Raw genomic sequence first — 55,845 nt, 5'->3', positions numbered from 1 at the left:
GCAGGACCGACACTGGGGTCCACGCATCTCACCAGGTAGCACACTTGGACATTCCCGTTGCTGTACTCGAGTCCTGCAGGGGGCATATGGGTGTCGATGGTGTATCTGCCCTTGAACGCCGTCTTCGACACCTGCTGCCCGCTGACATCGTGTTGCTCGGTCTCAGATCCGCTCCGTCGGGTTTCGATGCCCGTTTCTCTGCCTTGGAACGCACCTACCTGTATCGGGTCAGCCAGGGGGATAAGCCAGGGGATCCGCGTATGCGGGGCTATGTGTTGGACCTGGAGGGAAGCCTGGATTTGGAAGCTATGAACGAGGCTGCAGCGGAATGCGTCGGTCTGCATGACTTCGGATCCTTTGCCAGGCCAAATCCTGGTGGCACGACCATCCGCAAGGTCCTGGCAGCACATTGGGACCTGGTTCCCAACGTGAATCTGTACGAGACTGCCCAGGGGCAGGTTGCCGTCGGATGCCTTCCGACCTTCATGGAGTCCGGGTTGACTGTCTTTCGGATTGTAGCCGATGCATTTGCCCATAACATGGTCCGCTCGTTGGTCGCGGCCTGCATTCAGGTGGGCCAGGGACGCCGGTCCGTCCAATGGTTTGCCGACAAGGTTGCCCACCCCCTGCGCGAAGGCTCCACCGGTCCCATAGATGCTCGGGGCCTGACCCTGGAGCATGTGGCCTACCCGCCTGATGACCAGCTTGCTGAACGGGCGCAGGCCATCCGAGCCCGCCGTACACTGTGACCGCCTGGTTGTTCACGGCGACCGCTGACTGCGCCACGCCGTTTGCTAGGTAGGGACTCTGTGGCATAATAGAAAAGTTGTTGTTCGGCAATGTCGGGCAACGACCATGGTTGAGTGTCCGAGCGGTCTAAGGAGCACGCCTCGAAAGCGTGTGAGGGCAACTCCCTCCGCGAGTTCGAATCTCGCCTCAACCGCCACTTATTGGCCCCGGCCCGACGGTTGGGGCCTTCTGTATTTAAGTACTATTGCCGGATTGCCAAGTTGCAGTGGCTCACTCGTGGAGTCGGGTTTCCTGATTGCTGCTGATATACAGTCCATAGGGAATCAGTTTTGCTGGATAACTGCGAGAATGGCACTCGATCAATTTGATGATTGTCAGGCAGGACCGGTCTTCCGTGTGCCTTCATTGGCTGTTCGTCTCAGTTCTCGATGCTGAGTAGATAAATACCGTCCAATGCAGAAGGCGATGCGATGACCAGCACCGGGTCGCCTCCTACATTGCACGGGTTCATACCCCCCTGCGTTCCTGTGGAATACACCTGTGGAACACGTTCTATATTAGCACCGCCTGAACCCCTGACGCCACCTGCCAGGTTTCGTGAAATCTGAAGTAAGTAATAACTAATTCGTTTGCTTGATAATCAGTTTTGACCCTTGGCCAGGTTTTCAGGCGTGCACGGGCAGGGATAGCCCACATATACGAATGGGAAAACTGACGAGTGCGATCAGTGTAACCTGCTGGCGGCTGGTCCGTATTGGAAATCAGCGTTTTGGTGCCTGCAGCAGGGCTGACGATGTGGCCGGGTAGCCGAGGTTCATGGCCATGGACAAGTGGGCCACAATCATGTCGACCAGGGCAGATGTCGCCTCCTGGCGACTTTTTCCGTTCTGACTGGTATCAGTTCGTATCGTGCCTGAGAACCCGTTCAGTTTTCTTCCGACGGACAAAAGGGTCCGCGCCGTATCGATCTCGATCAGGGCAGGGGTAGAGGTCTGTATTCCATTGGCGGGGTCCGTGCACTCATCCGGGTGCGCCAGCAGATCAGTGGTGGGATAGACCCCCTGCCGGGGATCATGTTTGGCGTGACCGACCAGAATCTGCGCGGCTGCAGTGTGCGCATCGGCTAGGGTCAGCATCCACGCGGCATCCGTTGTACGGGCTGCGAGGACCGAGAGTTCGAATCCGGAACGGTCTTCACCTATGATGGCTTGATCGGCCAATTCAACCGGCAGTGCCTTCGCCAGCGGATCCAACCGCTGTGCTGTCTGGACCAGCCTTAGCGTGGCTGTTTGACGATTGGTCTGCCCGCCTTGGGAAGCCGTCAAAGCCTGGGCCGCGTGTACCGTGGCTTCATCCAGTCTGGCAGGGCATTCGCGGGCCGCTTGGATCCAGTCCTGAGCCCGGCTGTCTGCCTGATCCTTTCGAAGCCGTTCCGACTGCCGGGCTCGCGTCCATGCCTGTTCGCAGGCTGTAGGTCGAAGATCGTCAGGGTCGTGCTGACTGACGTGCACGGCCGAGGGTGCGCATCCTGAAATGGTTGCGGCCAGCAGAAGTACCGCGATACCGGCTCTCATCAGTCGGGCCGGGATTGTCGGCCGACGACTCGCCCACCCGTGGTATTCAGGAACCGGCTGTGTCTGCATGAAAGGCTAGAATAGTAGGCATTGCAGACTAAAAGAAGCGCAGTCTGAATAACTTCATAGGAGGTCTTGACATGGAACTGGACCTGGCTGAGATTCATCAGCTGGCACACGAACAAGGGATTGATGCCGAGACCTTGGATCAAGCACTGAGCGAGGCCCTTCTCCTGGCTTACCAGAAGTCGCCTCACGCAGCCAAGCACGCACGGGTGGAGCTGGACGAACGTGCGGGGACTTTTACCATCTGGGCACAGGACGAGATCGCTCGCGAGCCCACGCCTGAAGAGCCTGAACCAGGATATGATCTGGGCGAGGAATACGACGACACGCCAAAGGACTTCGATCGGCTGGCGGCTTCCACGGCACGCCAGGTGATTCGTCAGCTCTTCCGTCAGGCCGATGACGAGCGTGTCTTTGGGGCTTTCTCAGGTCAGAAGGGCCATCTGATCACTGGGGTCGTGCAGCAGGATGCCAGCGATCCTGGCAATGTGCATGTGGCAGTAGATAATGTCGAGGCCATTCTGCCCCGCCGCGAGCAGGTGCCTGGAGAGCATTACCGGCACGGCCAGCGGATCCGGGTCTACGTGGTCAATGTCTCCCGTGGACTCAAGGGGCCGGAAATTATTGTGTCGCGTTCCCATCCCGAGCTGGTTCGCCGCCTTTTTGAGCGTGAGGTACCGGAGCTGGTCTCCGGCGCGGTCTCCATCATGGCCATTGCTCGTGAGGCAGGTGCCAGAACCAAGATTGCGGTCCGTGCCAACACCAAGGGGGTCAATCCCAAGGGTGCGCTGATTGGGCCGGCAGGCGCTCGCGTGCGTGCTGTCATGGAGAATCTGGGGCCTGAGAAGATCGACATTGTGGATTGGTCCAAGGATCCTGCCGAATTCGTAGCTGCGGCCCTGTCCCCGGCTGTGGTTCGTCAGGTGCAAATCGTCAGCGAGCCCAACCGTACGGCCATTGCCTTCATCAAGGACGCACAGCTCTCCCTGGCCATTGGCAAAGAGGGTCAGAACGCCCGTCTGGCCGCCAAGCTGACTGGCTGGAAGATTGGCATTGAGTCAGAGGAGGCCCACCAGCAAAAATTGCGCGAGCTGCAGGCACAATCTGCTTCGGCTGCTGGTGAAGACGCCTGAGAGCAAACATCCGACGACGCGAGTATGCTAGACGCGGTATCCCGAGTCCGGTGGTTCACGCCGTCGGCCCCGGCACAGAGACGAGGTAACACGATCATGGTCGCACGATGAGACAGGATATGTTCGCCGTCATAAAAGAGTGATCGCGCCGGTCATACGCGCGGTCCGGTAAGGAGAAAGTAAGTGCCCAAAGCACGCGTGTATGAGCTGGCCAAGGAATTTGGCGTAGACAGCAAGACTGTTCTGGCGAAGTTGAAGGACATGGGCGAATTCGTCAAGTCCGCATCCTCCACTGTGGAGGCCCCTGTGGTTCGTCGACTCAAGAACGCTTTCCCTCAGAAGGGACAGGGCGACGCAGGCCAGGCCGCTGCGCGAAATGCCCGCCCCGGCAGCCCTAATCATGGAAGCGGCCAGGGTCAGCATGGCCGCTCGCAGTCCAGTGGCACCCAGCAGCAATCCACACCTGGGCCAAAGCCCGGACAGAACCGTCGGCCCTCGGCTGGTGGTGACGCCTCACGGAGCCAGCAGCGTCCCGGCGGACACTTCCCCAAGCCCGGTGCCCCCCAGGGCAACCGCAACGAGCATGAGCAGCGCAACCAGTCCCGTGGGCCCAAGCCTTCAGCCATGGGCAGGCCCGGCCCCCAGGGCTCGCGCAACAGCGGTCGTCCCGGTGGCTCCAACGCTGCAGCAGCACGTCATGGAGCGCGGCCGGGAGCATCCACGCCTCGTCCGGGTAACAATCCTTTCAGCCGCAAGCAGGGGATGAAGGCCCCTATGCCTTCAGACATTCCCAGGCCGCATCCCATGGCCAGACCTACCGTCAACGACTCACGCAGGGGCCGGGGCGGATTCCGCAATGGCCGTGGCGGACGCACCGGACAGGGCGCACGTCCAGGGCAGTGGGGCCATAGTCGTCCAGGTCAGCAGACACATCAGGGCGGTAGCGGTCGTTTCGGAGCCGCTTCGTCGGCACCTTCAGGCGGCTTCCGCGGCGGTTCAGGTCGCGGTGGTCGCGGTCGCGGCGGTGCAGCTGGGGCTTTCGGTCGCCAGGGAGGCAAGTCCTCCAAGGCCCGCAAGAATCGGATGGCCAAGAGGCATGAATTCCAGGAGATGAAGGCACCTGTCATCGGCGGTGTGCGCATCCCCGCAGGCAATGGACGTACCGTCAAGCTCCGTCAGGGCGCCACCCTGGCCGACCTGGCCGACAAGATCAACGTCAACCCCGCTGCCTTGGTCACGGTGCTCTTCCACCTGGGCGAGATGGCCACGGCCACTCAGTCCCTGGATGAGGCAACCTTCCAAATCCTGGGCGACGAGATTGGGTGGAAGATCCGCATCGTCTCCGCTGAGGAGGAGGACAAGGAGCTCCTTCAGCAGTTCGACATCAACCTGGACGAAGAACGTGAGGACCAGGATGATGAGAACCTGCAGCCCAGGCCTCCGGTGGTCACCGTCATGGGCCACGTCGATCACGGCAAGACCCGTCTGTTGGACACCATCCGCAAGACCAACACGACCACCCAGGAGGCCGGCGGCATCACCCAGCGCATCGGGGCCTACCAGGCCACGGTCACCCTGGACGGGGAGGATCGCAAGATCACCTTCCTGGACACCCCTGGCCATGAGGCCTTTACGGCCATGCGTGCGCGTGGTGCCGAGCTGACTGATGTGGCCATCCTGGTGGTGGCCGCGGACGACGGCGTCATGCCGCAGACCGTGGAGGCCATCAACCACGCCCAGGCTGCCCATGTGCCCATCGTGGTGGCTGTCAACAAGATCGATGTCGAGGGAGCCAATCCCCAGAAGGTACGCGGTCAGTTGACCGAGTTCGGTCTGGTATCCGAAGAGTACGGCGGCGACACCATGTTCGTCGACATCTCCGCCAAGCTGGGCACCAACGTGGACAAGCTCCTGGAGGCCGTCCTGCTGACTGCCGATGCCGACCTTGACCTTCGGGCCAACCCCGACATGGACGCTCGTGGCGCGACGGTCGAGGCCCGTCTCGACAAGGGTCGCGGAGCCGTGGCCACTGTGCTGGTCCAGCAGGGGACACTGCATGTAGGCGATGCCATCGTGGCCGGATCGGCCTATGGCCGTGTGCGCGCCATGCTGGACGAGAACGGTCGGCAGATGGATGCTGCGGGTCCTTCCACACCCGTCCAGGTGCTTGGTCTTACCTCAGTGCCTACCGCCGGCGACCTCTTCCTGGTTGCGCCCGACGACCGCACCGCTCGTCAGATCGCCGAGAAGCGTGAGGCCTCGGCCCGCGCCGCACAGCTGGCCAAGCGCCGCAAGGTTGTCTCTCTGGAGAGCCTGAAGGAGCAGTTCGCCAAGTCCGAGGTGGACATGCTCAACATCGTCATCAAGGGCGACTCCTCCGGTTCGGTGGAGGCTCTGGAAGACTCCCTGATGAAGATCGAGGTCTCCGACGAGGTCGGGATCCAGGTCATCCACCGGGGCGTGGGCGCCATCACCCAGAACGACGTCAACCTGGCCACGGTCGACAAGGCCGTCATCATCGGCTTCAACGTCCGGCCCAACCGGCAGGTCCAGGATTTGGCGGACCGCGAGGGGGTGGAGATCAAGTACTACTCGGTCATCTACAACGCCATCGAGGACATCGAGGCGGCGCTCAAGGGCATGCTCAAGCCGGAGTACGAAGAGGTCACCACCTCCCACTCCGAGATTCGTGAGATCTTCCGCTCCTCCAAGTTCGGCAACATCGCGGGCGTCATGGTCCAGGACGGCACCGTCAAGCGGGGCACCAAGGCTCGCATCGCCCGCAACGGGGTGGTCACCATCAACGATCTGGAGATCTCCTCCCTGCGCCGGTTCAAGGACGACGTCAACGAGGTGACCGAAGGCTACGAGGCTGGCATCAACCTGGGCTCCTTCAACGACATCGAGGTGGGCGACATCATCGAGACCTACGAGATGCAGGAAGTGGAACGCAAGTAGAGCCTGTCGACCTGCCGACCGTATGTCGGAAGGCCCGTGGCGATCCGCCCCGGTCTGGGTACTCCCTGGCCGGGGCGGATCGCCATGAATGCGACGATTGGTCATAGACGGTTCGAGAAAGGAATCATGATGGGTGAAAATCCCCGCGCTGTACGCATAGCAGCCCTGATACAGCGGGTTGTGGCCTCTGCGCTGGAGTCCCAGATGCACGACAAGCGCTTGGCAGGGGTCACCGTCACTGAGGTTCGGGTCACCAACGACCTGCAGATAGCCAAGATCTACTGGACCCAGTTGGGGCGGTCCGGTCACGAGGCCGGGGAGCGCAAACGTGCCCAGCAAGCCCTGCGGCAGGCCTCTGGCAGGCTGCGCACCCTGGTCGGTGCTCGGGCTGGTCTGCGACTGACGCCTACCTTGCGCTTCATCTACGATGAGGTGCCTGCCGAGGCGACCGAGATTGAGGATGTGCTGACCGCGGCCCGTCATCGGGACGAGGCCATGGCCAAAGCCCGGGTCAATGCCAGCTACGCCGGCGACCCCGACCCGTACAGGCATGACGACGAAAAAGAGACCGATGGGTCGGACTCCGTCCCTGGCGAACCTGCGGCAGAGGATGCGGATGAAGCCGACCGCTGAAGGCATTGGTAGGGCAAGGGCTTCCGAGTCGCTGGATGGTATGGAGTTTGGCACCGGTGAACCAATCTCGGGCATCATCCTTGTCGACAAGCCGAGCGGTGTGACCAGCCATGACGTGGTGGCTGCCGTCCGCTCTGTCCTCGGCATGCGTCGCGTGGGCCATGCCGGGACCCTGGATCCCATGGCCACTGGCCTGCTGGTCGTAGGGTTCGGCCAAGCCACGCGGTTGTTGACGGTCATCGTCGGCCATGACAAGGCCTACCGGGCCACCATACGTCTGGGACTGGGTACCACCACGGACGATGCTGACGGGGATTTGCTGCCGGTGCGTCCTGGAGCCGCGCAGAATGTGGACAATCTGACAGCCCAGGGTCTGCAGGATTTGATTGATCGCTGCTTCACCGGCTGGATAGACCAGGTGCCTGATGCCTTCTCCGCCATCAAGGTCCAGGGCAGACGGGCCTATGACCTGGCTCGCGCAGGTCAGGAGGTCAAGCTGGAACCCAGACGTATTCGAATTGCATCCTTCCGTCTGCTCGATTTTCGTCGTGTGGAATTGCCCGACCAAGGCACCAGGGTGGTCGATGTGGATGTGGAAGTGATCTGCTCCAGCGGCACCTACATCCGGGCCCTGGCTCGCGACCTGGGCGAGCGGCTGGACCTTGGCGGCCACCTGACCGCCCTGAGAAGAATCCGGGTAGGTCCATTCGACCTGGAGGATTCCGCCCTCAAGTCCAAGGTTGTGGGCGGTCAGGTGGTCCCCCACACCTACCGGGACCGACAAGGTCGGACGGTTATTCGCAGCCGTATGGTCCCGGACCATGACCGGCAGGGGATGTTGGATGGCTCTCTGAGTCTTGAGCAGGCGGCACGCATGAGCATGCCTGTCCTCAACCTGGATACCGACCAGGCCGCCAGAGTGGCCAATGGCGGATTCTTGCATCAGCCTGTCGCCGGGCCCACGGCAGCACTGGCCGGACCTGTGGGCAAGCAGCGTCTGGCTGCTATCCTGGTGCCCGGTTCACGAGGTGGGGCCAAGCCGGATGTGGTCTTCCACACCGAGACATGAAGGGCGCAGGTTCGTGTTTAGCCCCAGGGTCTTGCCAGGGTGCGACGGTGGGAATACAGTGCTTAAGGAATTTTCGGCGCCCGGGTCCGGGGGCCGCAATGACTAAATGATGGGAAGCGGATGAAGGTCAGCCAGGTCAGCCCGGATGAGTCGGGCATTGTCAGGTGGCCGGGAACCTTGGGGGCCCGGTCCAGCGTGGTCACCATCGGTGTCTTCGATGGCATGCATCGGGGTCATCAGGCCCTCCTGCGCCGGGTGGTCGATCTCGCGGCCAAGGCACAGGACCGGCCCATGGCTCTGGTCTTCGATCCCAGCCCCAAACTGGTCCATAGCTATGCCGACAGCCATGACATGACTGAACCGTCCCCGGACCTGATTCGCCACGACCCTGATCAGATCATGCCGCTGAAGGAGCGCCTGCGGATCATGGCCCAGCTGGGGCTGGATCAGGTTGTGGTGGTGCGATATACGCTGGCTTTTGCGGCCAAGTCCTATCGGTTCTTCCTCAAGCAGCTTACCGAACAGCTGGCCATGCGAACGCTGGTCCTGGGCCGTGATGCGCGGATGGGCGCAGGGCGAATCGGCGATATTAAAGCCATTGCTGCTTTGGCGGACACAGGACTATTCAACTTGGAAGTCGTGGACGACCAGGGACCCGGCGACTGCACTCTGCCTGATGCCGACGGCCTGGAGCGACGCCGGGTACGTGCTTGGAGCAGCTCCCACCTTCGGCAGTTGATCCTGGATGGCGATGTGGATGCGGCAATGGATATTCTGGGTCGGCCGCACATGGTTCAAGGCACAGTGGTCCATGGGGAGCAGCGGGGTCGTCGCTTGGGATTTCCGACTGCCAATCTTGCTCCTGACAGCCAGGGGATGATGCCTGCGGATGGAGTCTATGCAGGCTGGCTGGTTGACCTGGGTCTGCCTACGGATCCTATGGCGACGCAGGAGGGCCGGGAGGGCCGGTTGGTCCAGGGTTCGCCCTGGCGGATGCCTGCCGCCATCTCCATCGGCACCAAGGAGACTTTCCTGGTCCCGGGACAACAGACTCCAAGAATCCTGGAGGCCAATGCCGTCCGGCCGGACTGGGTGGATCTGTACGGCCACAGGGTCCGCGTGGAGTTTCTCAGCCGTCTGCGCGGTCAGAAGCGGTATGCGGGCGAGGAGCCCCTCAAACGACAGCTGTCCCTGGATGCCGATCGCACCCTGGAACTGACCAAGGCCGCAGGAAGAGTATTTTCCACCAACCGGAGACCGTAGGAACTTGGGAACTCACAGCCCTCGGAAGTGGCTGAAGAACTCCCTGGTTCGCGGATTCTCAGACTCGTCCATGACTTCTTGCGGGGTTCCGTTCTCGGCGATGACACCGTCCAGCAGCAGGACAACCCGGTTGGCCGCATGATGGGCGAAACTCATCTCGTGGGTGGCCATGAGAATGGTGGTGCCACCGGCGGTCAGCTCCGAGACCATGGCTAGGACCTCGCCCACCAGCATGGGGTCCAGGGCTGAGGTGATCTCATCCAGCAGGAGCAGTTCCGGGTCGGTCATCAGGGCTCGTACGATGGCCACCCGCTGCTGCTGGCCGCCGGAGAGCTGGTCCGGGTAGGCTCCGGCTTTCTTCCTCATGCCGATTCGATCCAGCAGTTCCAGGGCACGCTCCCTGGCCTGGTCCTTGGGCATGCCGTGGACCTTGATGGCTCCCAGTGTCACGTTTTTCAGGACGTTCATATGGGGGAAGAGGTTGAACTGCTGGAATACCACGCCGATTCTGGCCCGGCAGGCATCCTGGTTGATCCTGGGATCGGTGATGTCGGTGCCGCCCAGCCAGATCCTGCCGTCGTTGACGGTCTCCAAAAGGTTGATGCACTTCATCAGGGTGGACTTGCCCGATCCTGAGGGACCCAGCAGGGCCACGGTCTCATGAGGCATGATGGTCATGGAGATGCCGCGTAGGACCTTGTTGCCCCCAGGGTAGGTCTTTCGCACATCCTCCAGACGGAGCACCGGCTGGTCCTTATCGGTGCCTGCCTGTTCGCTCATACCATGCCTCCGCTCTGTTCGCGCTTGCGCAGACGGTTGGAATACCAGTCGTTGAGAAGAATGAAGGGGACCGAGGTGGCGATGAAGAGCACCGAGGCCACCACGTACGGGGTGAAGTTGTAGGAGGTGGCCACGATGATCTGGGCCGCCCTGACCGCGTCGACGGCTCCCAGGACCGAGATCAGCCCCACGTCCTTCTGCATGGAGATGAAGTCATTCATCAATGCCGGAGCCACCTTGCGCAGGGCCTGGGGGATGACCACCAGACGCATGGTCTGCCCCGAGGTCAGGCCCAGTGAGCGTGCCGACGCCCTCTGGGAGGGGCCGACGTCCTGAAAGCCGGCCCTCAGCACCTCGGCGATGTAGGCCGAATAGGAGAGGATGACCGCAACGGTGCCCAGCAGGGCTGCCGGAATCCGGTTGAAGATGGCCAGTCCGGGAATGCCGAAGCCGATCAGGTAGAGGACCACGATCATGGGGATGCCCCTCATGATCGTGGTGTAGACCTGGGCCAGCACCCGCAGGGGAAAGAGCAGCGGGTTTCGGCTGGTGCGAATCATGGCCAACAGGGTGCCCAACAGGGCCACGCCAATGACCGCAAAGAAGAGGACCTCCAGATTGAGCCAGAGCCCTTGGAGGACCTTGGGAAAGGCTTGGGCGAAGTAGGCGCCGGAGAAAAACGACTGCTTGACTCGGGGCCAGCCAGGTGAGGCGTGCAGCCCCAGGGCGATCAGCAGGGCCAGTACAAGCGTACTGGCGATGCTGACCGCCACGGAGCGCAGATTCTGTCGACGGCCGTAGCGTTCCCGTTCCCGTTGGATATCGCTGACCGCGTCCTGTGCCGAGGTGGCCATGAACGACAAGGTTTCCTTTCTTCTCTCAGCCCAGGGTGGGCAGGGAGGTGTAGACGTGCAGCCACTGCTTCTGCAGCTTGTCCAAGGTCCCATCCTTCTTCAGGGCGGTGACAGCCTTGGAGGCGGCCGGTGTCAACTTGGAACCCTTGGGCAGGACTATGCCCATGCCCTCCGGGTCCTGCGAGCCCTTGATCTGCCCGAGGATTTTGGCGTTCTTGACCTGCCCGGAATCGACCATGGTCACGGCCGAGGGGGTGTCCACGACAAGCGCGTCGATCTGATTGGCATCCAAGGCCTGGGATGAGGCCACGTCGTCATTGAAGGTGTCGATGTCAGGCTTGACCAGCTTGTGGGCCATCTCGTATGAGGTGGAGCCGACCATGGCTCCTATCTTGGCATCCTTGATCTGAGCAAGGGAGGTGGCGGAGGCGTATGGAGAGTTGTTCCTGACCACCAGCGACTGGGTGGAGTTGTAGTAGCTGGGTGTGAAGTCCACAGCCTGACGGCGTTCCGGTGTGATGGAGAACTGCTGGATGTTCAGGTCGTAGTCCTTGCTGCCCGGCGCGATGGCGGCGTCAAAGGTGGTCCGGGCCCAGGTGACGTGCGCCTTGTCGAATCCCATTTTCTCTGCTACTGCATAGGCCACGGCTGCCTCGTAGCCCTTGCCGGATTCGGGCTTGTTGTCCTGCACGTAGGGGGCGTAGGCCGGGTCTCCGGTGGCAATGGTCAGGGTGCCAGGTTTGATGGTCTGCTGGGTGATGTCCTGCTTGTCTACTGACTGCCTGCTGTTGCTCGATGAGGAGCCACAGGCCGCGCCGGCCATGAGCGTGACTGTCGTGAGTGCGGCGGCCGTCAGCCTGCGTATGGTTTTCCTGGTGAAGATGGTCATGCTGATCTGCTCCTCGCGATGATTAGGGGTGTCGGTCTTCCGGCGACTCCATCCTAGTCCGGCAGGTTAACGAGTCGGCAGGTGAACGCCATATTGTGCAATAGGTGACTGGCAGCCAATGGGCTTAAACCAGTCCCAGAGCCTCCAGGGCCTCGGCCAGATAGGCTACTTCAACCACTTCCAGGCCCGGAATGGGCTTTCGGCCTCCTGAATGTCGGTCGGGTGGGACCAGCGCCCGGGTGAATCCCAGGCGGGCGGCCTCCTGCAACCGGTGGTTGAGCTGAGGTACCGGCCTGACCTGCCCTGTCAGCGATATCTCGCCCATGGCACAGGTTGTGCGCAGGATGGGCCGGGACTTGGCTGCACTGGCCAGGGCGGCCACGATGGCCAGATCGCATCCGGGCTCCTTGGCCAACCCACCGGCGATAGTGGACACATACAGGTCCCTTGTCAGCAAATTGACCCGGCCGTGGCGGTAGAGCACTGCAGCCAGCATGGCCAGGCGGTTGGCGTCGATCCCGTTGGTGTTGCGTCTGGGCGTGGGCAGGACTGAGGAGGTGACCAATGCTTGGATCTCGATGGGCAGACTGCGGTGGCCGTCCAAGGTGAAGGTCACGCAGGTACCCTCCACCTCCTGCCCGGCCGTGGACAGGAAGAGCCCTGTGGGATCGCTGACCTCTTCGATGCCCTGCTCGCCCATGTCGAAGCAGCCCACCTCGTCGGTGGGGCCGAACCGGTTCTTGACCGCTCTCAGCAGACGCAGGGCGGTCTGGGAGTCGCCTTCGAACTGGCAGACCACATCGACCAGATGCTCCAGGGTCCGCGGCCCGGCGATGGAGCCGTCCTTGGTTACATGGCCAACCAGGAGGATGGGGATGTCGTGTGACTTGGCCATGTCGATCAGGCTGATGGCCACCTCGCGCACCTGCGTTGAGCCCCCGGCGATGCCGTCGACCTGGCTGGAGACGATGGTCTGAGCCGAGTCCACAATGGCCAGTGTCGGCTTCTCGCGCTCAATCAGCCCCAGCACCGTAGCCAGATCGGTCGTGGAAGCCAGCAGCAGTGAATCCTTGAGCGCTCCCACCCGACTGGCCCGCATCCGCACCTGGGCCTGGGACTCCTCGCCGGATATGTAGAGCACTTTGCCCCTCTCATCGCCCCGGTTGGCCACACGGCCAGCGGTCTCCAGCAGGAGGGTGGACTTGCCGATGCCCGGCTCACCGGCCAAGAGAATGACCGACCCGGGTACGATACCCCCGCCCAGAACTCGGTCGAACTCCTCGAATCCCGTGGGAATCCGCTTTACCTGGTCCGTGTCTACCCGGGTAATGGGTCGGGCCAGGCCGGTCCTCGGAGGAGCCGGTGCTGTATGGCTGCCGCCGGAGGAGGACAGACCACCGCCTGCACCTACGACACGGGCTTCGTGAAATTCCTCGATGGTTCCCCACTGGCCGCATTCCGGGCAGCGTCCGAACCACTTGCCGCCGGTCCAGCCGCACTCCGTGCACACGTATTGCGTCGTCGTCTTGGCCATACCTGCACGCTATCGGGATTCAGGGACGAGAAGCTGGGCTTTTACGTCATCTTCGCAGTGCCGACACCCTGCCCATGAGAGAATGGAGGCATGGCTGACAATCCTACTGCACCACTGTCCTCTTCCCCTGGCCCTTCCGCGCGCGCCAAGCAGCGCAGTCGACGGATCGGTCTGGTCATCGCACTGGCGGCGGTGGTGGTCCTGGTGCTCCTATCGGCCTTCGTCTGGCCTCACTGGGCGGTGCGCAGCCAAGAGCCCGTCACTCAGGCTTCGGCCTCCGCCTCCTCACAGCCCTCGCAAGCCAGCAGCCCCAAGGCCACGGCGGTGCCCCTGCCTGGTTCGGCTTCCGAGCTGCTCAAGGCCATGCCCGATACGGTTGGCGAGTTCGCCCGTGTCAAAGCGGATTCTGACAGCGAGTGGAGCACCCGTACACCTATTGAGGAGTACAACCTGATCTACTCATCCGGCAAGTCCGGCGGCGATGTGACACTCCACCTGGCTCAATGGTCCAGGAGCGAGGATGCCAAGGCGCTCTATGACAGCCAGTCCACGGGCATGTCCGGCAAGGAGCTGGCCTCTGGCAATGTTCGCAGCGGCGGCACGGTGACCGGATCCTACCTGGAGAAGAAGGATGGCGACGACGAGCACAAGGCTATTGTCATCTGGCAGAATGATACGGTGGTCTTCCGCGCCCAGGGCCAACGGACTGCGCTGGAGGCTTTTTACAAGGCCTTTCCGCTCTAGTCGTCCCGCAAGCGGTGTAAGATAAGCAAGTTGGACACTTCCAGGTAACTAAGGATCGGAGGCTCGGATGGGTTCTGTCATCAAGAAGCGCCGCAAGCGGATGAGCAAGAAGAAGCACCGCAAACTGCTGCGCAAGACTCGTCACCAGCGCAAGTAGCTTTATGACTTATGGCCCTTAAGGGTCAACGAAGCCCCCCGCGTCGAATGGACGCGGGGGGCTTCATATATTCATCGCCGGTCATCGTGGCAAGCCGGATGCTTCCAACCAGCATGGGGGATGGTTGCTGACGCTCACTTGTTGGCGTTGGTCATGACCCGGGGTCCGTTGGGGTCGCCCACGATGACTGTGTCGACCATGTTGAGGAAGAGGCCGTGCTCCACGACACCCACGGTGGTGATCAGGTCCTGGGCCAGATCCTGCGGGTGCTCGATCCGATCCAGATGCAGATCGATGATGTGGTTGTGCTCGTCGGTCAGAACCGGCTGCCCCTGGCCGTCCAGCCGCAGTACTGGGTTGTAGCCGCGCTCCTTGAAGCGATCCAGGACGTGGCGCTCGCCGAAGGGGATGACCTCCACTGGCAGGGGGAAGCGGCCGATGGTGTCGACCACCTTTGACTCGTCCACAATCCAGACGATCTTTCGAGAATTGACGGCCACGATCTTCTCCCAGAGCAGGGCTGCGCCGCCGCCCTTGATGCCGTTGAAGTCCTTGTCGACCTCGTCGGCCCCGTCGATGGTGACATCAATGTGATCCACCTGGTCGATGTCGACGATGTGGATTCCGTAGCCTTCAGCCTGCTCCTTGGTCCGCCGGGAGGTGGTCACGCCGGTGAACTCCAGGCCCTCCTCCTTGACGCGCCGTCCCAGTTCATCCACGAAGAACCGGACCGTGGATCCGGTGCCCAGTCCAGCGGTCATGCCGTTCTCGACCAGCTTGGCTGCTTCGATGCCGGCGGCCTTCTTCAGTCTGTCCTGCTCGGTCTTGTCCATACACGCTCCTTCATGCCCGCATGCACTCAACGACTGATGTCTGCGGGTCTTGTTGATTCAGGTTCACTCCAGTGTAGACGATGGCCCCTGACGGTCCATGAGGCGTTCAGTCTCTTACCTCGATGGCGTGCAGACGAAAAGGTGCTTCATGGATGGTCACGTAGCCGTCAGGGTCGATGTCAGCGTCCAGATCGATGCTGCCGACGATATGCAGGTCCTGTCCAGTGAACATGCTGCTGCCGGACGGAGGTGGCGTGATACGGATGCGGCCGCTGGCTCTCAGCCCCCGAGCGCCGGAATCCTTGGTCTCGAGGTCAGGCGTATCGGCGTCCGTGGTGTCCTTGGAATCCGGTGAGGGTTCGTCTTCCTGACCATCGGCTACGTCAGGATCGGGTATGCCATCGTCTGCGTCGGCTGTTGCTTCCACAGATTTGGCCTGCTCGGCATCCACCGCTTCGGACTCGACGGCGGTTTCGGCCAGCTCTTTCTGCTCTTCCTGATCCAGGCGCACCTTCTTGCGGCCCAGCTCGTCCAGGACTTGGGGTCCTCCGTCCAGCTCATCCTCGACTGTGGGCGGAACCTGGGTGCCCTTGGCATAGGGTGAGGCCAGCAGCGAGCGCCAGCCCTCGATGGGCAGACAGCCTTCCCGGTCGCCCTTGCCTGCAGCTGTGGCATAGCCGCGGGCCAGAGTGTCAACTTTCTCATTGAAGGTGTCACCGGCATGGCCCTTGACCCATACAAACCTGACCGATCCCTGCCGCGCCTGGATCTCCTGGTCGATGGCTTCGATCAGGGGGCGGTTCTTGACCGGCTTGCCCTGGGAGTTCTTCCAACCTTTCTTCTTCCATCCGGGCACCCAGGTTGTGGAGCAGTTGATGGCGTATTGGGAGTCGGTTTCGATGACCAGCGGGCGCTCGCCTGGGTGGGCGCGTAGGGCCTGCAGCACAGCGCATAGTTCGCCGATTTGATTGGTACCGTTGCTTGCGCCGCCTGCATCCGCGTCACCGCCCTGATGGTCGGCCCAGGCCCAGCCCATGGGACCGTTGGGATTGCTCAGTGCGCTGCCGTCGGTGGAGACGACCAGATTCTTGTCATTGGTCATGGTTCCAGTTTAAGCAAGAAAATTGAGAACCCCCGCGCCAGTTATGACTGGTGCAGGGGTGGGGATGCGACCCTGTCTGCAGTTCAGCCCAGGGCCTTGGCGACTACATGGTCGGCGTCGTCCAGAACCTGGTCCAGGGCTTCAGGGGAAACGAAGGATTCCGCATAGACCTTGTAAATGTTCTCAGTGCCGGAGGGGCGGGCGGCAAACCAGTTGTTCTTGGTGGTCACCTTGATGCCTCCGATTTTGGCCCCATTGCCCGGGGCCTCGGTCAGCTTGGCAGTGATGGGCTCGCCCGCCAGGGTGGAAGCCGTCACATCGTCGCCGTTCAGCCGGGTGAACTTCTGTTTCTGCTCCAACGTTGTGGGGGTGTCCACCCGCTTGTACCAGCTTTGGCCAAAGCGCTCCACCTGCTCCTGGTGGAGCTGGGCCGGATTCTTTCCGGTCCTGGCGGTGATTTCGGCAGCCAGGAGGTCGGGGATCAGCCCGTCCTTGTCGGTCGTCCAGATACGGCCGTCCCGGCGCAGGAAGCTCATCCCGGAGCTCTCCTCGCCACCGAAGGCCACCTCACCCTTGAAGAGGGGGTCGACGAACCACTTGAAGCCCACAGGCACCTCGATCAGCCTGGCTCGGATGGAGGCAGCCACGCGGTCGATCAGGGAGGAGGAGACCAGGGTTTTGCCGATGCCGGCGCCTTCGGGCCATCCGGGGCGGTTGCCGGAGAAGAGGTATTCCACGCATACGGCGATGTAGTGGTTGGGGTTCATGACACCGGTCCCTGGGCAGACGATGCCATGCCTGTCAGCATCCGGATCGGTGCCGCCTACCAGGTCGTAGGAGTCCCAGGCTCCGGCGTTGAGGCGATCCACCAGACCCTTCATGGCATAGGGGGAGCTGGGATCCATGCGGATCTTCCCATCGTGGTCGATGGTCATGAACCGCCAGGTCGGATCCACCTCCGGGTTGACGACGCCAATGTTCAGACCGTACTTTTCATTGATCAGCGGCCAGTAGTTGACCGAGGCCCCGCCCAGCGGGTCGATGCCCAGGCGGACCCCTGAGGATCTGATCAGATCAAAGTCGATGACATTGCCCAGGTCGGCCACGTAGTGTTCCCGGTAGTCGAAGCGCTCAACCAGGTCGGATTTGATGGCATCCTCGAAGGGAATCCGCTTGACCCGCCTGTAGTCGCCCAGAAGCTCGTTGGCCCGTTGTGCTATGGCGTTGGTGGTTTCGGCCGGAGCAGGACCGCCTGTGGGCGGGTCATACTTGAATCCACCGTCTGTGGGCGGATTGTGGGAGGGAGTGACCACGATTCCGTCGGACAGGTCCTTGCCGGAGAAGCGCTGGGTGCCGTCGGCCGCCCGGTTGTGTGTCAGGATGGCCTGGGAGACGGTGGGGGTGGGGGTGTAGTCATCATTGGCGTCGATTCGCACCCGTACCCCGTTTGCCGTCAGGACCTCGATAGCCGTCTTCCAGGCGGGAAGGGAAAGGGCATGGGTATCGCGGCCCAGATAGAGCGGTCCGCTGACTCCATCCTTGGCCCGCTGTTCGGCTATGGCCTGGCTGATGGCCACGATGTGGGCCTCGTTGAAGGAGGTGGTCAGGGCGGAACCGCGATGTCCGGAGGTGCCGAAGGACACCTGCTGGGAGGGGGTGGAAGGGTCGGGAATGAGATCGTAGTACCTGCCGATCAGATCGTCGACGTTGATCAGATCTTCTGGGCTGGCAGGCTGGCCCGCATTCTGTGCTGTCATGGCTTCCATCATGCCACCCCGGCCTGAGAAAGCGGACAGAGGAGCAACAGGCTCTTTCAGTCTCAGTCGGACTGGGGCACCCGCACGTCCAGGGCCTGGTGGTCCACGCTGAGTGCGATGTGGCAGGTCTCGCCCAGAATGTCGCCGTCCACCTGGGCCAGGGCGGGCTTCTCCAGGCGGATCTCCGCCTTTGTCCCCTGCAGCTGGACGATGGTGGAGTTGGTCGACAGGGGGCTCTGGCTGGACTTGCGGGTGATGGTCTGATGCATCACATCACCGAAGAGGTTGGCCCAGCCGATCAGGCCGGCGGAGGTGTCGATGATCTCGAAGTCCAGGATGCCGTCATCGTAGGAGGCATCGGGCATCAGGGAGAACCCCGGAATCTCCCCGCAGTTGCCGGCCATGAAAGTACGGAAGGTCACTGAGGTGTTGGTCTGCGTGACCTGGTCGGGCCGGGTGATGGCGATGTCGGCCGTGTACTTGGGTGCGAACAGATGCTTGGCGCCGCTGATGAAATAAGCCAGCCAGCTGACGGTCTTCTTCAGATTGGGGTCGGTGTCGTCAATCATCAGAGCATCGAAGCCAATGCCGGCGATGATCAGGAAGGCGTGACCATGGCCTTGGTCCTGATCGTCTGCGTCAAGCAAGGCCATGCGGCCCACATCCACCTGGGTGGATCCGTGCGAGGTGGCCACGGCCAGGGCAGCGTCCAGATCGCCTACGGGAATGCCCATGTTCCGCGCGAAGAGGTTTCCGGTCCCGATGGGGATGATGCCCATGACATGGTCGCTGGAAGCCATGGCGCTGGCTACGGTGCGCACTGTCCCATCCCCGCCCACGGCAACGACTACGTTGGCTCCACGCTCCAGTGCCATGCGGGCACAGGCCCTCCCGTCCCGATCCAGCTGGGTTTCGATGAAGCTGAACTCGCGAATGCCCTTATCCCGGCAGTATTGCTGGATGCGCTCGCGGGCGGCGGCTGCCTGGGGCTTGGAGGGGTTGATGACGAAAGCGTAGCTGAGCTGGTCGTCGTCCCGGGCCAGGATCTGCATGGCGAACCTATGCCGTCTTTGGGCTCGGACGATCAGCACCACCGCAGTGACGACAATGGCCGCCGCTGCCAGGATGGTGAGGATGACGACCGCTGGAATTGGCATGACTCTATTTTGCGCGCCGTGCCGACCCGCAGCCCTTGGGCGTGTCCGACGTGAACGAACCCTCTACAGCAATCACGCTGACAGTATGAGCGGATTGAGTAGTGAAAACCGTAAAGTTAAGATGGCACTCGGTCCATGTGGTCCCTTCGGTCTGGAGTTGCAACGGCTTCGTGCGCTGGAAGTCCGGGAAAACCCGGGGGTATGGGAAGAGGAGGCGGGCATGGATAAGTACAAGAGTGTGTTCGACATCATAGGCCCCATCATGATTGGCCCCTCCAGCTCGCACACGGCCGGGGCGGTGGCCATTGGACGGGTTGGCCACATCCTTGCAGGAGGTGTTCCGAGCCGTGCTGATATCCATTATTATGATTCTTTCGCTCGCACGCACAGCGGCCACGGTACCGACTATGCCATCATCAGCGGCCTGCTGGGTTTTGCGCCTGATGACCCCCGAGTGCCTGATGCCATCGGCATCGCCCGTAGGCAGGGTATGGATTTGACCTTCCACGAGGAGGACGAACCAAGTCCCATCGACCACCCGAACACCGCCATCCTGGACTTGCAGGGCCCAGCCGGTCGGGTGATTTACGCGGCTTGTTCCATCGGGGGCGGGACCATTGAAGTGCGGCGTATCAACTTGGATGGCTGCCTGATCACTCCTCCAGGGCTTCTGCCCATCCTATTGGTGGAACTAGATGAATCCGAAAACGACGCCGGTCGGCGATTGGAGCGCATACGCGATCTGCTTCGGGAGGAGGGCGTGACCAAGCAGACCAGGTATGAACCCGAGGGTCCGGCCGGCATGGCGGTGTACGAGTTCGATCTGGACAATCCGCTTTCCGCGCAGCGGCAGAAGCAGATTGCGGGTCACTCGTCCCGGATGATTTATATCGACTAGGAGGCATGGCGCATGTTCACTTCAATCGCTGAACTCGTGAGTATGGCCGAAGAGCGCGGCTCGTCGATATCTGAAGTGGCCATTGACGAGGAGGTGCGACGTTCCCACCAGACCCGCGAACAGGTCTGGGAGAGAATGGCCAGGAACCTGCAGGTCATGCAGGCTGCCGTGGCCAGGGGGTCCCAGGGCGATGGCGTATTTTCCAAGACTGGGCTGAGCGGTGGTCAGGCGGCTCTGCTGGAGCATTACCGGAAGACACGAACCAGCCTGAGCGGCGATGCCATCCTGCAGGCCGTCGAGGCCGCCATGGCTACCAATGAGGTCAACGCGGCCATGGGCATCATCTGCGCTACTCCTACGGCCGGCTCCTCCGGGACCCTGCCCGGAGTGCTCACCGTGCTCAGGAACCGACTGGGGCTGGATGACGATGGGCTGATCCGTTGCCTGTTCACGGCAGGGGCTTTCGGACTGGTTACGGCCAACAAGGCGATGATCTCCGGAGCCACAGGAGGCTGTCAGGCCGAGGTGGGCAGCGCATCCGGCATGGCCGCTGCTGCAGCGGTTGAAGGCGCAGGAGGTGATCCTGATGCAAGTGCCCAGGCCTTCGCCATAGCCATGAGCAACCTGCTGGGCCTCGTCTGTGATCCTGTGGCTGGGCTGGTGGAGGTGCCTTGCGTCAACCGCAACGCCATCGGCACTGCCAACGCTTTGATCGCTGCTGATATCGCCTTGTCGGGTGGCGTCAGCAGGATCCCGCCCGATGAGGTCATTGCAGCCATGAAGTCCATCGGCGAGAGCATGCCCTCATCACTGAGGGAGACCGGCATCGGCGGGCTCGCGGGCACCCCCACCGGCAAACGGTTCCGTAAGACTGTATTCGGCAAGTGATGCGGGGCAGGCGCATATACATATCAGGGACGATCGGTTCCCGTCCGTCTTCCCGTCCTTCTTGCTCTTTTCGACTGGGTCGGCGGCCGGACCGGTTGCAGCAGAGGTCATAAGGCCCGGAATGAGGTGTGCGGGGCCGGTTTTCGTGTCCCCTGAAAGTCATAGAATTCAGATATGTTAGATATCAGGTTCATTCAGGAACATCCGGATGTTGTCCGTGAATCACAGCGCAAACGTGGCGAATCGGTCGAACTCGTCGACGAAGTGCTGAAGGCGGACAGCGAGCGCAGGGCCGCACTCCAGGATTACGAAAGCCGCAGGGCCGAGCAGAAGACCCTCGGCAAGCGTATGGGTTCGGCCTCTCCTGATGAGAAAGCCGACCTTCTGGCCCTGACCAAGAGCATGTCGGACAAGGTGAACGCCTGCAAGGCAGCCTCCGACGAGGCCAACGCCAGGTACACCGATTTGATGTGGAAGTTCAGCAACGTAGTGGAGCCCGAGGCACCCGAGGGCGGCGAGGACGACTACGTGGTGGTCAAGAAGATCGGCACTCCGCGCGACTTCGCCAAGGAGGGCTTCGAACCCAAGAACCACCTGGACCTGGGCGTGGGCGTGGCCGGCATCGATATGCGCAGGGGCGTCAAGGTCTCCGGATCCCGCTTCTACTTCCTGCGCGGGGATGTGGCCCGGCTGGAGATCGCCATGCTGACCATGGCCGTGGACCAGGCCATGGAGCATGGATTCATTCCTACGATCACCCCCACCTTGGTCCGGCCTGAGGTCATGGCCGGCACCGGCTTCCTCAATGCCCATGCCGACGAGATCTATCGTCTGCGTGAGCCTGACGACCAGTATCTGGTGGGTACCTCCGAGGTCTCCCTGGCAGGCATGCACGAGGACGAGATTCTGGATCTGAGCAAGGGTCCGTTGCGCTACTGTGGCTGGTCCAGCTGCTACCGGCGAGAGGCTGGCTCCGCCGGCAAGGACACCATGGGCATCATCCGTGTCCACCAGTTCGACAAGGTGGAGATGTTCGTCTACTGCAAGCAGGAGGACTCCCGCGACCAGCACCAGCAGCTGCTGGCCATGGAACAGGAGATGCTGGCCAAGGTGGACGTGCCCTACCGGATCATCGACACCGCCGCAGGAGACCTGGGATCCTCGGCTGCGCGCAAGTTCGACTGCGAGGCCTGGGTACCCACCCAGGGTCGCTACCGCGAGCTGACGTCAACCTCCAACTGTACCGAGTACCAGGCCCGCCGCCTCAACGAGCGCGAGCGGCTGGAGGACGGCTCCACCCGTCCTGTCAGCACCCTGAACGGTACCCTGGCCACCACCCGTTGGCTGGTCGCCATCCTGGAGAACCACCAGAATGCCGACGGCTCCATCGTCATCCCTGAGGCCATGCGCTCCTATGTGGGCGGCAAGGAGGTCATCGAGCCCAAGACCTGGGAGGCCTGAGCCGCCTCTGCCGAGATTGGTCGACATTCCGCTGGTGGTTGGACCAACCTTGATGTCGTATGATGAGTGACGTGCCTGATCGGCACGTCTTATGGACAGGTGTCTGAGCGGCCGAAAGAGACGGTCTTGAAAACCGTTGTGGCGCAAGCCACCGCGGGTTCGAATCCCGCCCTGTCCGCCTGGTTGATGCCCCGGAACCCAATCCGGGGCATTCCTGTATTCACTGGAACTCACGTTTGCAGTCCTAAATTCCGGACCTGAAGTCAGCGGCTGCACAGCGGTTTGGGCCGGAAGTTGGTGTCTACAATGATGGATGGTAGCCATGCTTAATCATGCGAGCCGACCCTTGGGAGCCGACTCTGCAAGGGAAAGGTCGGGTCGTGGATCAATTCATCGCCATTGTCTCTCTGATCGGGGATTGGTTGCTTTTCACATTCCCACTCTTCCAGGGGCTGATGGAGCTGCAGGAATATCAGGAACTCCTGGACGACTTTGATCAGCTCAGCAAGAACTGGGATGAGGTCTCGCCCTGGTGGTGGCTGGTGCCCATCGTCAAGATTCAGCTGGAGCGCAAACGCGGGCACGAAATTCTTCGTCAGGCTACCAGGACCAGATCAGAACGTCGACGGGCGCTAAGCTTCCTCGACCAGGCGACCGCCTGGTACTTCGTGTCGGTCGCAGGCTGGCTGAAGATGGTTTCCTCCTCATATGAGCTGCTCGAGACATACGAAGCCAAAGAGAACATATGGCTGCTGGTCCTTCTGATTGTTCTGCTGACCTCCGGCGGCCTCTTCAATGCCTACTACCGCATAGACAGGAAGCGGATAGGCCAGAAGGAGAAGGAGCTGAAGCCCGACTCGGAAGTGGCCAACGACTGACGAGACGCCCATGAATTCAGGAGACAGCGGCACTCAACCTGCGGCCAGAGCGGACCGTGGCGTTACAGGCGATATGGGCCAGAAGTCAATAGGCTCAGGGGACAGGATGGTGCCTGTGCCTGTGCAAGAGCTGCTGGACGGTTTGAGAATCGATTGGCGCGTCGTTCAGCATCCGCCTTTGGATACCATCGATCAGGGTATGGAGCTGGGCATTGCTGATCTGCTGGGGCTCTCTGTGGAAAACTTGTCCAAATTCCTGCTTCTGGAGGATGTTGGAGGTCTGCTGATACTCCTGGTAGTCAGGGGTATCAGGCGGCCGGATCTGCGCCAGGTGCGGGAAGTGGTCGGATGCCGGAGGCTGCACATGGCCTCGGCCGCCACCCTGCGCCAGTGTCTGGATACGGTGCCGGGGCGGGTCTCGTTGCTGGATCTTGTGGATCGTCAGGGCCAGGTGGATACCGTCGTTCTGGACGGTAATCTGACGGCCACGGATGAACAGACCGCTTTGCCGCTGGGCTCCGACGAAGTGTCCGTCTGCCTGCCTGGCTCCTGCCTGCCGGATCTTGCTCGGAAGCTGGCATCCCAGGTCTTCATACTGCCAGAGAGTTGAAGCCGTAGGCTCAGCCATTGCTCCTGGTCCCTGCCCAGAGAGATGCTGGAAACCGTCGTGCGCAAAGGAGGGAAGGAGCAGGCCGGTGAGGCTGAATCTATCTTGGAGAGGACCGTCGGCAGATGAGATGGATCAGTCCCATCATTTCGATCCGCTGCAGGTGACCAGGCCGAGCCGTACCAGCCGGTGGCTGGTGGCGTTCAGGGCCGCCTGTTGTGGACTGCTGGTGGGAGTGCTGGTGGTGTTTTACAGGCAGGGCATCGGCTATGGCACCAGGTTCGCGCGATGGGCCTACGCACAGATGCGTGACCAGCCCCTGTTGATCCTTCCTTGGCTGCTGGCCGCCCTGCTGGTAGGCCTGGCCCTGGCCTGGATGATCGGCCGGGTTCCCATGGCCTCCGGCTCCGGTATTCCCCAGGTCGAGGGAGTGGTCATCCACGGCATGCGCATGCCTGCCCTTCCTGTGCTGGGCGTACGGTTCCTGGGCGGTCTGGCCTGCGGCATGTTCGGCTTGTCTCTGGGGCGCGAGGGACCCTCGGTGCAGATCGGCGCGGCTGGTTCCCAGCTGGTTTCCCGAGGATTGCGCCGAAGCCGTGTGGAGGAGACCTGCCTGGTGACCTCCGGTGCGGCTGCCGGTCTGTCTGCAGCATTCAATGCGCCGCTTTCAGGGATGGTCTTCGCCCTGGAGGAGATCCACAGGTCTTTTTCTCCCATGATTCTTCTTTCGGCGGCCATGGCCTGCCTGAGTGCTGATTTCATCGCCAAAAACCGTTTCGGCCTGCGTCCGGTCCTGGACTTTACTGCTATGCCCCAGCTGACCATCGCCCAGTATCTGCTGATGATCCCCCTTGGGCTTGTGGCAGGTCTGGTGGGAGCTGCCATGAACCGTCTGCTGCTGGGTGCTCAGAGTCTTTACAGCCATCTGCCATCGAAGTTGGGACCGGTGATCTCCCTCATACTGGCGCTGCCCGTCGGATTACTGCTGCCTGCTGTTCTGGGTGGCGGCGAGGATCTGATCGGCAAGGCGGAAGGCGTTCGCGAGCTGGCCTGGTCGGTGGCCGTCAACCTGCTGGTCCTGCTTCTGGTCAAGATGCTCTTTACGGCCAGTTCTTTTGGCAGTGGCGCCCCCGGTGGCATCTTCATGCCCATCCTGGCGGTTGGCACGCTGACCGGGTCCCTGTGCGGTATGGGTGCAGCCGCCTTTGGAATGCCGGTTCGGATTATTCCGGTCTGTGCGGTCTGCGCCATGGCAGGCACCCTGACAGCCTCGGTCAAGGCTCCCATAACCTCCATCCTGCTGACGGTGGAGATGTCCGGCTCCCTGGTTCATATGCTCCCCGTGGCCTTATGCGCCTTCACGGCCCTGATGGTGTCTGACCTGATGGGTGTCGAACCTATATATGAGGCTTTGCTGGAGCGTTATCGACGTGGACGTGCTCCCGATGCCCAGGTTCCTGACAGGGTCACTGTGGAGTTCCCTATAGAGTACGGCAGTCCGGCGGCCGGTCGTCTGCTGGGACAGGTTCCATGGCCCCACGGATGCGCCGTAATCGGTCTTCGCCGGGGCGAGCATAGGCTAATTCCAGCTGGTGATCTTCGGCTGCTTGCTGGGGATGGTGTCATCCTGCTCTGTCCTGGTGATCGTCTGGATCAGGCCCGCCAGGTCATGGAAGGCCTCTGTCGCTGACGGGTCTTCTTTAAAGGATGGTCAAGCACCGTCCGTGGACTGCCACGGCCTGGGTGTTGCTGATGGCCACCATGGGTCCATCGTCGCCGTAGCGGTCCAGAATTTTCCTGGTCACCTCGGCGAATGGTTCGGAATCGAGGTGGGGGAGGAGACGGAAGTCCACCAGGCCCAGCCCGACGGTGGAGTCCAGATCAGGGGCGGCCGAGCGTGGATCCATGGCATCCAGGAAACCGACATCGGGACCGGTCACCACAGCGCCAGCCGATTCGCCGATGTAAGGTTTGCCCTGACCCACTTGATGCTTGATCAGATCAGCGGCTCCTGAGCGACGCAGTTCCTGTAGCAGGAAGAAAGTATTGCCGCCGGACAGATAGATCAGGTCGTCATCCTCCAGGCTCTGGCGTATGGTCTCCGCATCCGCGGTCGAGACTTCCAGGTTGTCAATCCGGCAGCCCATGTCGGTGAAAGCCTGGCGAGCCTCCTGGACATAGCTATCCGAACGCTGTGGAAGATTGGCCGTGGGGATGAAAGCCACCGTATGATTCTTAGACGAGCCCTCGAGGAAGGCGGGCAGCCTGTCAGCGGTAGCGGAGAGTGATGATGTGAGCAGCAGCCGACGCATGACGGCTCCTTTCGTGCCGGGCGGGACTTCCGCCCTGGGCAGGTAGCAAAACGTAAAATCCTACCAATACTGGCCCCAATATATCCATGCAATGGCCTCCACCTAGTGATTGACCACATATCGACTGGAATCTGCCGCAGGCCCTGTAGGTCCAGATGTTTATTCTGGGGGCATGGCAAGGCAGCATCAGGAGTTCCTGCAGGAATCGGGCCAAGACATCTTGAGTGACATGTCTGGTTATGATTTCTCCGGCAATGAGAGGTTCAGCGATGACCGTCCCGATCCCGCAGCTCCCGGCGGCAGCATTCTCTTCGCTCTGCCTGGGGCTCTGGTGGATTGGGACCCGCGTCGAGCCCTGGTTGGACAGTACCCTGACGGGGTGGTCGATATGGTGCTGGACCCGGAGGACCCTTGGGGCTTCGCCTGCGTCAGAAGACAGATCAATCTGGGCGTGGACCCACAGCAGGCGCTGGCCGACTATGAAACCACTCACGGGCCTGCGGTCGCCTGGGTAATTCGCGTTTGTTTGGAAAACTACACTCTGGCCGTGAAGGGCCTGCTTCCCGGAGCATCAGATCTGCTGGGGGATCTGCGGCGAGCTGGCCTGACCCTTTGGGGTCTGGCGGCAACGACCAGTCAGCTTATTAAAGCGGCATCCGAGACCCTTTCGCCGCTCTCTGCCCTGAAAGGTGTCCTGATTTCATCCCAGGAGCATCTGGACCTCTCCGATTCGCTCTTCTATCGTCTGGCCCTACGTCGCTTCGCCATCAGCCCAGGGCATACGATCTTCGTTGATGCGGATCCTGAGCATGTTGCCATGGCCGACCGACTAGGCATGGAGGGAATAATTGCCCATGACATCAGCAGTCTGCGTCGGCTTCTTCGTCAGCGCGGTATCGCCTGCTGAGCGGACGTTCAGACGATCCGGCGGTCTGCGGCCCAGCGGGTCAGTTCGGTTCGGTTGGATAACTGGAGTTTGCGCAGGACGTTGGAGACATGGCTCTCAACCGTCTTGATGGAGATGAAAAGCTCGGAGGCCACCTCGCGATAGGTGTAGCCGCGGGCAATCAGGCGCATGACTTCCTGCTCGCGCGCGGAGAGTCGATTCAGTTCGTCGTCTTCTGCCAGTCCGGCATCCGCTGCCTCGTCCTCCTGGAAGGCGGAGAGCACGAATCCAGCCAGCTTGGGGGAGAAGACAGCGTACCCTTCATGAACCTGACGGATTGAGGAGACCAGGTCCTTGGCGGAGATGGTCTTGGTCACGTAACCACGGGCTCCGGCGCGGATGACCGAGCCCACGTCCCTGGGCGAGTCGGATACGGAAAGGGCCAGAAAGACCGACTGCGGGGAGAGGGGATGGGAACGGCTCAGGATTTCGGCGCCCCCGCCGCCCTGGCCACCGGGCACGTGCACATCCAGTAGAACCACATCGGGCCGTGTCTGCCTGACCATAAGGATGGAGGATTCCACGTCTGCCGCCTGGCCCACGACATGAAAATGCGGCTGCAGGGTGGTGATGACGCCGGTGCGGAACATCTCATGGTCGTCGACGACGGCTACACGGATGCTTGCGGGCCCATTTCCGGCTTGATGGGGCTCTGCTGCAGTCGTGGTCATGGACGTGGTTCAGCCTGCCTTTCCCGACGCGGGTCCTCAAGTGCAGGTGGGATTGGACCGGCATGCGTCTGTGAATGAATGGTTCACCATGCATCCTATCATTGCGGGGTATCAGTCCCTTTTTCGGCCTGACCAACCGTGCCCTCCTGATGCTGGCTGGCCTCGGACAGCGGCATATGCATTCTGACCTCGGTGCCCCAGCCGGGACGGGAGACGATTTCAACCCTGCCGCCACGCCGACGAATCCGTCCGATGATGGACTCTCGGATTCCCAGACGGTCAGCTGGGATCGCATCCATATCGAAGCCCGATCCGTGGTCGCGCACGTAGACCTCAACCTGATTCCTGCGGGCCTCGCAATAGACGGAGATGGGTTCTCCGCCGTGGGTGACGGCATTTACCAGGGCCTGCCGGGCCGCGTTGAGCAGGGCATCGGTCTGGGCGCAGGGCATGGCGTCGCCTACGGTGACCACCTCGATCGGCTTGCCGGATTCGTCCTCCACCTGTGCGGCTATCTGGCTCAGCCCTGTGCTGACTGACCGGTCTGAGGGGGTGCGTTCCTGATAGAGCCAGTTGCGCAGATCGCGCTCCTGGGATCGGGCCAGAGAGAAGACGGTATGCGGATCGTTGGCATGCAGCTGGATCAGAGCCAGGGTCTGCAGGACTCCATCATGCAGGTGAGCTGCCATATCGGCCCGCTCCTCCTCGCGTTCCTTCATGGCTCGTTCATCGCCCAGCTGGCTGAGGATCGAGCCGACCCAGGGCACAACCACTGCGGTCACGCCTATAAGAAGCAGGCCGGCCAGGACTATCAGGGTCAGGGCCCAAGGCAATTCCTGGGTGGACAGCAGGAAGATCACCGCTGCCGACAGGATCAGTGCCAGGCTGCCGATCAGGGCCGGCATGTGGTAGCCGGTTCCTTGGTTTTCCGGTCTCAGCCAGGCCAGTACCAGTCCGGCGCAGAAAAGCAGGCAGGGGACGACAAAGGCGGGGCGCATACCGCTGTTGAGCAGAAAAACCGCGGTCAGCAGGAGGATGATGCCCAGGCCTGCCACCAGTCTGGTTATTCGCCCGGGGGTGATGCTGTGATTCTCCTTCTGACCTGATTGTTCAGTAAGGATGCTGGGTGCCAGCGGAGCCGACCGCGGGTCATTCGGTTGGACTGCCTGGGTGGGATCGCCCTGGGGCAGTATCAACCAAAGAAAGCAATAGACCACGCAGGTGATCATTTTGGGAGCCAGGAGAACCATGACCAGGCGTATCCAGAAGACGGGAATGCCCAGATGCAAGCTGATACCCTTGCAGACTCCGCACAGGATTCTGCCCTTGTGCGGCCTCATCAGGGGCATGCGCGCAGGGTGCAGAGGAGGTGGTTCCTTCAGCATTTGCTGTTCCTGCATGGGAGCGTTCATGCTTCCATTATCGTTTTCGGATGGTGCCGATAAGGCGATAAGCAGAAGAAATCAGGGTCGAATCAGGGTGTTCCCCCATAAGATTTGCGATCGCTGGGTGTTGTAATGAAGATATGAGTAGCGACATGAACGGCAATGGCCCTGATAACGGCTGGCAGCGGAAGTCCGACAAGTTCTTCCGCTCCTGCAGGGAGTCCTATCTGATCCGCGACCAGGGATGGATCGGCGGCGTCTGCGTAGCCTTGGCCCGTCGGCTGGGCTGGAGCGTGACCCTGGTCAGGGCGCTGATGATTTTGGCGGTCTTCCTCTTCGGCACCGGTGCAGCCTTCTACGGTTTTGCCTGGTTCGTCTTGCCGGACCGGCGTGGGGTCATTATCGCCCAGGAGCTGATTCACGGGATTTGGCACGCTTCCATGGTGGGTATCATCATTTACTGGCTGCTGGCCATCCTGATTCCTGGAGTCGGAATCATTTCCTTGGCTTTGGGTGCGTTGATTTTGTATCTCCTTATCCGGTGGAGTCGCAATAAGGCCCTGGAGTACCAGAGAGGGTATTGGGCTGGGCCGGATGCAGGCAGACCGGTTTCGGGCGATCCTTGGGTGATGGGACCGCAGTATTCGCAACGACCGAGTGGTGCAGGTTCGCAGCGGTATTCGAATCAGCCTGAGCACCCAAGTTTTTCGGGATATGAGGGATACCAGGATTACACAGGGACGCGAAGCAATACACAGACAGCAAGTGATGCGAGTTCGGAAGGATGCAAGGACCAGCCAGAGCATTCCGATTCATATGGAACTTTGGAGCAACAAGGGGAGGTAACCTCTCCCGGACCCATCTCTGAGACGGAGGATTCGGCAAACGCCGGCAGCGATTCGAATAATACGCAATATGGGGGCAATCCCATCGCTGGTGCAGCTCCCGGAGGTTGGACGGGGGCAGAAGGCCCTGCAGAACCTGCTGGGAACATGAATCAGTCATATGGATTCAGTGCCTGGCCGGGCTATGGCACAGCCGGGTCATTCCCGACGGGGCCGGGAATGACCCGTAAGGCTCCGTCGGTTCCGCCCCGGCTGCGGCGTCGTCCCGCCGGACCTGTGCTGGTCAGTCTTCTGTCAGGACTGATCCTGGTCTCCGGGGCAGGGGTCTGGTGGATGGCCACGAACCCCTATCGCGGATTGAATGCGGCCTTGGCCTATGCTCTGATCTGGGCTGGATGCGTCACGCTGGCACTTGGCGTGGTCATACTGATTCTGGGCTTGATGGGCCGCAGGTCAGGAGGATTGACTCCCATTGCCTTGATGGCCAGCCTGGTTGTTCTGATTCTGGCTACCGGTTCGGCCATACCAGGCATTGAGCAAACCCAGAACCGCAGGATCTTGGCCGACTACGCCACAGTTCAGGTTAACGGCAACAACTATGGGCGCTCGTTGGGGGCGAGCAGTGCGGACATGAGACGTTACCGCCGCGGCATTGCGCTGGTCGGAGACCCGCAGGATCTGGGAAGTGCCGTCATTGACCTGACTGGTTATGAGCGGGAACACGGCACCCATCGTGTTCAGATTATGGATGATGCGGTGAGCACAGTCTCAGGCTGCCCGACGGGCACCGTCCGCCTGGCTGTGGCCTATGCTGACGTTCGCCTGCTCATTCCTAAGGGATGCAGTTTGTCCTACAGGGAGCACGCCGACCTCTACAGGGTCTTGGGATCAGGCGCGGCTGACTGGATAACCGAGACGGAACAGGGAAACCGGATGTGGTGGGGCAATACGTCGTCATCAGCTGCACGACGCAATTGGGAGGAAGCCCTGCGAGCATCCAAGGAGGATCAGTGGCATATGCCCGACGATCCCGAATTGATCGTCGAAGCCAATCTCATGGACGGTGCACGGGTCACCGTGCAAGCCCAGGGGAGCGCTACCCAGCCGAAGCGGGCGCAGCTCTACAGCGGCTCGATCAATGAATATTGGGATTATAGCTACAATCCATGGCAGTTTGGGGAGGATCAGGAAGATGACTGATATGCAGCAACCAGAAGGAGGCCAGCCGCTGGATCGTCAGGAGCGCGCCACCAAGGTCATGCCGGTTGAATCACAGGCACCCCCGATATACCAGGTTCGGATGCAGCCTCCGGAGCCGGTCCGTCCTAGCGGCCCCAGCCTGCCTACCATCATTTTTGGCGCCCTGGTTGGACTTTTGGCTCTGACCATGTTGGCTCTTGGATTGGTCTTTCTGCGTTACGGTACGGATCTGACCATAGTCATACCCTGGCAGCGGATTATTCCATTGATTTTTGCCGGCCTGGGCCTGGTGCTGATTGGCGCGTCTGTGTTAGCCTGGCTGGCATCGGCAAGGCGCACCCGATCTGTCTTAAAAGACCAGGATATTCCAGAAGATCAGGCTGCCAAGGATGGCCAGGGACCCCAGCAGGGTCAGGGTCAGGGTCAGCCAGTGGCCAGCACCGGCAACAGCCGGCTTGCCGTCGGATTGGCTGAAGATACAGGTCAGGGTGCTCGCCAGGAGCAGGATGAGTACCAGACACAGGACGGACAACAGGGACCAGCATGATGCCATCATCGAGGACAGATGCATAAGGCCAAACGCCCGGCGGACCACAGTAAAGGCATAGGCCAGCAGGGCAGTCATAAGTCCTGCGGCTAGCAGGCCCAGCGACCAGAGCCGTCCGGTCAGGCCTTTGCTGAAACCCGACTGTCGGTGGTTTTTGCCTCGAGCCCGCAGATGTGAGCTCAAGGCTCCAATCAGGGCAGATATAAGGGCGGCAGCCAGAAGAATGGGGCCACTGGCCATCAAAGTAAGCAGGGCGGTCAGCGAAGGTATCAACCCTGTATTCGTGTGCTTGGGCACCTGATTGAGCTGATGGGGCTGGCTGCCGGCAATCATAGGAGTCGACCATTGATCGGCTTTGGTGCCCAGTGCCACGGCGTTGATCCAGTCTTCCAGATTATGGGTGTATCTGGGTTCCAGGGGCAACCCGGCCTTGGCCAGCCTGCTGCCGGTGCGGATCTGATGGTTGGTGGGATAGTAGCGCAGGGTCACGTTGTCGTTGCCGTTCGCGTGTGTTCTGCTGATGATCTCGCGCGCACCCTGCTCGACCGGCATGGAGACATCCATGGTGCCGAAGTTGATCATGACCGGCATCCGCAATTGGTCCAGATAGGGCAGGGAGGGGAAGTCGGCGTACTCCAGGCCCAGCAGGGAAAGGTCCATGCCCATGAGCCGGGGTATCACGTTCCGGATTCCCTTGGGTGCACCAATCAGGTCCAAATAGCTGGTGGCCGCCATGGCCATCTGCCGTCGTCCCGGGTAGACGGGAGGCGAAGTCAGGATGGAGAAGGCGATGCTGGGGTCCTTGGCGGTCATGATGGACGATATCCAGGTGCCCTCGGACTCGGCGTACAAGCCCACCTTGGTTGGATCCACGCCCGGCCAGGCGCGGAGACGATCAAGGGATTGTCCATAGTCGGCGGCCATGGCCTGATAGTCGCGGTGGAAGGTGGTGTAGGTGTCCAAACGCTTGTCGGGCACCAGGGTGGTGATGCCGGCCGAGGCCATGGCTGAAGCCAGGTCTCCATACACTTCGGAGGATTTGCCTGTTCCGGCGCCATGGATGAACAGGCAGGCTGGTCCGGTGCCCTTGCGGTCGCTGGGCTCTCTTACGATGGCCTGAATACGGACTCCACCGTCCAGAGTGATGCTGATTTTTCGCTCCTTGACCGGGTGGGTGCCCTCAGGAGTGGTGGGGCCCAGGCTTGAAGCGACGGCAGTGGAGCGGGTCGAGACCTGCAGATGGTCGTGGTAGGGTTCCACCTGCCAGTCCGGCGTCATGGCTTGGTTCACAAGGAGCATGACCAGCAGGATGACCACAAAGGAGGCGGCGGTAAAACCCGCCCGTTTCAGCTTTTGCACCCGTCAACTCTACCCGACCGCGTGACTGGTTGGTCAGATGAACCTCATGATTGTGGTTCAGGTGGTCGGTTCTGGGCCTGTTCGGCTTCGTCCAGGGTCTCAAAGCCGTTCAGCTGCACCGTGGCCAGGATGGTTTCCTCGGTCAGGTTGCCACCCCGCGCCTCGATCTGGTCCACCATGGACTGGTAAAGATCCAGCGTCCGGGCCGAATAGGTGCCGAGTTCGCCACGCAGATAAGTCTCGAAGGAGGTTGCCTCCGGCGTGTCCTCGCTGGTTCGCAGGACCCGCATCTCCTGACCTAGACGGGGGTAGCGCTCGCGGAAGTCCTTGGCCCAGGCCACTTGCCGGTCGATGATGCGCTCCTGCTGCTCCTGGCGATCCAGGCCCAGCCTGGGCAGGTAGGGGGCGATGCTGCTGTGGTACTGGTCCGGGGCTGTGGACTCCATCATCCGCCCGTACTTCTCGGTCAGCAGGTTGCGTCCCACCTTGTCTGCCTGATCCAGGTCATCTGCATAACTGGTCAACAGGGGATGTGGCCAGGTCAGAAACTGGCTCAGGCGCATCTGGTGGAACATGGGCCAGTTGCCCTGACAGTTTGCCGGACCGCCTTCGTTGTTGACCTGCTGGAACTGCTCCCATTCGTGGCGGACGATCCGCTCGCGCAAGGATTCCTCATCCTGACATTGCTCGTCGTTTGCCATTTTTGGCTCCTTTCAGATGCTGTGCAGAACCGGATCGACGCTGGAGATGTGGGCCTCGACGTAGGGGCGCTGCCACTCCAGGAAGGTCTCAGGGCTGTTGGTCAAGCCCTCCGCTTGCAACTCTTCTACGATTCTGGCGCAGATTGACTCTACAAGTTTGGTGATGCGTTCAGCGGCTGGTCGGGCTCCCTTGCCGCCTTCGCCAAAGCCTTGCCCTCCATAGCAGGCAGCCGAGGCCAGGCGCAGGATGTCCTCCAGTTGTTCGGTCAGGTCAGCCAGTCTGGTGGCCATTCGTCCGCTCAGCCGCCGCAGGGCCGCGAAGGTCCACTTGTAGTAGGGCAGATACCCGACGGTCAGCGGATTGTTGATCAGGAAGATCAGGGAGGCGCAGGCTTTGACGAATTCATTGATTGACAGCATTGCCGCAGCCCCGTCGCCCCGCTGTAGACTCCGCGGCAGATTGTATTGGCCCGCCTGGGCGATCATGCCAAGCCGGCGTGAGATCAGACAGAAGCGCACATCGTCAGGCATGGCCTTGAACCCCTGTCGTGTGGCCAGCATCTGCCCCAGAGGATCCGCGAAAATCTTGCCATTGGTGGCCGCAGCCAGCGTAGCCTCATCCAAGAGCAGCCACTCGTGAGGGTGATCTTCCGGGGGCGCCTGCCGGTAGCCGGTCAGGGATTCGAAGAAGGCGCCGATCTCGAAGACGCCCACGCGGCGGTTGTCCCCCTTTGCTCTGACGCTGTCGGTTCGCGAGCCGAACCCCATGAATTCGGTGGGCAGGGCCTCGTAGTCCTTCTGCAGCTGGTCGCCGATGGCCTGGTAGTCTTCGCTGGTCAGCCACAGGCAGAAGCCCGGGCCGAAATCGTGATCCCGGGAGATGGCGTCGTCGAAGCCGTAGCAGTCCGAGCCATGGCCCATCAATCCCGCGGCGATTCGACCGCGATACTGGGGGTAGCGCTCCTCAAGCATGGGGCGGCCCACTTGCTCCCAATAGGCCTTGGCCAGGTCCAGCCCTTGAATATCCGGGCGGGGGTTATGCTGATCGCTGTCATTGTTCTGATTCCTGGCTGGGGGACGATCTGAGTTGGTCTGCGTTTGGATGGACGCAGCTTCGTCAACCTGGTCGGATTGATCCCTGTCTCTGTTTTTCTCAGCAGCGGTCTGGGCCTGGTCCAGATTGGCCTTGGTGATCTGATAGTAGTCGCTACCCTTGCCGTACCGGTCCTCAATGATGGCCAGGGCCTTGCGGTAGGTTTCTGCCGACTGCCTGAAGCGACCGGTCATGTAGCAGACCTGGGCGAAGCCAGCCAGGGCCGAGGCATAGTGTGCGCTGTTTTCCAGGTGGCCGGTTCGATAGATGTCCAGGGCTGTGCGGGCCTGGTCCCAGGCCTCTTGCAGAGCCTGCGGATTCTCGTTGCGCTGCATGAGCAGGAGGGCCAGATTGGTGTGGGTGGAGGCCAGATCCAGATCCCGGGATGGATCAGTACTGGAATTCTCCAGGATGTCCATGGCCTGCCGCAGCTCCTGCACGGCCTGGTCGGGTCGGTCGGTTTCGCTGTAGAGCATGGACAGGTTGTTATGCAGGGCTGCCAGCCGCCTGTCCTTGGGGCCAAGGGTTTTGGCTGCAGAAGCAAGCGCTTGCCGGTAGAGGTCTTCTGCCTGGTCGTACTTCTTGGCTGCCCGCAGGCCGGTGGCCGCATTGATCAGTGTGGTCGTCCAGGCCTCGGACCCCTCGATGCGCATGCGTGTGGCCAGCTCGATGGCCCGCTGGATCATCCACATGTTCTCTTGGTGGCGGCCCTGGGACCGGTAAAATCCTATGGTCTCGTTCAGTACAGTCAGCAGTCCGGCATCATCGCCTGCGTTCTCCGCATCCACCAGCGCCTGTTGCAGGTAGGGTTCAGCTTCGTCGCGAGCCTTGCCGGCGCTGAAGATGGCATCCAGACCGTCGAGGAAGGCTTGGGTGTCGAAGGTGCCGTCCGGTTGCATGTAGGACTGTTGGGGTTCTTTCTGCCTGCTGCCTAAAATCGGTGTCTGGTCCTGGCTCATTTGGCTCCCTTGCTGTCAGGGTATCTGTAGGTGCCGGTTCCTCGTGGAGCTCTAGCGCCTGGTCGCTTCTATCTATCAGTCTAGGCTGATGGTCTTTGATGGACTTTAGTCGGCTATGTCGCCTAGGTCACACCTGCTCGGTGCAGCTGTCTGAATAATCAACGAGTATCTCGGCCAAACATCGCTCATGGTTTTGGAAGTGATGGTTTCTTCGGTACTGCTCAATGACACGGCAGAGCTCATCCGCATCGTTCCAATATTGGCGTAGGAAAGCATACTGCCTGATCTTGCGCAACCCCAGTTTTTCCTTGCAGAATTCGCTGGGTTTCATGTTATTGACATGCGTCCAGGCCCTATAAGCCCGCTCTTTGATGATGGCCAGGATCTCGATCTCCGGACGGGTAGTCAGTGTAAATACACGGGCTTTAGACTGGTACAGAGACGACAAGTGAAAGCGCTCATTTGGCGAGTCAATAATACGGACGATATTCACGCACGAAGAACCATAAGTAACGGAAAGGAACCGTTCCTCGATATCCCTATCCTTCCGGCAGCGGGTATAAAGCCGACCAGTCTGCGGATCCTCAATAAGCGAATCTTTAGGAATGATCAGTTTTCCTTCTGCCAGCAGGAGTTCAAAGATGACGCTTTCGGCAGATCCCTCGCAGATAACCAAGGTAGGTTGGTTATATATTGCTTGACTATCCATGAACCGTATCCTTGACGTAGCTCCGCAGGGCGCTAATGGAAGCGGCTGAGGGTGCCGTTCCTTGCAAGGCACCTGACATGAACTGAACGCTCTTCTTCAGTTCACCGCGTGTGACAAGTTTGTTGTATCTGACCAGTTGGAGTCCCGCGTTCTCATGTCTGACAGCGAACCAGATGTTGTCCTTTCTGGTGAAATGATCCAGCAATTCAGGGTAGTGCGTAGAAAAAACGAGTACTGCCCCATGCGGGTTAGTGGCGGGAGAGGAGAACAAATCGATGATGGCGAATACCAACTGCTTGTTTATGCTGTTTTCGATTTCGTCGAATAGTAGGTAGCCTCCTTGTGCAAGTGTTTCGATAGCATGCTGCGCCAGGGATGTTCCGCGAAATGTTCCCGCCGATATCATGGCCATAGCTTGTGAGGGATCACAATTACGTTCAAGCTTTTCGTTGCGGAACTTGATATGGAATTGGTGATCGCTTACTTCTAAGTGTTCGATGGTCGGATCGAATAGGCGCACCACTTGGGATGGAGGAGTGACGGGAATGGACATTTGCAGCGGATTTTGCAGACAGATGGTGACCATGGTCTCCTTGGCCCGCAAAATCCCGCTCATCAGAGAGCGATCGGGGGGTAAGAATCTCTTGACGTCCTCAGCCAGCTCCTTTTCGTCGCCGGACTTGTTCATTCCCCGAGTCGCTACAGTCACCCAGGATTCTTCATCGCCATCAATGGTTCTTCTCAAACGAATCTTGCTCAGGCTTCTGCCCGCATACTGGCACAGCCGTTCCTTTTCAAAAACCAAGGGAGAGTCGGCGGTGGCCTCGTTCTGACCTGCGCGTCGAAGTGTGGCATTGAGTAGCCAAGCATCGCCGTCTTCTTCGAAGATAATGCGTGCTGTAATCGTAGGCTCAAGAATGTCCATCAGCGAATCGATGGTGGAGCGTTGAGTACCCAATGAGGCGCCCCTGGCAATGTTGATGATTAGAGAAAGTAGACGTAGATCAGTGGTTTTGCCGGAGGCATTGATGCCGGAGATGCCAATGGCTGTGACGATGCCAAGCGGTGAGGTGGTGCCCTGAAGGCGATGGGTGAAGCTGCCATCGGTAATCCTATCCTCGGCGAACAGGATCATGCGTAGTGCGCCCTTGTCGTATAAACGAAGTCCTTTGAGGTCAAAGGCTAAGATCCGCATTATGCTCCTTTGAACAGAATATTTGTTTATATGCTACACCTGAATGTTGGTGATTGGTTATTATGTGCCGAGGAACCTCAATATTAATGCAGCAGGAAATTTCAGAATCGTCGGGGCTGTGATCCTTGAACTTATAAAACGCGAGAAAAACGAGAATCGCTTTTGCTTTTTAAGAAGAGAAAGAGAATAGCGAGGTTAGTATTCTTACATACATCCGTCTTCAAAAGCTTCGTAACGGCCGGCGCGCGCAACCGCCGCGGAATAGTCTGGGGCCGCGGGCGGCTCCTTCTCTTTGTCGAGCTCCTGGGCGGTGACCTCCTGCACGGGCTCGTTTGGTGTGACGGCCAGGGTCGGCTCCGCTTCAGCCCGCTTCTTGGCAGCTGTGCCGGCGGTCTTCCTGCTAGCCATTGATGACCCCTTCAGGCGTGTGGCGGCCTTGCCACCGAAAACGGCCAGCCCGACGAAGAACTCGATGCGGATGCGGTAGGCGGGCTTGTCCTGCAGCTGGCCCCGATCCTGCACGTTGACGCCCCCGTTGGTCAAGCCGGTGACCGCCTGGTCGCCTTCCGAGGAGCCGTATCGTACTGCGTAGATGCTGGAGGTGGCTGTCGCTGTGCCTTGAGTCTCAGATTGTGCGAGGATCCGCGTGTTATCCGGACCGGGCTGGCCTCCGCCGGAACCGGCTTCCCCCTGCGGGGAGTCGGCCAGACGCATGTGGGGCCTGTCGAAACGGTGGATGAAATGCATGGGCATGGTTGCTCCAATCGGACGCACGATTAGCGACGCGGCGTGCGGGGTCCGCGGAAAACTCGATGGCCCGTCAGGGCATGGAAAAGGCCACCCCGGTAAGGGATGGCCTGGAAAGCAATTACAAGTGTGCCCGGGTTACGTCGTCACGCCCTTCAGGATGTCCGCGTACTCCTCCCGGTCGTCCTCGTTGAGGCAGGAGAACGCCTGCGCGAGCACGTCACGGGGGACGTCCACCTGATACGAGGGGATGGACGCCACGGCGTAGGACAAGGCGAAATACGGCTCCCCGGCCTCGAAACCGCCGTCAAGCGCGGTGAGTTCCCACTCGTCCATGACCGGCGCGAGGTAGGGCCTCAGCCGGCGGAAGGCCTGTGCTGCCTGCTGATCAGTCGCCATGCCATCTCCTTCTCCCTGCCCACCGTCGGGAACGCCTGTTGATCATGTACCGTCCACGGGTGTTCCGTTTCTTCTACAGCCACACGCGGATGATCTCCTCACCGACCAGCCTATACCTGTCCTCCCGGCTCCCGTCCTTCATGCTCCTGACAAGGTCGGGTGCCGCCGCGGTCTCCAGGACCTCATGCCTGACGCGCTTCTCGCTCCACGACGAGGGGAACGCGGTCTTGCCGGGGACGGAAGTCCCCGACCCGTGGTTGCCCAGGATATGCTCCCAGACCTGCCGGTACGGCTGGATGACCTCGTCGGGCCACGGCTTGGACAGCGTGTAGTGTCCGTTGTGGAAGGAGCCGCCGAGGGTGGAAGCCCCTGCCGACCAGCATGACGCAGAAAGGGCACGGGTTGCTCCTGTTTCAGAGGCTCTGGCCGCCCAGCAACGATGATCCGCCCTATCATGTCGTCAAGATTCGCGAGCAGGTCAAAAAGGATTTGGGCAAGACTAGCCTTTTGATCCCTTCTCCTTCCCTGCGGGCGCCGATGATGCCGGAGACTCCCCGTCGCAGCCATTGAGTGCTTCGCTTGGATCGACACCGACTTCTTTCGACAGCTGTATGAACTTGCTGAGCCTCATGTCGTCGGCTTCAAACCGGGCGTTCAGTGTTGGTCTGGCTATGCGCAGCGCTGATGCCCAGTTCGGTTTTGAATTGCTCGTTGATCAGTACTTTTTTGCGAAGCACGTCTATGGTCCGAGCAGCAGGCCAGTAAGATTTTTCTCTCACTATGTCAAACTTGTGTTGCGATTGATAAAAAATTGTTACATGTCTGATCTGATTGCCACGGCAAATTACGCGAGCGTTTGGACGTTGGCTGATATTACGGTTATGGGACTTATTTCCGAAAAGCGAGATGAGTCACCGTTTCAAATATCAGACCACGCGCTCGCCCGTGCCATCGACGTAAGTGCGCCAAGAGTCAGCGACCTTTTCAATTGCAGGCATGGGTCGCCTTCTTTGCGTGAGTTTATAGCGCTGTGCCAATTCTTCAATCTCAATCTAGCCTCAACGCTAGAGCAAGTATTGTAGCTAAGCCGGCAAAACGAAGAACAAAAGAGCAGAGCAGCGAAGCTGGATCGGGTTGCGGATCATCCGGAAGATTTCGATATAGCCGCTCTACATGATCCCAATGCGGCGATGGAAAGGTAGACCCCAGGAGATTGAGATGCAGAGGGAGAAAGCGGGCATGAGACATCCTGATATGGCTGATTTATTGCGCGAAGCAACAATGCTTGAAGTCAGGATTGAAGAGCGCACACTTGCCCCGCATTTATGCGGGTTCTACTGGGAAAAGAACCGCATGATTATGCTGCACGAAATACCGCTGCGCCTTTTGCTACGAGCTTGTCCATGCCAAACACCACGACTCAGGTTGCGGGCTGGACGGCACCAAAGGCGAGCACAGCCTTGTGTTTCCCGCCATCCTCGACGACTGGCTGAACCGGCTGATCGGCGGGCGCGGCCCTGACAAGCTGCTGTTCACGGGGAGCTTTCATGGCTACATGAAGTCGGTGTCGCCGAAGGACGGCGGCAAGTGGTTTGCCCGTGCGTGCGATGCGGCCGGGTTGAAAACGGATGACCATCCATGACCTACGACACACGGCGGCCAGCCTGATGGTCAAGAGCGGGGCGAACGTGAAGGCCATCCAGCGGCGGCTGGGGCACACGTTGGCCGCGATGACCTTGGATGCGTATGCGAATCTGTTCAACGATGACCTGGATTCGGTGGGGGGGGGGGTCGATGAACGAGTTGCTGCTGCAAAGTGCGCTCAAAATCGGTTTCGCCGGTTGCGTGATGTGCTCTAAACGTTGAAATCCCGGCCCATTCGGACCAGGATAATTTGTCGGGGTAGGGGGATTTGAACCCCCGGCCTCTTCGTCCCGAACGAAGCGCGCTACCAAGCTGCGCTATACCCCGTGACAACGTTCTATATAGTACACGTACCGTCGGCCAAACGCCATCGTCTGCGCGGCGCGAAGCCCCGATCGCTTGCTGGTCAGCGGTGCCTGGGGCCAAGTACCGGCTCATGCGTAAAATAGCGATTTATGAATGACTCATCGGAAGAAACCCCTCGTCTGACGACGGTCGAGCGTGCTCAGGCACTGCTTGATCAGGATATGGCCATCACGGAGAAGATCGATCAGGGCGCCCAGTTGGACGACGCCATTGATCCCGGCAACCTGACGGACGGCGCTGAAGGCCATCCCGAACAGGTGCGCATGCGTGTGGCCAAGAGGGCGCTCATGCTCAAGGAAGGCGTCGAGCCTTACCCGGTCCATCTGGATGTGACCGACCGCATCGAGGATGTGCGCCGTAAGTATCAGGACCGCCTTAAGCCTGGCCAGGAGACCGAGGATGTGGTTGGCATCGCCGGCAGGGTCCTCTTCCTGCGCAACGGCGGCGGCCTCTGCTTCGTCCAACTGGCGGCGGGCGATGGCACCCGCATCCAGGGCATGATCTCAAAGCGTGAGATTGGCGCTGATTCTCTGAAGCGGTTCAAGCAGCTGGTCGACTTGGGCGACCACCTCTACCTGCGCGGCCGCGTGGTCGCCTCCAAGACCGGTGAGCTCTCAATCTTCGCCACTGAGTGGAACATCGCGGCCAAGGCCCTGCAGCCGCTGCCGGCCCTTCACAAGGAGCTGACCGAGGAGCAGCGCACCCGCAAGCCCTACCTGGCAATGATTGCCGATGAGGATGTGCGGGCCATGGTCCGTCGTCGTTCCAAGGCCGTCTCCTCGCTGAGGCGTACCTTCGAAGACCACGACTTCATGGAGGTCGAGACCCCCATGCTCCAAACTGTGCATGGCGGCGCTGCGGCACGGCCATTCACCACGCATATGAATGCCTTTGACATCGACCTCTACCTGCGCATTGCGCCTGAGCTCTTCCTCAAGCGTTGCCTGGTCGGCGGCATTGAGCGTGTCTTCGAGATCAACCGCGACTTCCGCAATGAGGGCGTGGATGCCACCCATGCCCCGGAGTTCACCATGCTGGAGGCCTATCAGGCCTATGGCACCTACGACACCATCGGGGAGCTGACCAAGGAGCTGATCCAGAAGGCGGCCATGGCCACGGCTGGATCGCTGAAGGTGACCCTGCAGGATGGCAGCCAGTACGACTTCGGTGGTGATTGGCGTCAGATCAGCATGTATGAGTCCCTTTCCGAGTCCCTGGGCGAGGAGATCACCCCGCAGACCAGTGCGGACCATCTGCGGACCATCGCTGACAGGCTGGGCCTGGAGGAGGAGCCTGCCGAAAACCACGGCAAGCTGGTCGAACACCTCTGGGAGCACTTCTGGCAGGACAAGCTGTATGAGCCGACCTTCGTGCGTGATTTCCCGGTCGAGACCTCGCCCCTTGTCAAGGCCCACCGCACCAAGCCGGGCGTGGTCGAGAAGTGGGACCTCTACGTTCGCGGGTTCGAGTTGGCCACGGGCTACTCCGAGCTCAACGACCCGGTGGTCCAACGGCAGCGGTTCGTCGAGCAGGCCAAGATGGCCAGCCGTGGCGATGTCGAGGCCATGGACATTGACGAGGACTTCCTGGAGGCCCTGGGCGTAGGAATGCCTCCTGCTGGCGGCATGGGCATGGGCATCGATCGTCTGCTGATCGCCCTTACCGGTGCGTCCATCCGTGAGACCATCACTTTCCCCCTGGTTAAGCCACTGATCTGAGATGGTCTGAGATGATAACAAGGGAGGGACGGTCATGAATATCAGGCTTTGGATGGATGGCATGCGTCCCCGGACGCTGCCTGCCTCGGTGGCGCCTGTCTGCGTGGGCGCTTCAGCTGCACTCTTGAAGCGGTCACGGCTGTTGGAACAGTGCACCAGCTCCTGCTCGCCCACGCCTGTCGACCCTGCCCTGAAGGCGACCACGCCGGGACGGCTGGCCCTGATCGTGGTCTTGCTGGTCTTGCTCGCCCTGTCTATGCAGATCGCAGCCAACTTCGCCAATGACTATGCCGATGGTGTTCGCGGAACTGACTCAGGCCGAGGCGGCGAGGAAGCCACCTCCGGCAGGCCCAGACGTCTGGTCGCCGCCGGTGTGCCGCCCAGGAAGGTGCTGTACGCCACCATGATCTCGGCGGCCTTCACCTGCCTGATGGGTCTGGCTGTCATGGCTTTGACCGGTCACTGGTGGATGATCCTGGTCGGAATCTGCTGCCTGGTCGCCGGCTGGTGTTACGTGGGCGGCCCGCATCCATACGGCTACCACGGGCTGGGCGAGGTCAGCGTCTTCATCTTCTTCGGTCTGGTGGCCACCCTGGGCACCGAGTACTTTCTCATTAACAGGGTCGATACCGCCGGTGTCCTGGGTGCCTGCGTCTGCGGGCTCAACGCCGTGGGCCTGCTCATGCTCAACAATTATCGGGACCTGGACGACGACCGCCTTGCCGGCAAACACACATATGCGGTTCTGGTTGGGGCGCGGGCAGCAGCCATCTCCATCTACCTGGTCTACATCCTGAGCCTGGTTCTGAGTCTGATTCAGTTCGTTCCGGCTGTCATGCGACATGGCCTGCCGGGCTTCCCTCTTGTGCTGATCCTGCTGCCAGTGGCCGCTGTCTTCCTGCTGATCTGTCGAACCTTTGCCCGTGGCCAGGTGCCCAAGGCCTTTGGCATGGCAGGCAAGGGCACCCTGGTCTCTGCCCTGTGCTGGTCGGCTGGTCTGCTCCTGCAGCTGTGAAAATCTTGATACTCTCATAAGAGAGCAGACCGGCCTTCAAGCGATTTGGTGGATAATCAGGCAATCATGTTCATCACACTTCGGGAATACAAGGACGCACTGCGACCCTCGGCCTTGCTCTGCTCGCCCACGCCGGTTCTGATCGGCACGGCGGTGGCCCTCCGGCAGCTGCTCAGCCAAGGGTCGGGGCCGGATGCGCGCTTCTGGCTGATTGCTCTCTTATGCTGTCTGACGGCTGTATTCATCCACAGTACCTGCAATCTGGCCAATGATTACTTTGACGGAATAAGGGGTACCGACGAGGGCCGGAGCAGCCTTTCAGGCGCTGGCGCTGATGGGGCGGTGCCTGATTTGCCCAGACGAGGGGTGGCCGGTGGGGTGGAGCCTCGGAAGGTCCTGCTGTCCGCCTATCTCAACATCCTTATGGCCTGCCTGTCCGGTCTGATCCTGTGCGGGGTGACTGGCCACTGGTGGATGATCCTGGTCGGTGTCTTCTGCCTGCTGGGAGCCTGGTTCTACACGGGAGGCAAACACCCTTACGGTTATAGGGCCATGGGCGAGCTGAGCATCATGATCTTCTTTGGCCTGGTGGGCGTGCTGGCCACCCAGTACCTGGAGACCGGCGGTGTCGACCGTCACGGGTTCATCGGCGCCCTGGTTGGCGGTCTTATCTGCATTCCCGTTCTGGAGATCAACAACTATCGCGACATTGATGCGGACCCGTTGGCCGGCAAGTACACGCTGTCTTCCTTTATCGGAGCCAGAGGCACCTTGATTCTGATGGGGTCCTGCTATGCCCTGGCCGTGATTCTGGGCGTCGTCGAGTCGTGGTCCCTTTCAAATGGTTCCCTTGCAGTCGCCTGGCCTCGTCTGCTCTGCCTGCTGCCTATTCTGGCGATGGCCGTTGCGACCACAGTGGCCAGTTGTCGAAACCGCTTCAGCAGGGCCTTTGCGCTGTCGGGTTATACTGATTTGCTGACAGGGTTCTGCTGGCTGGGTGTCTGTCTGCTTTAAGGGACTGCTTCAAGGCGAGGTAGGTCCGCCAAACAGTCCCTCTTAGGTCTTAGAATTTTCACTATGACCTACAAACTAGTATTGCTCAGGCACGGCCAGAGCGCATGGAACAACACCAATCAGTTCACCGGCTGGGTGGACGTCCCGCTGACCGAGCAGGGCGAGCAGGAGGCCCGCAAGGGCGGCAAGCTGCTCAAGGATAAGGGTGTTCTGCCCGACATCGTCTTCACATCCCTGCTGCGCCGCGCCATCAACACCGCCAACATCGCCTTGGACGAGGCCGACCGTCTCTGGATCCCCGTCAAGCGCGACTGGAGGCTGAACGAGCGTCACTACGGAGCCCTGCAAGGCAAGAACAAGACCGAGATCCGCGAGAAGTACGGCGACGAGAAGTTCATGCTCTGGCGTCGTTCCTATGCCACTCCGCCGCCCGAGATCGACCCTGACGACGAATACTCGCAGTCCCATGATCCTCGATATGCAGGAGCCCCCGTGCCCCGTGCCGAGGCACTGGCCAACGTGGTCAAGCGCGTGACCCCCTACTGGGAGAGCGATATTGTCCCGGAGCTCAAGACCGGCAAGACCGTCCTGATTGCCGCCCATGGCAACTCTCTGAGGGCCATCGTCAAGATGCTCGACAACCTGACTGAGGATGAGATCGCCAAGGTCAACATCCCCACGGCCATTCCCCTGGTCTATGAGCTTGACGAGAACTTCAAGCCCGTCAAGCCTCGCGGCGAGTACCTGGATCCGGAGGCAGCCGCAGCCGGTGCTGCTGCTGTGGCGGCCCAGGGCCAGAAGTGAGATTCTTCGGATAGACCTATATGATGATGTGAATCGGACTTTGGATGTAGATTATCCAAGCTGATTGGGCGGTGTCTTTTCCCTATGTGGAAGGCACCGCCTTTCGTATTTATTCCTGGCGGTTGGGAAGTGAAAAACGGCCCGCCGCCCGACAGACTGTCAGGTGGCAGGCCGACTCTTTTCTGTTTGCTCAGTCCAGATCGAGGTCGAGATCCTTTGGATCCTTGGAGGGGTCGAAGCCCGAGACGATGTAGACCACGCGCCGGGCCGCCGAGACGCCATGGTCTCCCAGACGCTCCATGAACCGTGCCACCAGGACCAGGTCGATCAGCTGCTGTCTGGTTCCTTTCCAGTCGTCTGATAGGGCGTAGCCGAATGTCTGCTGATGGAGCTTGTCCATCTGGTCGTCGCTGAAGATGATTTGCTCGGCTATGGTCGTGTCTCTGTCGGAGAGCATCTCGACCAGGCGGTCGGCCATGACATCCAGGAAGTTCTGCATCTGTTTGAATAGTGGGATGACCTCGGAGGGCAGGGTCGGCTCGGGGTAGGAGCGCCTTGCCGTCTCGGCGATGTGCCTGGCCAGGTCTCCCATGCGTTCGAAGGTGGCCGACAGGCTCAGTGTGGAGACCACCACTCGTAGATCAGTGGCCACGGGGCTCTGTTTTGCCAGGAGTCTGATGCATTGATCGATGATGCTGGCCTGGAGGTTGTCTATGTCGGCATCCCCGTCGATGACCTCCTGGGCCGTCTCCACATCGCAGTCCATCAGGGATCGTCCGGCTTTTTTGATGGCATCGCGAACCTTGGCGGCCATCCGATCGAGATCGTCGGCCACCAGCCCCAGCTCCTCGTTGAAAATCACGCGCATTGTTCTTCCCTTTCGGCCTCGGTCAACGATATGACTCCAGTCTATGTGACCAAGGTGGCAAGAAAAAGCCAGCATCGAAGAATGTCGGCTCTTGGGGCGGCAATCACTGTCGGATATGCGAGAATGAAGCCGGAACTGCCGATGAGACTCGGCTGATGTCGCAGCGTCCGGGATCGGCGCCGGACTGGAGGGAAGTCTTTATGAGACGGTTCATGGATTGCCTACGCAGCCTTGTAGGCAACCGGAGCAAGGATGGTGAACAGGCCGACGGCGAGGCTTTGGAGGGCTCGACCCAGGCCTTGCTGGCGGTTATCCCCGCCGCCACGGTTGTGGTCGATGGCGATGACGAAGTTGTTCGTTCCAGCCCGGATGCCTACAGGCTGGGAATCGTCAGCAACGACGAGATTGTGGATCCGAAGATCATGGAAGCCATCGCGCAGGTACGGCATTCGGGCGGTCGGCGCAGCTTTAATCTGATTACGCGAACGCCCACCGAATTCGCTCTGGATACCGCAGCCGAGAGCACGGAATCCGATGATTGGGATATTGACGAGACCAAAGATCCTGGGGACGCTACCCATGTTCAGGCCCAGGCGGTATCCAGACGGAACTGGCTCAAGATCACTCTTGGGCGTATCGACGAGTCCCTGGTCGTCGTGCTTATCGATGATGTGAGCGATTCGGTCAGGTTCGTTCGGACCAGGGACGCTTTCATGACCAATGTATCCGAGCAGATGCTCAAGCCGGTTCAGGCCCTGGAGGAGCTGGCGGCGCAGCTGAAAACCACCTCACTCCTGGAGGGGGATGACCCAGAACTGCTTCGCAACCACCTGCGCAGCGTCTCCAAGGATGCCTCTTCGGTTCAGCGTTACAGTGCCTATCTGGGGCATGTGCTCAAGGATCTTCTTCTGCTGATCCGGGCTCAGGAGCGGATCAAGCCTAGCAGGGAGAACGTGCTTGACGTGGCTGAGCAGATACGGGCAGTGGTGCAGGATGAGCAGGGTAGAGCTGATCGGGCCCATGTGGCCCTGCGATGGCGATGCGACCAGCCACTGACGATTCACGGCGACGGGCAACAGATCGAAGTGGCTCTGGCCAAGCTGGTGGAGAACGCTATCTCATACTCATATTCCGGATCCACTGTCTCCCTGGTGGCACAGTCCTCCAATGACGGGCACTACGCAAAAATCAGGGTGGTCGACCACGGCCGAGGCATATCCAAGGTTGACCAGGACAGGATCTTCGAGCGCTTCTACCGCGCCGACAATCAGAATGAAGAGACTGCCGTAGGCATCGGTCTGGGGCTGGCCATCGTCAAGCATGTAGCCCTGACCCACCATGGCTCGGTCACGGTCTGGAGTGCGCCGGGGGAGGGGAGCACCTTTACGCTGATGCTTCCTCTGGCTCAGGATCCGGTTGTTGGGCAAGACGGCGATAATCCCAACGATTGAAATGCTCCCATATCATTAGCAGGATGCCCACGCCAACCCCGGACAGGCAGACAATAAGGGGCTTGGTGACCGTCATTCCGGTCAGGGCCAGGATGCCCACCACGGCAAGGGCCAGAATCCATGCCCCAGTGCCTAGCAGGAAGATTCGTCGCAGATCCACCTGCACGGGCCGAGGAGATGGTCTGCGGGCGGCCGGGTCGAAAATGGGAGCCAGCTTCATACCCCCACTGTACCGTTTGCAATGACATGCGGCGACCCCCACGCCTTGCCCATGCTTCGGCCCTTGTCTTATTATGACGGGGATTGGTGGGTTCGTATGCACCGGCCCATGGAGGGATTTCCCGTGGAAAGGGGAGTGTGTGTATCCGATCCAAGCTGTGGAGAAGCACTACGCCTGGGGCTCACATGACCGACTGCAGCGCATGTTCCATCTACACGAGCCAGACGAGCGCCAAGGGGATACCTTGGCGGAGATGTGGTTCAGCGGGCACACCGAATCCCCTTCACCGCTGACGCTGCCCGACGGCTCGCTCATGCCGCTGACCGAGGCCATTCGCCGCAATCCCATGGCCATGTTGGGGGAGCGCGACTCCCGCCTCTTCGGTCCCACCCTGCCCTACCTGTTCAAGATCATCTCGGCCCGCATCCCTCTGTCTCTGCAGGTGCATCCCCTTGATTTCGAGGCTCGTGCCGGCTTCAACCGTGAGAATGCCCTGGGAGTGCCCGACGACGATCCCAGCCGATCCTTTCACGACAGTCTGGCCAAGAACGAGATGGTGGTGGCCCTGGAGCCCTTCCAGGCCTGTGTAGGCTTCGCAACCATCTCAACACAGCTGACCCTCCTGCGCGCCGTGGATCATCCTCTGGCCGAGCTGATGACCCAGGCGCTGACCGCTCGTACCTTCCACCTGGGGGTCCCACCGGTGCGCTTCGCTTCTGCCGATGCCATGATGCCGGTCTCCTCCTTGATCTGGCCGGACTCCCGCCGACGTATCTTCCGGGCCTTCCATGCTGCCGTGACTGCCGAGCCGGGGGCGGCCCGAGGTCTGGAGGAAGCCTTGGAGGCTGCTACCGGACGGTTACGGTCCAGGCGGGCGGGAGCCGTGCTTGACCATGCCCTATGTGCCGCACGGGCCTTTCCGGATGACCCGGCCGTTCTTTGTCTGCTCATGCTCAACCCTGTGGATCTGGAGGAGGGCGATTCGGTCTATATCCCCGCCGGGACCCCTCACGCTTACATCCACGGCACTGCGGCGGAGATCATGACCAACTCAGACAATGTGCTCAGGGCCGGCATGACCCCCAAACATCGGGATATTCCCAACCTCCTGCACAGCCTGGACTGCCAGCCTTCGGCCCCCATTGACCCCTCCAGCTCCATGATCGCCACCCTGATCATGCACAACATGGTGACCTACCGGCCCAAGATCAATGAGTACATGCTGGTATACGGGCATGTGGAGGAGGGTGGAGCCACTTGGCCCCTGCTCAACAGGCTTCAGCAGCGCTACGGGGATCTGATAGAGCGTCTGGGGCCCCGCCACCTGATGATTCCGCGCCGTGGACCACGTATCATCGTCTGCACTGACGGTCGGATCCGTTGCGCAGCCGCCGACCAGTCCTGTGTACTGGACCAGGGGAGGGCCCTCTTCATTCCCTCCGAGGATGGTCGTGTCGACATCACCATGCCGGAGGATTCCGACGGTGCCGGCGGGTCTTTCCTCCTGGCCTCGACCCCGGTCTGACCCCGTATGGGCCCGGTTCGCTCAGGGTGGACCGGGCAGGGTTCAAAACCGTGGGACACGCCGTGGCGAACGGAACGCATACGGGTTTGCCTATGTCCGCCTCATGTCCGTATAATCCTAGCGTATTCCGTGGTTGTCGAAGATGAGCGACCACCGAAGCCATGCTTGAGTACACCCGTATGGACAATTCAGGTCATTTGGTCTGGGTTCTCGCTTGCGGTATGGTGTTGCCTTGTGATGGTTCGTGATACGACACGAAAGTCGCGTCGGAACATAAACGGGAGTGATTCTAGATGAAGCATGCTGCGCACAGGGCTTCGGCCAGGCGAGGCGCAGGTGTCGGCAGTTGGTCGACCGGCCGCGCGTCAGGCGTAACCCAGGCAGTGGGCATTGATGACCTTGATGATGCCCTGGCGGCCAAGCTCAACGAGGTGGCCCCCCGAACCCGTCGTTCCATTCGTCTGGCCGCCAAGGCATCAGCCCGTCGCTCTCATTTCATGACAGGTTCAGCCCTGACCGTCCTGGTCGGTGCCGCCGCTTCCTCCATGGCTGTCACTCAGGCTCGGGGCGACTGGTCCCTGCCATTGGCCGACAGTGTCGCAATTAATTTGGTCACCCCCTCATCCTCTGCCGGTTCCTCCAGCGCAAATGATAGTGGTGCAAGGGTCTCTCGTTCTGATTACCGCCAGCCCCTGGCAACGGCTTCACAACGCAATGAAGGCAGTTGGGAGCTGGGCGAATCCGAACTCGATGCCGGACAGATGTCCAAATCTCTGGCCAACAATCCGAATGTGGCAGTGCTGATGGATGCCAACCGATCGGTTCTGCCGTCAGGGTTCAATCCCGATCATGCCACTGGAGATGCGGGCAACGCCTACGAGTTCAGCCAGTGCACCTGGTGGGCCTATGTCCGGCGTCACCAGCTGGGTCTGCCGGTGGGCTCGCATCTGGGCAATGCCAAGGATTGGTCCGGCTCTGCCCGCTCCCTGGGCTATTGGGTGGACAACACGCCGCGCAATGTCGGCGACATCGTGGTCTTCCAAGCCGGTCAGGAGGGCTCGGATTCCACCTACGGCCATGTGGCCATCGTCGAGAAGATCAACCCTGACGGGTCCATCGTCACCTCCGAGTGCAGTGCCAGCATGAACGGAAAGACCTACTCTCGTACCTTGTCCAATGTGCACGCTTTGAGCTACATCCATTACTGATTCTTGGCTGCGCGGATTGCAGTCTTTCTAGTTGGTTCTTTTAGATGGTTCTTGTTTGTAATACGTGATAGAATCGTGCCCGATGAAAAAAACACGCAAGTATGTGAGCATGATGGCAGCAGCCACGATCTGTGGCATGCTTTCCATCGGTATACCCGCCGTGGCCCAGGCCAGTGACGGCAGTGAAGCCGTAGTTACTTCGTCGCGTTCATTCACCCCCGGCAGCAAGGTGCGTGCAGACCTGTTGACCGAGTCGACGGCTACCACCGTCGAAAAGGACAGCAGCTGGGGTGGCATTGAGTCTTTGAACGTTCCTGCCACCAAGTCTCAGGCCGAGAAGGATGCTGAAGCCAAGGCCCAGCAGGCTCAGGAACAGGCACAGGCTGCAGCCAGTCGGAACCAGTCCTCGCAGCAGGTCAGTCGTTCGGCTGCCCGTAGCAGTACCGTCAGTGCAATCACTGATGTGCCGGCCACTGGCAGGGGTGCAGATGTGGTCAACTACGCCCTTCAGTTCCAGGGGATTCCTTATGTGTTTGGTGGGACCAGTCCGGCCACGGGCTTTGACTGCTCCGGATTCACCCAGTATGTTTTCGCTCACTTCGGTATTGGCCTGCCCCGCACAGCCGATGCGCAACGTTCAGTGGGTGTGCCGGTCACGGATCCTGCTCCTGGCGACCTGATTGTGACTCCTGAGGGCAGCCATGTAGGCATTTATGTCGGTGGTGGCCGCATGATTCATGCCCCGGATGTCGGTCGGACCGTAACGGTTGAGAAGCTTTATCGGGCTTTCGAGTATCGTCGTCTGGTCTGAGAGAAAGTTACGAATGAAGTCTCAGCGCCCCCTTGTGGGGCGTTTTGCATATTCAGAGTCGAAGTTCCTCGCGTGTTGGCCCTTGCCAACTTATTGATCAGGTCTGCATGCGATATTCTGACAGAAAGAGCGATGTCGGTTTGTCATCGCCAAGTTTTATAAGGAGGTCGTCGGATGAGCAACGACAAGGCTGTTCTGGTAGGCGTCGATGGCTCGGACGCCAGCTACAAGGCGGCATGGTGGGCCGCCAACTACGCTAAGCATGCAGGGCTGACCCTGCAAATCGTCTGCGCATATTCCCTTCCCTCATATGCGGCCGTTTCTTTCGACGCGACCTACACCACCATGGGAGACGATGTAGCGGCTCACAACGACGCCCAGGAGATTCTCTCCAAGGCCAAGGCAATCGCCGATGAGCAGGGGGTTAGTGCAGCCACGCTGATCGTGACGGGGGATCCCTCATCGGTCTTCGTGGAGCTGAGCCGTAACTACCGACTGATTGTCATTGGGAACCGGGGCAAGGGCGGCCTGGCCGAGCGTCTGCTGGGCACCACCAGCTCCAGCCTGCCCGCCTACGCCTACTGCCCTATCGTGGTGGTTCCTTACACCGACGACGACGGCAACCTGATGCACCTGAGCAACGACATCAAGCGGGTTGCTGTGGGTTCCGACGAGTCCAAGTGGGGCCTTAAGGCCCTGCAGATCGCCGCAGCATTCGCCGACAGCTGGAATGCCGAACTTGATGTCATGTCGGCAGTGCCCAATATCTCCGGGCTGACTGGTACGGGTTCGGCCGAGGAGCGCAGCGTCATGGACTCCTACCTGGATGACCTCAATACCCGAATCGAACCGCTCATGAAGACCTACCCGAATCTGCGCATCAACAAGACCGTGGTGCCTGGCTCGGCTGTGGAGGCTCTGACCCAGGCCAGCAAGACCCATGACGTGGTTGTGGTCGGCTCACGTGGTCGAGGCGGCTTCACCGGGCTCCTGCTGGGATCGACCAGCCAGGGGCTCCTGCAGCATGCCGTCAGCCCCGTCTACGTGGTGCCGCGTAAGTACGTGGAGGCAGAGGAGTCCGGGCTCAAGGCCGCGGCGGATGCTGCCGAAACTACCAATGTGGCTGATATTACCGGCGTGGAGCAGGTCTCTGTGGATTCGGCCAAGCCTGAACAGCTGGCTGACCTGGAGTCGACCATAGACCCCGAACACGAGGAGTAGGGGCAGGACAATCCGGAAAAAGCAATGACAAGGAGCGGGGACCCCGAAGTTCCATGACCTGGAGGTCCCCGCTCCTCTACTGTTGCCGGATCAGTGGCGAACCTTGACGGAGATCCTGACCGGGGTCTCCCGCTGATAGGTGTGTGCCACGGTGCAGGATTTGGCGATATGGCGGCGGATCCGCTCCTCCAACTTGTCTGCATCCTCCTGGGCCAGCCTGGCAGAAGTGGCATCGACGTCCACCTGCTCATCGAAGCTCAGGTAGGCGTCATCGTCGGCGTCATAGGTGCCGTCCACCACGATTTTCGCTCCCTTGCCCTTACCTAGGGCGCTCTCCACGGCGAATTGGCTGGAAAGGGCTCCGCAGGCGGCCAGAGCAATCTTCATCAGGTCGCCGGGGTTGAACTGATCCTCGCCCTTGCCGAAGGTGATGTGGGCGCCGTTGTCGCCATAGGCGTTCCAGGTTCCGTCCTTGTCGCGTTCAACCCAAAGTCTCTTGCCCATCTGTTCCTCCTTGTTCAGCACCCGGACGGGTGCGTCATCCGGATCCGACCCTGTGGCCGGACCTGCTCCTCCAATCTAACCCGGACTGTGCGATTCGTCACCGGGGCGCGCTCAGCTGACCGAGGACTTGATAGTATGGCCGCATGGCCTTGACATCGGAAGAACTGCAGCGCATCCGTACACGTATCCCTGAGCGTCCCGACTCGGACATTCCCACCCCTTATGAGGATCTGGTGCGCACCATCCTGCGCGAAGGCACTCTGAAGTCCGACAGGACGGGCACTGGGACCATATCGCTGTTCGGGCGGCAGATGCGCTTCGACTTATCGCATTCCTTCCCCCTGATCACGACCAAGAAGGTCTACTTCCGAGGCATCGCCTACGAGCTGCTCTGGTTCCTGAAGGGGTCGCAGAACGTGCGTTGGCTGCAGGAGAACCGTGTGCATATCTGGGACGAGTGGGCCGACCCGGAAACCGGGAATCTGGGACCGGTCTATGGGGTCCAGTGGCGCAGCTGGCCAGCCCCGACGCCGGAGGACCCCAATCACACCATCGACCAGATCGCCAAGGTGCTGGATCTGATACGCACCCACCCGGACTCCCGTCGAATGATCGTCACTGCTTGGAACCCAGCCCAGGTTGACAGCATGGCTCTGCCTCCCTGCCATGCGCTCTTCCAGTTCTATGTGGCCGACGGCAGGCTGAGCTGCCAGCTCTATCAGCGCTCCTGCGACATGTTCCTGGGGGTGCCCTTCAACATCGCCTCTTACGCCCTGCTGACCCTGATGATGGCCCAGCAGGCAGGTCTTGAGCCGGGGGAGTTCGTCTGGACCGGAGGCGACTGCCATATCTACGACAACCATGTGGAGCAGGTTCTGGAGCAGTTGTCGCGCAAGCCCTATCCCTATCCGACCATGCGCATCCACAAGGCCGACTCCATCTTTTCCTATCAGTACGAAGACTTCGAGGTGGTGGACTATCAATGTCATCCCGCCATCAAGGCACCAGTGGCGGTCTGATGGTGCGCTGAGCCGAATACGGGCACCGTCGAATCCGAAGATTAGAATGTACTCGTATATCTACTCACTATGAGGAGTGAACGCAACAGATGGAGCATGACAATAGTCGAAGCGGCTATCACGAACCCGAGCCCGGTCAGGCCGGGCTTCTAGGTGATGAGGAATGGCGGCATCAGGAAGAAGAGATAGGCCGCCGCTCATCGGTCAATATGATCTGGGCGCAGGCGCAGGCCACTGACGGTCGACGTGGCGCCATCGGTTATCACAATGCGCTGCCCTGGCATCTGAGCGAGGACATGCGGCACTTCAAGGAGCTGACCGTATCCCATCCTGTCATCATGGGGCGGCGGACCTGGGTCTCCATGGGGGAGCGGCCACTGCCCAAGAGGGATAACATCATTCTGTCCAGTGACCCAGGGTTCCGGGCACCGGGCGCCACCGTGGTATCTGCTGCCGACGATGCCCTGGAGCTGGCCCGGCAGGAAGCCATTCCCGACGATGGGATGGATCGCAGTGAAATCTGGATCATCGGCGGCGCAGGGGTCTTCAGCACCTTCTTTCCACTGTCTGACGCGGCCTATGTGACCGACCTTGATTTGCAGACTCCAGCTGATGTCTTTGTGCCCGATATGGAGGAGTTGGTCAGCAAGCGATTCTGGCAGGTGCGCGACAAGAGTCAATGGATGACCCCTGCCAAACCGGACCAGGCGGCTGCCATCCCACGGTTCCGGTACATCACCTATGGGAAGGTGCATTGATGGGCCAGAATTCCGAAGGAAAGGCTTCACAAGGCCCCTATAACGTCATGACCGTCTGCACCGGCAACATCTGCCGATCGCCCATGGCTGAGATCATCCTGCGCAAGTTCTTTCAGGATCGCGGACTGGATGAGGACCAGGTCAGGGTGGAATCCAGCGGGGTCAGCGATGAGGAGTTTGGCAACCCTATAGATCGGCGTGCTCAGAGGGTTCTGCGCGAGCGTGGCTATGAGGTTGCGGCCGATCACTTCGCCCACCGGATCACCCGGGAGGAGGCAGAAGACGCGGACCTGCTCCTGCCCATGACTACCGACCATATGCGCGCACTGCTCCGTCTGCTGCCCTCAGGCAAGCGTTCCGCCGTGCACCTGTACCGCAGCTTTGACCCGAATCTGCCCACACCGGCGCCGGGCCGGGAGAGCCGAATCGATCTGGTGGACCCCTGGTATGGCGGCCCTCGTGAGTTCGAAGTGGCCATCGATCAGATCGAGCACACAGCGCCTTACATCGTCGACTGGGTGGCCAGACAGTTGTCCTGAACGATAGATGCATGAAATAGGTCTATAGGAACTAAACGCGTTGTTTTAGGTTCTGTGTGTGGGTTTGGTTGTGTGTTGGTCAGAGTGTGGTGTTGGGGTATCTGACT

52 protein-coding genes and 3 tRNA genes (1 of these 55 only partly in view) are annotated in these 55,845 nt (G+C 60.5%); 32 read left to right on the top strand and 23 right to left on the bottom strand.

Features of this window, described 5'->3' with window-relative positions; genetic code table 11:
• Together H3T89_RS03025 and H3T89_RS03020 are read left to right on the top strand one after the other, a co-directional pair.
• Positions 1-749, top strand: partial view of a tRNA pseudouridine synthase A gene (locus H3T89_RS03025; RefSeq protein WP_232348431.1) — the 3' portion only. The gene continues 214 nt to the left of window position 1, outside the view; 749 of the gene's 963 nt are visible here — the last part of the coding sequence; its start codon lies beyond the left edge, outside the window; its stop codon occupies positions 747-749.
• A 108-nt stretch (positions 750-857) separates the two neighbouring features.
• A tRNA-Ser gene (locus H3T89_RS03020) sits at positions 858-946 on the top strand.
• 565 nt (positions 947-1,511) lie between these two features.
• Here the strand turns inward: H3T89_RS03020 and H3T89_RS03015 are convergent.
• Positions 1,512-2,324 (bottom strand): hypothetical protein, encoded by an 813-nt coding sequence (locus H3T89_RS03015; RefSeq protein WP_198216227.1) that lies wholly within the window; start codon positions 2,322-2,324, stop codon positions 1,512-1,514.
• 140 nt (positions 2,325-2,464) lie between these two features.
• Here H3T89_RS03015 and nusA point away from each other — a divergent pair, with 140 nt between their 5' ends.
• From nusA to ribF, 5 genes are all read left to right on the top strand, one after another.
• Positions 2,465-3,523 carry a transcription termination factor NusA gene (gene nusA / locus H3T89_RS03010; RefSeq protein ID WP_198203314.1) on the top strand — a complete coding sequence of 353 codons (1,059 nt, stop codon included), beginning with the start codon at positions 2,465-2,467 and terminating at the stop codon, positions 3,521-3,523.
• A gap of 183 nt (positions 3,524-3,706) precedes the next feature.
• Complete coding sequence (gene infB, locus H3T89_RS03005) at positions 3,707-6,481, top strand: translation initiation factor IF-2 (RefSeq protein ID WP_198216226.1); 2,775 nt, start codon at positions 3,707-3,709, stop codon at positions 6,479-6,481.
• A gap of 126 nt (positions 6,482-6,607) precedes the next feature.
• The gene (gene rbfA / locus H3T89_RS03000; RefSeq protein WP_033510894.1) at positions 6,608-7,114 is read left to right on the top strand and encodes a 30S ribosome-binding factor RbfA; all 507 of its coding nucleotides are present in this window, start codon (positions 6,608-6,610) and stop codon (positions 7,112-7,114) included.
• Between the two features lie 40 nt (positions 7,115-7,154).
• Entirely contained in the window at positions 7,155-8,183 is a 1,029-nt protein-coding gene (gene truB, locus H3T89_RS02995; RefSeq protein WP_198216358.1) for a tRNA pseudouridine(55) synthase TruB, read from the top strand.
• A 120-nt stretch (positions 8,184-8,303) separates the two neighbouring features.
• Entirely contained in the window at positions 8,304-9,446 is a 1,143-nt protein-coding gene (ribF, locus tag H3T89_RS02990) for a bifunctional riboflavin kinase/FMN adenylyltransferase (RefSeq protein WP_198216225.1), read from the top strand.
• A 12-nt stretch (positions 9,447-9,458) separates the two neighbouring features.
• On the opposite strand, the gene H3T89_RS02985 is transcribed toward ribF, so the two are convergent.
• From H3T89_RS02985 to radA, 4 genes are all read right to left on the bottom strand, one after another.
• Positions 9,459-10,226 (bottom strand): amino acid ABC transporter ATP-binding protein, encoded by a 768-nt coding sequence (locus H3T89_RS02985; protein ID WP_198216224.1) that lies wholly within the window; start codon positions 10,224-10,226, stop codon positions 9,459-9,461.
• Positions 10,223-11,080 carry an amino acid ABC transporter permease gene (locus H3T89_RS02980; protein WP_154312756.1) on the bottom strand — a complete coding sequence of 286 codons (858 nt, stop codon included), beginning with the start codon at positions 11,078-11,080 and terminating at the stop codon, positions 10,223-10,225. Before H3T89_RS02980 ends, H3T89_RS02985 begins: the two co-directional genes overlap by 4 nt.
• Positions 11,081-11,105: 25 nt before the next feature.
• On the bottom strand, positions 11,106-11,969 hold the full coding sequence (locus H3T89_RS02975) for an ABC transporter substrate-binding protein (RefSeq protein WP_198216223.1): 864 nt from the start codon (positions 11,967-11,969) through the stop codon (positions 11,106-11,108).
• Positions 11,970-12,093: 124 nt separating this feature from the next.
• Entirely contained in the window at positions 12,094-13,503 is a 1,410-nt protein-coding gene (gene radA, locus H3T89_RS02970) for a DNA repair protein RadA (protein WP_198216222.1), read from the bottom strand.
• Between the two features lie 90 nt (positions 13,504-13,593).
• Here radA and H3T89_RS02965 point away from each other — a divergent pair, with 90 nt between their 5' ends.
• Positions 13,594-14,247 (top strand): hypothetical protein, encoded by a 654-nt coding sequence (locus tag H3T89_RS02965; RefSeq protein ID WP_015022314.1) that lies wholly within the window; start codon positions 13,594-13,596, stop codon positions 14,245-14,247.
• A 67-nt stretch (positions 14,248-14,314) separates the two neighbouring features.
• A complete protein-coding gene (locus H3T89_RS02960; protein WP_004268639.1) occupies positions 14,315-14,404 on the top strand; it encodes a 30S ribosomal protein bS22 in 90 nt (29 codons plus the stop codon).
• A gap of 134 nt (positions 14,405-14,538) precedes the next feature.
• Here H3T89_RS02960 and rpiA read toward each other — a convergent pair whose 3' ends face one another.
• From rpiA to H3T89_RS02940, 4 genes are all read right to left on the bottom strand, one after another.
• The gene (gene rpiA, locus H3T89_RS02955) at positions 14,539-15,237 is read right to left on the bottom strand and encodes a ribose-5-phosphate isomerase RpiA (RefSeq protein WP_015022313.1); all 699 of its coding nucleotides are present in this window, start codon (positions 15,235-15,237) and stop codon (positions 14,539-14,541) included.
• A 106-nt stretch (positions 15,238-15,343) separates the two neighbouring features.
• Positions 15,344-16,339: a ribonuclease H family protein gene (locus H3T89_RS02950; protein ID WP_198216221.1), complete on the bottom strand. Its 996-nt coding sequence runs from the start codon at positions 16,337-16,339 to the stop codon at positions 15,344-15,346.
• Positions 16,340-16,422: 83 nt separating this feature from the next.
• Positions 16,423-18,096, bottom strand: a complete 1,674-nt coding sequence (gene pgm / locus H3T89_RS02945) for a phosphoglucomutase (alpha-D-glucose-1,6-bisphosphate-dependent) (RefSeq protein WP_198216220.1) — start codon at positions 18,094-18,096, stop codon at positions 16,423-16,425.
• A gap of 62 nt (positions 18,097-18,158) precedes the next feature.
• A complete protein-coding gene (locus H3T89_RS02940) occupies positions 18,159-19,253 on the bottom strand; it encodes a diacylglycerol/lipid kinase family protein (RefSeq protein WP_198216219.1) in 1,095 nt (364 codons plus the stop codon).
• Positions 19,254-19,473: 220 nt separating this feature from the next.
• Here H3T89_RS02940 and H3T89_RS02935 point away from each other — a divergent pair, with 220 nt between their 5' ends.
• From H3T89_RS02935 to H3T89_RS02905, 7 genes are all read left to right on the top strand, one after another.
• A complete protein-coding gene (locus H3T89_RS02935; RefSeq protein WP_110417582.1) occupies positions 19,474-20,151 on the top strand; it encodes a serine dehydratase beta chain in 678 nt (225 codons plus the stop codon).
• 12 nt (positions 20,152-20,163) lie between these two features.
• Positions 20,164-21,039, top strand: a complete 876-nt coding sequence (sdaAA, locus tag H3T89_RS02930; RefSeq protein WP_198216218.1) for an L-serine ammonia-lyase, iron-sulfur-dependent, subunit alpha — start codon at positions 20,164-20,166, stop codon at positions 21,037-21,039.
• A gap of 174 nt (positions 21,040-21,213) precedes the next feature.
• Positions 21,214-22,500, top strand: a complete 1,287-nt coding sequence (serS, locus tag H3T89_RS02925) for a serine--tRNA ligase (RefSeq protein WP_198216217.1) — start codon at positions 21,214-21,216, stop codon at positions 22,498-22,500.
• A 93-nt stretch (positions 22,501-22,593) separates the two neighbouring features.
• Positions 22,594-22,678, top strand: a tRNA-Ser gene (locus H3T89_RS02920).
• Between the two features lie 202 nt (positions 22,679-22,880).
• A complete protein-coding gene (locus H3T89_RS02915; protein WP_045935686.1) occupies positions 22,881-23,378 on the top strand; it encodes a hypothetical protein in 498 nt (165 codons plus the stop codon).
• Positions 23,379-23,451: 73 nt separating this feature from the next.
• Positions 23,452-23,988 (top strand): YbaK/EbsC family protein, encoded by a 537-nt coding sequence (locus H3T89_RS02910; RefSeq protein ID WP_198216216.1) that lies wholly within the window; start codon positions 23,452-23,454, stop codon positions 23,986-23,988.
• Between the two features lie 127 nt (positions 23,989-24,115).
• On the top strand, positions 24,116-25,675 hold the full coding sequence (locus tag H3T89_RS02905) for a ClC family H(+)/Cl(-) exchange transporter (protein ID WP_232348447.1): 1,560 nt from the start codon (positions 24,116-24,118) through the stop codon (positions 25,673-25,675).
• Positions 25,676-25,685: 10 nt separating this feature from the next.
• On the opposite strand, the gene H3T89_RS02900 is transcribed toward H3T89_RS02905, so the two are convergent.
• Entirely contained in the window at positions 25,686-26,297 is a 612-nt protein-coding gene (locus tag H3T89_RS02900; protein ID WP_198216214.1) for a Type 1 glutamine amidotransferase-like domain-containing protein, read from the bottom strand.
• Between the two features lie 172 nt (positions 26,298-26,469).
• Between H3T89_RS02900 and H3T89_RS02895 the strand changes: the two genes are divergently transcribed.
• Complete coding sequence (locus H3T89_RS02895; protein WP_198216213.1) at positions 26,470-27,204, top strand: hypothetical protein; 735 nt, start codon at positions 26,470-26,472, stop codon at positions 27,202-27,204.
• An 8-nt stretch (positions 27,205-27,212) separates the two neighbouring features.
• Here the strand turns inward: H3T89_RS02895 and H3T89_RS02890 are convergent, their stop codons facing one another.
• Complete coding sequence (locus tag H3T89_RS02890) at positions 27,213-27,914, bottom strand: LuxR C-terminal-related transcriptional regulator (protein ID WP_198216212.1); 702 nt, start codon at positions 27,912-27,914, stop codon at positions 27,213-27,215.
• 98 nt (positions 27,915-28,012) lie between these two features.
• On the bottom strand, positions 28,013-29,299 hold the full coding sequence (locus H3T89_RS02885) for an ATP-binding protein (RefSeq protein WP_198216211.1): 1,287 nt from the start codon (positions 29,297-29,299) through the stop codon (positions 28,013-28,015).
• A 140-nt stretch (positions 29,300-29,439) separates the two neighbouring features.
• Between H3T89_RS02885 and H3T89_RS02880 the strand changes: the two genes are divergently transcribed.
• A complete protein-coding gene (locus H3T89_RS02880) occupies positions 29,440-31,344 on the top strand; it encodes a PspC domain-containing protein (protein ID WP_198216210.1) in 1,905 nt (634 codons plus the stop codon).
• Positions 31,345-31,693: 349 nt separating this feature from the next.
• Here H3T89_RS02880 and H3T89_RS02875 read toward each other — a convergent pair whose 3' ends face one another.
• The 7 genes from H3T89_RS02875 to H3T89_RS02845 form a co-directional block, all read right to left on the bottom strand.
• Positions 31,694-33,250, bottom strand: coding sequence for an alpha/beta hydrolase family protein (locus H3T89_RS02875; RefSeq protein ID WP_198216209.1), 1,557 nt, complete (start codon positions 33,248-33,250; stop codon positions 31,694-31,696).
• Between the two features lie 44 nt (positions 33,251-33,294).
• Positions 33,295-33,951: a DUF4125 family protein gene (locus H3T89_RS02870; protein ID WP_015022296.1), complete on the bottom strand. Its 657-nt coding sequence runs from the start codon at positions 33,949-33,951 to the stop codon at positions 33,295-33,297.
• A 12-nt stretch (positions 33,952-33,963) separates the two neighbouring features.
• Positions 33,964-35,943, bottom strand: coding sequence for a DUF4037 domain-containing protein (locus H3T89_RS02865; protein WP_232348445.1), 1,980 nt, complete (start codon positions 35,941-35,943; stop codon positions 33,964-33,966).
• 187 nt (positions 35,944-36,130) lie between these two features.
• Positions 36,131-36,712, bottom strand: a complete 582-nt coding sequence (locus H3T89_RS02860; protein ID WP_198216207.1) for a hypothetical protein — start codon at positions 36,710-36,712, stop codon at positions 36,131-36,133.
• Positions 36,705-37,907 carry an AAA family ATPase gene (locus tag H3T89_RS02855; RefSeq protein ID WP_198216206.1) on the bottom strand — a complete coding sequence of 401 codons (1,203 nt, stop codon included), beginning with the start codon at positions 37,905-37,907 and terminating at the stop codon, positions 36,705-36,707. The genes H3T89_RS02860 and H3T89_RS02855 overlap by 8 nt, the downstream gene beginning before the upstream one ends.
• Positions 37,908-38,111: 204 nt before the next feature.
• On the bottom strand, positions 38,112-38,660 hold the full coding sequence (locus tag H3T89_RS02850; protein WP_198216205.1) for a hypothetical protein: 549 nt from the start codon (positions 38,658-38,660) through the stop codon (positions 38,112-38,114).
• A gap of 132 nt (positions 38,661-38,792) precedes the next feature.
• Positions 38,793-39,053 (bottom strand): hypothetical protein, encoded by a 261-nt coding sequence (locus H3T89_RS02845; RefSeq protein ID WP_198216204.1) that lies wholly within the window; start codon positions 39,051-39,053, stop codon positions 38,793-38,795.
• Positions 39,054-40,515: 1,462 nt separating this feature from the next.
• On the opposite strand from H3T89_RS02845, the gene H3T89_RS02840 reads away from it, so the two are divergent.
• Together H3T89_RS02840 and H3T89_RS02835 are read left to right on the top strand one after the other, a co-directional pair.
• Complete coding sequence (locus H3T89_RS02840; RefSeq protein WP_015022289.1) at positions 40,516-40,695, top strand: hypothetical protein; 180 nt, start codon at positions 40,516-40,518, stop codon at positions 40,693-40,695.
• Positions 40,682-40,912, top strand: coding sequence for a tyrosine-type recombinase/integrase (locus H3T89_RS02835; protein ID WP_198216203.1), 231 nt, complete (start codon positions 40,682-40,684; stop codon positions 40,910-40,912). Before H3T89_RS02840 ends, H3T89_RS02835 begins: the two co-directional genes overlap by 14 nt.
• Before the next feature lie 38 nt (positions 40,913-40,950).
• On the opposite strand, the gene H3T89_RS02830 is transcribed toward H3T89_RS02835, so the two are convergent.
• Positions 40,951-41,024 (bottom strand) — tRNA-Pro (locus H3T89_RS02830).
• A gap of 128 nt (positions 41,025-41,152) precedes the next feature.
• Between H3T89_RS02830 and lysS the strand changes: the two genes are divergently transcribed.
• The 4 genes from lysS (at position 41,153) to H3T89_RS02810 (ending at position 45,614) form a co-directional block, all read left to right on the top strand.
• Positions 41,153-42,781 (top strand): lysine--tRNA ligase, encoded by a 1,629-nt coding sequence (lysS, locus tag H3T89_RS02825; protein WP_198216202.1) that lies wholly within the window; start codon positions 41,153-41,155, stop codon positions 42,779-42,781.
• Between the two features lie 34 nt (positions 42,782-42,815).
• On the top strand, positions 42,816-43,796 hold the full coding sequence (gene menA, locus H3T89_RS02820) for a 1,4-dihydroxy-2-naphthoate octaprenyltransferase (RefSeq protein ID WP_198216201.1): 981 nt from the start codon (positions 42,816-42,818) through the stop codon (positions 43,794-43,796).
• Between the two features lie 66 nt (positions 43,797-43,862).
• Positions 43,863-44,810, top strand: a complete 948-nt coding sequence (gene menA, locus H3T89_RS02815) for a 1,4-dihydroxy-2-naphthoate octaprenyltransferase (protein WP_110417563.1) — start codon at positions 43,863-43,865, stop codon at positions 44,808-44,810.
• Between the two features lie 63 nt (positions 44,811-44,873).
• Positions 44,874-45,614 carry a phosphoglyceromutase gene (locus H3T89_RS02810; protein WP_015022285.1) on the top strand — a complete coding sequence of 247 codons (741 nt, stop codon included), beginning with the start codon at positions 44,874-44,876 and terminating at the stop codon, positions 45,612-45,614.
• A gap of 190 nt (positions 45,615-45,804) precedes the next feature.
• Here the strand turns inward: H3T89_RS02810 and phoU are convergent, their stop codons facing one another.
• Positions 45,805-46,482, bottom strand: a complete 678-nt coding sequence (gene phoU / locus H3T89_RS02805; RefSeq protein ID WP_198216200.1) for a phosphate signaling complex protein PhoU — start codon at positions 46,480-46,482, stop codon at positions 45,805-45,807.
• Between the two features lie 200 nt (positions 46,483-46,682).
• Between phoU and H3T89_RS02800 the strand changes: the two genes are divergently transcribed.
• Positions 46,683-47,933 carry a sensor histidine kinase gene (locus tag H3T89_RS02800; RefSeq protein ID WP_232348429.1) on the top strand — a complete coding sequence of 417 codons (1,251 nt, stop codon included), beginning with the start codon at positions 46,683-46,685 and terminating at the stop codon, positions 47,931-47,933.
• On the opposite strand, the gene H3T89_RS02795 is transcribed toward H3T89_RS02800, so the two are convergent.
• Positions 47,866-48,153 carry a hypothetical protein gene (locus H3T89_RS02795; RefSeq protein WP_015022282.1) on the bottom strand — a complete coding sequence of 96 codons (288 nt, stop codon included), beginning with the start codon at positions 48,151-48,153 and terminating at the stop codon, positions 47,866-47,868. The two genes, H3T89_RS02800 and H3T89_RS02795, sit on opposite strands and share 68 nt — an antisense overlap.
• Positions 48,154-48,292: 139 nt before the next feature.
• On the opposite strand from H3T89_RS02795, the gene manA reads away from it, so the two are divergent.
• The 4 genes from manA (at position 48,293) to H3T89_RS02775 (ending at position 52,918) form a co-directional block, all read left to right on the top strand.
• Positions 48,293-49,678, top strand: coding sequence for a mannose-6-phosphate isomerase, class I (gene manA, locus H3T89_RS02790; protein ID WP_198216199.1), 1,386 nt, complete (start codon positions 48,293-48,295; stop codon positions 49,676-49,678).
• 293 nt (positions 49,679-49,971) lie between these two features.
• The gene (locus H3T89_RS02785; RefSeq protein WP_015022280.1) at positions 49,972-50,886 is read left to right on the top strand and encodes a CHAP domain-containing protein; all 915 of its coding nucleotides are present in this window, start codon (positions 49,972-49,974) and stop codon (positions 50,884-50,886) included.
• A gap of 82 nt (positions 50,887-50,968) precedes the next feature.
• Positions 50,969-51,697: a C40 family peptidase gene (locus H3T89_RS02780; protein WP_198216198.1), complete on the top strand. Its 729-nt coding sequence runs from the start codon at positions 50,969-50,971 to the stop codon at positions 51,695-51,697.
• A gap of 174 nt (positions 51,698-51,871) precedes the next feature.
• Complete coding sequence (locus H3T89_RS02775; protein WP_015022278.1) at positions 51,872-52,918, top strand: universal stress protein; 1,047 nt, start codon at positions 51,872-51,874, stop codon at positions 52,916-52,918.
• A 90-nt stretch (positions 52,919-53,008) separates the two neighbouring features.
• Here H3T89_RS02775 and H3T89_RS02770 read toward each other — a convergent pair whose 3' ends face one another.
• Positions 53,009-53,422, bottom strand: a complete 414-nt coding sequence (locus tag H3T89_RS02770; RefSeq protein WP_110417558.1) for an OsmC family protein — start codon at positions 53,420-53,422, stop codon at positions 53,009-53,011.
• 143 nt (positions 53,423-53,565) lie between these two features.
• On the opposite strand from H3T89_RS02770, the gene H3T89_RS02765 reads away from it, so the two are divergent.
• The 3 genes from H3T89_RS02765 (at position 53,566) to H3T89_RS02755 (ending at position 55,738) form a co-directional block, all read left to right on the top strand.
• Positions 53,566-54,441 (top strand): thymidylate synthase, encoded by an 876-nt coding sequence (locus H3T89_RS02765; protein ID WP_015022276.1) that lies wholly within the window; start codon positions 53,566-53,568, stop codon positions 54,439-54,441.
• Between the two features lie 89 nt (positions 54,442-54,530).
• Positions 54,531-55,199, top strand: a complete 669-nt coding sequence (locus H3T89_RS02760) for a dihydrofolate reductase (RefSeq protein WP_015022275.1) — start codon at positions 54,531-54,533, stop codon at positions 55,197-55,199.
• On the top strand, positions 55,199-55,738 hold the full coding sequence (locus tag H3T89_RS02755; RefSeq protein WP_198216197.1) for a low molecular weight protein-tyrosine-phosphatase: 540 nt from the start codon (positions 55,199-55,201) through the stop codon (positions 55,736-55,738). Before H3T89_RS02760 ends, H3T89_RS02755 begins: the two co-directional genes overlap by 1 nt.
• Positions 55,739-55,845: the final 107 nt, after the last annotated feature.

This window comes from Bifidobacterium sp. W8114 (assembly GCF_016101165.1).
Lineage (GTDB): Bacteria > Actinomycetota > Actinomycetes > Actinomycetales > Bifidobacteriaceae > Bombiscardovia > Bombiscardovia asteroides.
Note: the sequence above shows the minus strand (reverse complement) of the source record. Positions and strands in the feature narration are given on the sequence as shown.

What these genes read in the sequence shown, in the direction of transcription:
- truB (WP_198216358.1), top strand. Translation starts at nt 7,155, where the DNA reads ATGGAGTTTGGCACCGGTGAACCAATCTCGGGCATCATCCTTGTCGAC.
- H3T89_RS02975 (WP_198216223.1), bottom strand. Translation starts at nt 11,969, where the DNA reads ATGACCATCTTCACCAGGAAAACCATACGCAGGCTGACGGCCGCCGCA.
- H3T89_RS02950 (WP_198216221.1), bottom strand. Translation starts at nt 16,339, where the DNA reads ATGACCAATGACAAGAATCTGGTCGTCTCCACCGACGGCAGCGCACTG.
- ribF (WP_198216225.1), top strand. Translation starts at nt 8,304, where the DNA reads ATGAAGGTCAGCCAGGTCAGCCCGGATGAGTCGGGCATTGTCAGGTGG.
- H3T89_RS02985 (WP_198216224.1), bottom strand. Translation starts at nt 10,226, where the DNA reads ATGAGCGAACAGGCAGGCACCGATAAGGACCAGCCGGTGCTCCGTCTG.
- menA (WP_110417563.1), top strand. Translation starts at nt 43,863, where the DNA reads ATGTTCATCACACTTCGGGAATACAAGGACGCACTGCGACCCTCGGCC.
- H3T89_RS02800 (WP_232348429.1), top strand. Translation starts at nt 46,683, where the DNA reads ATGAGACGGTTCATGGATTGCCTACGCAGCCTTGTAGGCAACCGGAGC.
- rpiA (WP_015022313.1), bottom strand. Translation starts at nt 15,237, where the DNA reads ATGGACAAGACCGAGCAGGACAGACTGAAGAAGGCCGCCGGCATCGAA.
- H3T89_RS02850 (WP_198216205.1), bottom strand. Translation starts at nt 38,660, where the DNA reads ATGCCCATGCATTTCATCCACCGTTTCGACAGGCCCCACATGCGTCTG.
- H3T89_RS02810 (WP_015022285.1), top strand. Translation starts at nt 44,874, where the DNA reads ATGACCTACAAACTAGTATTGCTCAGGCACGGCCAGAGCGCATGGAAC.
- H3T89_RS02870 (WP_015022296.1), bottom strand. Translation starts at nt 33,951, where the DNA reads ATGGCAAACGACGAGCAATGTCAGGATGAGGAATCCTTGCGCGAGCGG.
- H3T89_RS02775 (WP_015022278.1), top strand. Translation starts at nt 51,872, where the DNA reads ATGAGCAACGACAAGGCTGTTCTGGTAGGCGTCGATGGCTCGGACGCC.
- nusA (WP_198203314.1), top strand. Translation starts at nt 2,465, where the DNA reads ATGGAACTGGACCTGGCTGAGATTCATCAGCTGGCACACGAACAAGGG.
- serS (WP_198216217.1), top strand. Translation starts at nt 21,214, where the DNA reads ATGTTAGATATCAGGTTCATTCAGGAACATCCGGATGTTGTCCGTGAA.
- H3T89_RS02860 (WP_198216207.1), bottom strand. Translation starts at nt 36,712, where the DNA reads ATGGATAGTCAAGCAATATATAACCAACCTACCTTGGTTATCTGCGAG.
- radA (WP_198216222.1), bottom strand. Translation starts at nt 13,503, where the DNA reads ATGGCCAAGACGACGACGCAATACGTGTGCACGGAGTGCGGCTGGACC.
- H3T89_RS02935 (WP_110417582.1), top strand. Translation starts at nt 19,474, where the DNA reads ATGGATAAGTACAAGAGTGTGTTCGACATCATAGGCCCCATCATGATT.
- H3T89_RS02780 (WP_198216198.1), top strand. Translation starts at nt 50,969, where the DNA reads ATGAAAAAAACACGCAAGTATGTGAGCATGATGGCAGCAGCCACGATC.
- H3T89_RS02755 (WP_198216197.1), top strand. Translation starts at nt 55,199, where the DNA reads ATGGGCCAGAATTCCGAAGGAAAGGCTTCACAAGGCCCCTATAACGTC.
- rbfA (WP_033510894.1), top strand. Translation starts at nt 6,608, where the DNA reads ATGATGGGTGAAAATCCCCGCGCTGTACGCATAGCAGCCCTGATACAG.
- H3T89_RS02760 (WP_015022275.1), top strand. Translation starts at nt 54,531, where the DNA reads ATGGAGCATGACAATAGTCGAAGCGGCTATCACGAACCCGAGCCCGGT.
- H3T89_RS02785 (WP_015022280.1), top strand. Translation starts at nt 49,972, where the DNA reads ATGAAGCATGCTGCGCACAGGGCTTCGGCCAGGCGAGGCGCAGGTGTC.
- H3T89_RS03015 (WP_198216227.1), bottom strand. Translation starts at nt 2,324, where the DNA reads ATGAGAGCCGGTATCGCGGTACTTCTGCTGGCCGCAACCATTTCAGGA.
- H3T89_RS02880 (WP_198216210.1), top strand. Translation starts at nt 29,440, where the DNA reads ATGAGTAGCGACATGAACGGCAATGGCCCTGATAACGGCTGGCAGCGG.
- phoU (WP_198216200.1), bottom strand. Translation starts at nt 46,482, where the DNA reads ATGCGCGTGATTTTCAACGAGGAGCTGGGGCTGGTGGCCGACGATCTC.
- pgm (WP_198216220.1), bottom strand. Translation starts at nt 18,096, where the DNA reads ATGACAGCACAGAATGCGGGCCAGCCTGCCAGCCCAGAAGATCTGATC.
- H3T89_RS02865 (WP_232348445.1), bottom strand. Translation starts at nt 35,943, where the DNA reads ATGCAACCGGACGGCACCTTCGACACCCAAGCCTTCCTCGACGGTCTG.
- H3T89_RS02940 (WP_198216219.1), bottom strand. Translation starts at nt 19,253, where the DNA reads ATGCCAATTCCAGCGGTCGTCATCCTCACCATCCTGGCAGCGGCGGCC.
- H3T89_RS02900 (WP_198216214.1), bottom strand. Translation starts at nt 26,297, where the DNA reads ATGCGTCGGCTGCTGCTCACATCATCACTCTCCGCTACCGCTGACAGG.
- H3T89_RS02905 (WP_232348447.1), top strand. Translation starts at nt 24,116, where the DNA reads ATGGATCAGTCCCATCATTTCGATCCGCTGCAGGTGACCAGGCCGAGC.
- H3T89_RS02885 (WP_198216211.1), bottom strand. Translation starts at nt 29,299, where the DNA reads ATGCTGAAGGAACCACCTCCTCTGCACCCTGCGCGCATGCCCCTGATG.
- H3T89_RS02835 (WP_198216203.1), top strand. Translation starts at nt 40,682, where the DNA reads ATGACCATCCATGACCTACGACACACGGCGGCCAGCCTGATGGTCAAG.
- H3T89_RS02980 (WP_154312756.1), bottom strand. Translation starts at nt 11,080, where the DNA reads ATGGCCACCTCGGCACAGGACGCGGTCAGCGATATCCAACGGGAACGG.
- H3T89_RS02960 (WP_004268639.1), top strand. Translation starts at nt 14,315, where the DNA reads ATGGGTTCTGTCATCAAGAAGCGCCGCAAGCGGATGAGCAAGAAGAAG.
- H3T89_RS02890 (WP_198216212.1), bottom strand. Translation starts at nt 27,914, where the DNA reads ATGACCACGACTGCAGCAGAGCCCCATCAAGCCGGAAATGGGCCCGCA.
- H3T89_RS02910 (WP_198216216.1), top strand. Translation starts at nt 23,452, where the DNA reads ATGGGCCAGAAGTCAATAGGCTCAGGGGACAGGATGGTGCCTGTGCCT.
- H3T89_RS02895 (WP_198216213.1), top strand. Translation starts at nt 26,470, where the DNA reads ATGGCAAGGCAGCATCAGGAGTTCCTGCAGGAATCGGGCCAAGACATC.
- H3T89_RS02845 (WP_198216204.1), bottom strand. Translation starts at nt 39,053, where the DNA reads ATGGCGACTGATCAGCAGGCAGCACAGGCCTTCCGCCGGCTGAGGCCC.
- menA (WP_198216201.1), top strand. Translation starts at nt 42,816, where the DNA reads ATGAATATCAGGCTTTGGATGGATGGCATGCGTCCCCGGACGCTGCCT.
- H3T89_RS02795 (WP_015022282.1), bottom strand. Translation starts at nt 48,153, where the DNA reads ATGAAGCTGGCTCCCATTTTCGACCCGGCCGCCCGCAGACCATCTCCT.
- H3T89_RS02855 (WP_198216206.1), bottom strand. Translation starts at nt 37,907, where the DNA reads ATGCGGATCTTAGCCTTTGACCTCAAAGGACTTCGTTTATACGACAAG.
- H3T89_RS02770 (WP_110417558.1), bottom strand. Translation starts at nt 53,422, where the DNA reads ATGGGCAAGAGACTTTGGGTTGAACGCGACAAGGACGGAACCTGGAAC.
- H3T89_RS02965 (WP_015022314.1), top strand. Translation starts at nt 13,594, where the DNA reads ATGGCTGACAATCCTACTGCACCACTGTCCTCTTCCCCTGGCCCTTCC.
- lysS (WP_198216202.1), top strand. Translation starts at nt 41,153, where the DNA reads ATGAATGACTCATCGGAAGAAACCCCTCGTCTGACGACGGTCGAGCGT.
- sdaAA (WP_198216218.1), top strand. Translation starts at nt 20,164, where the DNA reads ATGTTCACTTCAATCGCTGAACTCGTGAGTATGGCCGAAGAGCGCGGC.
- H3T89_RS02765 (WP_015022276.1), top strand. Translation starts at nt 53,566, where the DNA reads ATGGCCTTGACATCGGAAGAACTGCAGCGCATCCGTACACGTATCCCT.